We start from the raw sequence: 45,230 nt of genomic DNA on the forward strand, positions 1-45,230 counted from the left end.
CTCTCTGGCCGTGACGTTGATGGCCGAGGCGATCGCCGCCGTCGTCCGCACTGCACTGGCGACCACGGCGGACCTCAAACTGTCCGCCGGTACCGTCCACTAGCCGGTTGCGCGGAGTTCCCAGACGACGCCCACCGTCGCGGAGACGCTCGACTGGCCGGCTTCGATCCCCACGGCATCAGCGGATACGGCCCGCTGCATTTTCGCTACCGGAATGGGCACGGCGGCGCCGGGCTGCTGGGTAACCGAGGCCACCGGGCCCAGTTCGGCGCCAGCCAGTGCGGCGAACTGCGTGGCAGTGGCGAGGGCATCCTGCCAGGCTGCCTCCCGAGCCCGTGACATCACGGCGGCGGGATCGGCAAAACCGAGATCCAGCCCGCCCCGCCGCGGCATAGGCGGCCCCCACGTCCTCCCGGCGGCACTCCACGCCAAGGGAAACGGTCAGCAGGTCCGGCACGGCTTCCGCGGTTCCGGCCCCGGTCACAGAGATGGTCCTCGGAATTTCCGTCATGTCACGCCTCGATTCCGTTCGGGGGAAGCTTTGCCCGTTCCGCGTTTTCCGGTCTCCGCATATCCGCCTGCTTCCAGGCCCGCCAGGCTTTCAAAGACGTTGGCGGACCCCGGGTTGCCTGTCCGCAGCCGGGACCACCCCGCGGCGATGAAGTACAGCGGCAGGAACGGCAGGCCCAGGCAGGCGTATTGGCTGCTGTGCCGTTCCTCGTGTCCCAGCAGCACAGGATTGGCCAGGGCTTCCTCCGCTCCGGCCCGGAAGATGACCACGTTGCCGACCGTGAAGGCCTGCGCGAAGGGAAGACGCCAGCGGTAGCCGGCGGCAATCACCAGACCGCGGGGGCCGCCAACCGTTTCGGTGCCTGCCAGTCTGGCCAGCAGGAGTCCCAGGGTTGTGGAGGCGTTGAGCACGTTCGCAAGTTGGCGCAACCGCTGTGCGGGGGTCATCCTGCCATGGTAGCGGCAGCCATATTCGCTGCACACTGCGGCGACGCGCGCCCTGCCGTTCGGGCAGCCGGGCCCCGTCAATTAGACTGGGAACAGTGCCTGCCGGCCAAACTCCGGCGAGCCTGCCCTTGTCTTTGGATGATGTCATTGGATGACTCCATCCAATGACATGCCAGTGACGGACGCGCTGCCGGGGAACCGGCACAGCAGCCCCGGCCATTGGCATCACCCGACTCGTAGCTAAGAACAGTAGATGACTGAAACTTTGCCGGGCGCTGCCGCCCCGAACCCTCTGGATGAAGCCGCCATCACCGCCGCCGTCGACCAGGCAATCGCCGCGATTGCCGGTGCCTCCACGCTCGATGAACTCAAGGCTGTCCGTTTGGCCCACACCGGCGAGAAATCGCAGCTGAGCCTGGCCAACCGTGAGATCGGGCGCCTTCCCAAAGACCAGAAGGCTGTCGCCGGCAAGCTCATGGGTTCCTCCCGCGGACGCGTCAACAAGGCGCTCGCCGACCGCACCGTCGAGCTCGAAGCCGAGAACGACGCCCGCATCCTGGTTGAGGAAACCGTGGATGTCACCGCTGCTCCGCGACGCCGCCGTGCCGGGGCGCGCCACCCGCTCTCCACGCTGCAGGACCGCGTGGCGGACATCTTCGTGGGCATGGGCTGGGAAATCGCCGAGGGCCCGGAAGTCGAATCCGAATGGTTCAACTTCGATGCCCTGAACTTCAAGCCGGACCACCCGGCCCGCGAAATGCAGGACACCTTCTTCGTGGAACCACCGGAAGCGCACCTCCTCATGCGCACCCACACCTCCCCGGTGCAGGTCCGCTCCATGCTGGAACGCGAGGTTCCCATCTACGTGCTGTGCCCCGGCAAGGTGTTCCGCACCGACGAACTGGACGCCACGCACACGCCGGTGTTCCACCAGTTCGAAGGCCTGGCCATCGACAAGAAACTCAGCATGGCGGACCTTCGCGGAACGCTGGAGCACTTCGCCCGGCAGATGTTCGGTGACGAGGCCCAAATCCGGCTGCGTCCCAACTACTTCCCGTTCACCGAGCCGTCCGCCGAGCTGGACATCTGGCACCCGGGCGCCAAGGGCGGTCCGCGCTGGATCGAATGGGGCGGCTGCGGCATGGTCAACCCCCATGTTCTCCGGGCTGCCGGCATCGACCCCGACACCTATTCAGGATTTGCCTTCGGCATGGGCATTGAGCGCACCCTCATGTTCCGCAACGAGGTCGGCGACATGCGCGACATGATCGAAGGCGATGTACGTTTCAGCGAGCACTTCGGGATGGAGATCTAACAGTGCGTATCCCACTTTCCTGGCTGCGTGAATTCGCGCAGGTACCGGCCGGAGCAACGGCCGAAGACGTCATGGCCGAGCTCGTCAAGGTCGGCTTTGAAGAAGAAGCGGTCCACCGTCCCACGGACGGCCTTAAGGGCCCCGTCGTGGTGGGCCAGGTCCTGAGCCTGGTCAAGGAACCGCAGACCAACGGCAAGACCATCAACTGGTGCCAGGTCCGCGTGGTCCCCGAAGGCCAAGAGCAGACCCTCACCGGCAAGGGCATCGATCCCTCCGGTGTCCAGGGCATCATCTGCGGAGCCCACAACTTCGTCGAAGGGGACAAGGTGGTAGTCACCCTCCCCGGTGCCGTGCTGCCCGGCGACTTCCACATCTCGGCACGGAAAACCTACGGGCACCTCTCCGCGGGCATGATCGCCTCCGTACGCGAACTGGGCATCGGTGAAGACCACGATGGCATCCTGGTGCTGTCGAGGATCGGCCTGGACCCGGAAATCGGTACCGACGCCATGGAGCTCCTGGGGCTCTACGACGAAGCCGCCGAGATCAACGTCACCCCTGACCGTGGCTACGCGTTCTCGATCCGCGGTGTGGCCCGGGAATACGCCCACGCCACCGGAACGTCCTTCACGGACCCCGCGTCCAAGGTGTCGGCCCCGGCGGAATTGGCCGGCGGCCACGGCGTCAAGCTCAACGACGACGCGCCCATCTACGGCAAGCCCGGCTGTGACCGCTTCGTGGCCCGGACCGTCCGCGGAGTCGACGCCACAAAACCGACACCCCAGTGGATGGTTTCACGGCTGCGTCTTGCCGGTATCCGCTCCATCTCCCTTCCCGTGGACATCTCGAACTACGTCATGCTGGAGCTCGGCCAGCCCACGCACTGCTACGACCTGGACAAGCTGTCCGGCGACATCGTGGTCCGCCGTGCCGTGGCGGGGGAGAAGATCACCACCCTGGATGACAAGGAACGGACGCTCGACGTCGAGGATCTCCTCATCACGGACGGCTCCGGGGCGATCGGCATCGCCGGCGTCATGGGCGGCGCGGCCACTGAGGTGTCCGACTCCACCACCAACGTGCTGGTCGAGGCGGCCCACTTCGATGAGGTTTCCATCGCACGCTCCCGCCGCCGGCACAAGCTGCCGTCCGAAGCGTCAAAGCGATTTGAACGCGGCGTGGACTGGCAGGTAGCGAACATTGCCGCCCAGCGCGTTGTGGACCTTATGGTGGAACTCGCCGGGGGCGTCGCTGACGAGGCGGGCACCGACGTCGGGACCGCACCGGACGCCGTGACCATCGCCCTGCCGGCGGGCTTCGCCGCCGCACGGATCGGCATCGACTTCACTGAAGAGCAGATTGTCACCTCCCTTGAGGATCTCGGCGCCGTGGTGGAAAAGGCCGACGGCGGCTGGACGGTTTCGGCGCCCAGCTGGCGGAACGACCTCGAAACCAAGGAAGACCTGTCCGAGGAAATCGCCCGCCTGGTGGGATACGACCAGATCCCGGCGACCCTTCCGGTCGCTCCTCCGGGACGCGGGCTGACCCGCGTGCAGCAGCAGCGGCGGCGACTGATCCAGGCCCTCGCCGACGCCGGGCTTACCGAGGTCCTGGCCTACCCATTCGTGTCGAAGGCTGCCAACGACACCTTCGGCGTGGCCGAAGCCGGCGCGGTCCGCACGGCGGTCAAGCTGGCCAACCCCATCAGCGAGGAACACGGCTACCTGCGGACCTCGGTCCTGCCCGGACTCATCGAGGTAGCCAAGCGCAACCACTCGCGCGGCTTCCGCGACCTGGCGCTCTTCGAGGCAGGCCTTGTCTTCCTGCCCGGCGACACCGTGGGAACGTCCTCCATCCCGCCGCTGGGCGTCAAGCCCTCCGATGAGGTGCTGGATGCCCTGTACGACGGCGTGCCGGACCAGCCGTTGCACGTCGCCGCGGTCCTGACCGGCCACGACTCACCCGCTGCTGCGGGTCACTCGCCCAGGGCGTGGGACTGGGCTGATGCGCTGGACATCGCCCGCTTGGCTGGCGACATTCTGGGTGTTGAGCTGGTTGTGGGCCAGGGCGATCACCAGGCGTTCCATCCGGGCCGGACCGGGCAGCTTTCGCTGCGCACCGGCGAGGTTGTGGGCTACGCGGGGGAGCTGCACCCGAAGCTCCTTGCCGCCCACGACATGCCGGCCCGTTCCGCGGCACTTGAGATCAATGCCGACGCCCTGTTCGAGGCGGCTGCCGATGTCATCGTGGCACGCCATATCTCCACCTTCCCCGTGGCCACCCAGGACGTGGCACTTGTTGTGCCGCAGGAAATTCCTGCAGATGACGTCCTGGCCGCGCTGCGGGAAGGAGCGGGCGAACTCCTGGAGGACGTCGCGCTGTTCGACGTGTACGCCGGTAAGGGGATCGAGGAAGGCAAGAAGTCGCTGGCCTTCGGTCTCCGCTTCCGTGCCAATGACCGGACGCTGACCGCCGATGAAGCCTCTGCCGCACGCGAGAGTGCGGTCGCGGTTGCCGCCGCGCGGTTTGGCGCCGTGCAGCGTTAGCCGGGGGACGAGTCGACTGGGCACCAGTTTGGGAACAACGCGAAGGACCACGCCCTCCGGCGTGGTCTTTCGCGCTTCCCCGGACGGTCCCGCCGACGAATCGCTGCTTGACCCTCCCGAGCTGGAACGCGCAGCCGCCATGGAGCCCGGCCTGCGCCGGGCTTTTGTGTCCGGTCGGCTGGCGCAGCGGGAGTTGGCCGCCGATTTGCTGGGGACCCCCGCCCGGGACCTGACCTGCGACTACAGCTGTCCGAGGTGCGGCAGCGGCCCGGGCCTATCGCACGGCCGGCCGGGATATTCGCGGGCGGGCGTGGGGCTTCCGTTGCTCCTCAGCCTGTCCAGGGCGGCGGGCTGGACGCTCGTGGGTGCTGTCCTGGAGCCGCAGCCCGGAACCAGGCTGGGCATCGACATTGAGGATCCCCGCGGCACCGATTTTTCGGGTTTCGAAGCTGTAGCGCTGACGGAGTCGGAGCGCGCGGCCGTAACGGGGCTGCGGGACACTGAACTGCTTCAGGCCCGCGCCCGGCTCTGGGCGCGGAAAGAGGCGTGGCTCAAGATGACCGGCGAGGGGCTGACCGTGCAGCCAGGAACGGTAGAAGCACTGGGGCATCCGGAAATTTCCGATGTCGACGCCGCGGCGGCCGGCCTGCCGGCCTGGCTCGTGGCTGCAGTGGCACTGGGCTGACCGGGCACCGGACAGCCGGGCCCGTTAGGCGCCGGGCAACGCCGGAAGTGCCTCCTCGAACAGCCACGGGTGCAGCAGGGACTCCGAGTCCAGGCCCGTCACCCGGTCCGCAGCCAGAATGAACTCGGCTGTGGATACTGAGGCATGGACTCTGCTCCGGGTCCAGTCCTGCAGCAGCGCGAAGAATGCCAGATCACCGCACCGCCGGCGGAGTGCGTGCAGGGCCAGCGCGCCGCGCTTGTACACCCTGTCGTCGAACATCAGTTCGGGACCAGGGTCTCCTACGAGGATGTCCTGGATGCCGGAGTCGAGTTTTCGCCACGCTGCCGCGGCCCTCTCCTGCACGGGCATGATGCCGGCTTCCTCGGACCAGATCCATTCCGCGTAGCAGGCGAAGCCCTCATGCAGCCAGATATCGCTCCAGATGCTGAGGGTCAGGGAGTTGCCGAACCACTGGTGCGCAAGTTCGTGCGCGATGAGCCGCTGCGACTCCCAATCCGCGGCCAGGTGGTTGCGGCCCAGGATCGAAAGCGACTGGGCCTCAAGGGGAATCTCGAGGTCGTCGTCGGTCACCACCACGGTGTACTCCCGGAAGGGATACGGTCCAAAGCAGCCGATGAACGCGCGCATCATGTCCGGCTGGCGGGTCAGTGCGGCCCTCGCGGAACCGGCAAACGAGGCGGGCACGGCGATGTGCTGCGCCACTCCGCCTTCGTCGGGCAGCGTCAACAGTTCATACCGGCCGATCTGCACAGTGGCCAGGTAGGTCGCCATCGGCTCCGCCTGTTCATAGACCCAGGTCTGCCTGCTCGACCGGCTGGTATGTCCCACCAACAGGCCGTTGCACACGGCACGGTAACCGGCGTCGGTGGTGACGGAGATACGGTAGCTTGCCTTATTCCGCGGATGGTCGTTGCACGGAAACCAGGACGGTGCCCCGTTGGGCTGGCCCGCAACGAGCACTCCGTCCGTGAGCTCCTCCCACCCCACTTCTCCCCAGAGGCCCTTGCGCGGCTCCGGATTACCGGTATAGCGGATGTCCAGGGTGAATTCCGCTCCAGGGTCCAGGGGCTGCTCGCAGTGAACCACCAACTGCTCCGCCCGCTGGGTGAATCTCCTGACACGGGACCCGTCCAACTGGATCTTCAAGGCACGGAGGCCGGTCATGTCCAGCACCACTGCGGAGATGCGGCGTGCGGCAACCGCCCGCACTACCGCCCGGCCGTTGAGCCTGTTGCTGGCCAGTTTGTAGTCCAGCTCCAGTTCATAGCGCAGGACCCGATAAGCATCGGTTCCGTGCCCGGGAACGTAGGGATCGGCGGTGCCGGCCGGACCCGGCACAGGCAGCACAGCAGCGGGGCCGGGGGAATCTGGAGAACTCATCAGGCGTGTGCCTCAATCAGGTTTGTCGGGCGGATCGGTTGGTCTTCTGCGGGCAGTTACTTCAGGCGGGGAGCCGGAACTCCCGGGCCCGTCCAGGGGCTGACCGGGTTGCCCATCCAGTAAGTTGCGGCCGGGACCGTCTCGCCGCGCATTACCAGGGATGCCGGGCCCACGGTCCCACCCTTGCCGATCCGCGCCTGCGGCAGGATGACGCCGTGCGGTCCCATGGTGGCCCCGTCTTCGAGCGTAACAGTGTCGATGCTCATGATGCGGTCGTGGAAGAGGTGCGTCTGGACCACACAGCCGCGGTTAACTGTTGAGCTGTCACCCAGGGTGACGAGGTCAGCTTCAGGCAGCCAATAGCTCTCGCACCAGGCGCCGCGGCCGATTTTTGCGCCCAGGCCGCGGAGCCACCACACCAGTGCAGGTGTTCCCGTGGCTGCCCGGGCGAACCACGGCGCGGTGACCATCTCGATGAAGGTGTCCACCACCTCGTTGCGCCAAATGAACGAGCTCCATAAGGGATGTTCGCCCGGTTTGATTCTTCCGACCAGGAGCCATTTGGCAGCCACGGCGCTGCCTGCGGCTATCCCACCGGCAGCCAAAAGCACCAGCCCGCCGAGCGCGGCGGCCGCCGCGTAGCCCCAGAGGGCCGCGAGCCAATCGAACGTCACCATGACCCCCATGGCCAGGGCGACGGTCAGCATCACGGGCACGAAGCGGCACAGCTCCCACAGCGTCCGGGCCACCTTCAGCCTTGCGGGCGGCTGGAACGTCCGGGTGCTGTCCGACGCCACCGCTGTCCGCCGAAGCCTGACCGGAGGGCTGCCGAGCCAGGACGTACCGGACTTCGCCTTGTTGGGCGTTGCCGACAGGACTGCCACCAGGGAGTTCTTCGGCACGTTGCGCCCGGCCGCCGTCATTCCCGAGTTGCCAAGGAAGGAGCGTTTGCCGATTTTGGCAGGGGCGATCCGGATCCAGCCACCGCCCAGCTCATAGGAGGCCACCATGGTGTCGTCCGCAAGGAAGGCGCCCTCGCCCACGGTCGTCATTTTGGGCAGCAGGAGGACAGTGGAAGCCTCAACGTTCTTGCCGACCTTGGCGCCCAGCAGTCTCAGCCAGACAGGCGTGAAGAGGCTCGCATAGATCGGGAAGAGGAGGTCACGGGCCATGTCCAGGACCCGCTCCGTGGCCCAGACCTGCCAGCCGATGCGGCTGCGAACGCGGTAGTAGCCTTCCGCAAGGCCCGTGCCCAGCAGCCTCGTGGCTGCCAGGATCAGGAGCAGGTTCGTCAGGAACCAGGTGAGGGCAGCCAGCGGTAGCGCGGCCAGAAGCTGGGGCCAGGCACCGATCAGGGTGTCGCTTCCCCTGATGAACAGGAACACCACCAGCGCTGCGCATGCAGCTGAAGCGTACGGAATCATGGCCAGGACCGCCGAGGCCGCGGCGAAAGCGGCAAACCACAGCCTGCCGATCAGGGAGCTGGCAGGCTGGGCAGCGGGCCAGCCCTGTTTGGCCTTGCCGCGGCGCTCAGCGGGCGATCCCGCCACGACCTGGCCCGCTTTGACCTTCCCCAGAACGGCCGAGCCCGGTTCCACCTGGCCTCCGGCACCGATACTGGTCCCGGGCATGAGGGTGCTGCGGGCACCGACGGAAGCCTCTGCTCCCACGTGGACCCGGCCGATGTGCACGACGTCACCGTCGATCCACCACCCGGACAAGTCCACCTCGGGCTCGATGTTGCTGCCGTTGCCCAGTGAGAGGAAGCCGGTCACCGGGGGCAGGGAGTGCAGGTGGACGTTGACCCCTATCTTTGCCCCCAGCGCCCGTGCGTAATAGGGCACCCACGGAGCGCTGGCCAGGCTGATGGCGCTGGAGAGATCCTGGATCTGCTCGGCCAGCCAAAGCCGCAGGTGAACCCGTCCGGAGCGCGGATAGGTTCCGGGTGTCACGTTCCACAGCAGGAGGCGCGCAGCGGCAACCGCGATGGCCATCCGCCCCGCAGGACTGACAAAGACCAGCCAGGACGCCGCAACCCACCACCAGGAAAGGACCGGGGCAGCCGAGAAGCCGGCGAAGGCCGACAGCAGGTTGTTCGCGGCCATCAGGTATGTCAGCCAGCGCATGCCCACGAGAATGTGCAGCGGGATGCCCATGAGGGTCTGGAACACCTGTGACTTGAGGGCGGTGGGCCGCACCGGCCGCTCCGGGGCGGGCCCGGCGGCCATGCCGTCCGGCAGCGACTGGCGTGCGGTGTCAATCAGGGCGCCGACGCGCGGGGTGGCATAGATGTCCGCCACAGTGATGGTGGGGTAGCGGACACGGAGCGCCGAGACGAGCTGGGCTGCGGCCAACGATCCGCCGCCGTGGGCGAAGAAGTCCGCGTCAAGACTCGCCACCCTGCTTCCCAGGACTGCCGCCCATTGCTCCACAATCCACTGTGCGTCGTGCGGGAGGTTCAGCGGGGCGGCAGCGTCGTCCGCGCCGCCGGCCCCCGGCAAGGGCCACGGAAGCGCATGCCGGTCCACCTTCCCGCTGGTTTTGGTCGGCAGGCTGCCGACGACGGTCAGCAGCGGGATCAACGGCGCGGGGAGAACCGCAAGCAGCAGCTTTCGGGCCGCCGCGAGGTCAAGGACAGCATCACCGGAGGGGGCGAGATATCCCACCAGGACCTGGTTGCCGGCCGCCGTCGTGCGTACCGCGGCAGCGGCGCCCGCCACGTCCGGAAGCGACTGGAGCGCAGCGTCGATCTCGCCGAGCTCGATCCTGCGGCCGCCGAGCTTGACCTGTTCATCGGCCCGTCCGATAAAGATCAGGCCCGCACGTTCGTAGCGGACCAGGTCGCCTGAGCGGTAGGCGCGGTCCCACCCCAGTGCCGGCATGGGTGCATATTTTTCCGCGTCCTTCAGAGGATCGAGGTAGCGGGCCAGGCCCACGCCCCCGATGATGAGTTCACCGATTTCCCCTTCGGCGACGGGAACGTCGTCGGAAGCGACCACGGCGAGGTCCCAGCCGTCGAGAGGCAACCCGATCCTGACCGGACCGGTGCCGCCAAGGGGAGCAGCGCAGGCCACCACCGTCGCTTCGGTCGGCCCGTAGGTGTTCCACACCTCGCGGCCTTCCACGGCCAGGCGTTCAGCCAGTTCGGGCGGGCAAGCCTCCCCGCCGAAGATCAGCAGCCGCACATTCTCGAGTGCCTCCGCAGGCCACAATGCCGCGAGCGTGGGGACGGTGGAGACAACAGTGATGCCGTGGCTGATCAGCCACGGCCCGAGGTCCATGCCCGTGCGGACAAGTGCCCGGGGAGCCGGCACCAGGCAGGCTCCGTGGCGCCAGGCCAGCCACATCTCTTCGCACGAGGCGTCGAAGGCCACGGACAGCCCCGCGAGGACACGGTCCTGCGGCCCCACGGGCTCATCGCGCAGGAAAATCCTCGACTCGGCGTCGACGAAGGCCGCCGACGACCGGTGGCGGACGGCCACGCCCTTCGGCGTCCCCGTGGAACCTGACGTGAAGATGACCCAGGCGTCGTCGTCGGGAGTTGCCGTCCGGGGCTGGGGAAAAGGCCGGGGACGCTTCTGGTCGGTGACAATATCGCCGTTGGCCCGCACGATCCCGGCCACCCGGGCCTCGCCAAAGACCAGTTTGGCGCGCTCGTCCGGATCGTCGGCGTCGACCGGAACGTAGGCCGCCCCGATGAGCATGACCGCAAGGATGGAAATGTAGAGCTCGTTGGTGCCGGACGGGATCCGGACGCCGATCCTGTCACCTGCGCCCAGGCCGGCCGAATGAAGCCGGCGGGCGGTTGCCCGGACGGATGCCATCAGCTGCGCGTAACTGAGTGACTGCCGGCCGTCATCCAGGGCTGACGCGTCCGGAAACGTTGCCGCGGTGTCCTGCAGGATGTCCATCAGGGTCCGCTCCGGCGGCGCAGCGTGGGCACCGGGAAGCTGGGCTGCGTGCACCGTGGCAGGCGCAGCACCGCCCGCAGGGATGCCTAGGGTGCGGGTGGTCTGCGGAGGCTGCTCATTCACAGGTGGATTCTCTCCCGGCAAAGTGAACGGAAGGTGTCGCGGTTTACCGGGCGTTCACTTGCCAGTGGATCCGGGTGGCCGTTTAGGGAACAAGAAGTACTTTGCCCGTGGTGCGCCGGCCTTCGAGGTCCTCATGGGCCCGCCGGGCCTCGGCCAGGGGATAAGTGGCGCCGATCCGCACGCTGAGGCTGCCATCGGCCACGGCGCCAAAAATTTCGGTGGAGCGCCAGAGGCGTTCCTGCGGGTTGCCCAGGAAGTGGGCGAGCGAGGGCCGCGTGAGCGTCAGCGAACCACCCGCGTTGAGCCGCTGCGGATCCACCGGCGGGACCGCCCCTGAGGCTGCGCCGAACAAAACGAGCGAGCCGCGCGTGCGCAGGCTGGACAGTGAGCCGTCGAACGTGTCTTTCCCCACGCCGTCGTACACCACGTTCACCCCGTCGCCGTTGGTCAGCTCACGGACAGTGGCCGCGAACCCGTCATAGCGGAGCACCTCGTCGGCGCCGGCTTCCCGAGCCAGAGCTTCCTTCTCATCGGTGGAGACCGTGGTGATGACGCGGGCGCCGCGGGCCTTCAGGAGCTGGATCAGGAGCAGGCCGACGCCGCCGGCGCCCGCGTGCACCAGCACGCTGTGGCCCGGTTCAACCCGGAACGACGAGTTGATCAGGTAGTGGGCGGTCATGCCCTGCAGGGGGAGTGCCGCAGCCGTGAGGTCGTCCACGCCGTCGGGCACCGGCAGGGCCTTGGCCGCGTCAAGCACCGTGTATCCCGCATAGCACTTCGAGCCCTCGGCCGTGGCTACCCGGCTGCCCATCGCGAAGTCCTCGACTCCCTCGCCGACTTCCTCGACCGTGCCGGCAGCCTCCGAGCCCGGAGTGAAGGGAAAGGGCACCTTGTACATGCCGCCGCGCTGGTAGGTGTCAATGAAGTTGACGCCGGCAGCCGCCACCTTAATAAGCAGCTGGCCCGGACCGGGAACGGGGCGGTCGATCTCCGCGAAGTCCAGGACCTCGGGTCCGCCCGGCTGCTGGGCGACGATGGCGTGCGTCATGGAAGCTCTCCTTCCCGGGCCGGGACTTCCGGCGGCCGGATCCTCAGTCCATCCTAGGGACGTCAGGCGCCGCAGGCGAAGTCGGGCTTCATCCGGGGGTCCGGGCCGCGCCAACCTGGCGCTGGGGGCGGTCAGCGTTGCTGTGCCGGACTCGGCGACATTTCGGCGGCCTGGCGCAGTGCCTCGATCATGCTGCCCACCTCAACGATGCCCTTGCCGGCGATGTCGAAGGCGGTCCCGTGGTCCACCGAGGTGCGGATGACGGGCAGCCCGACCGTGATGTTGACGCCGGCCTCGATGCCGAGGACCTTGACCGGACCGTGGCCCTGATCGTGGTACATCGCGACGATGAGGTCGTAGTCGCCGCGGCCGGCGAGGAAGAAGGCGGTGTCGGCCGGCAGGGGGCCGCGGGCGTCGATGCCGTCGGCCTGGAGCTTTTCGATGGCGGGGGTGATCTTCTCCGCTTCTTCGCCGTAGCCGAACAGCCCGTTCTCGCCGGCGTGCGGGTTGATGGCGCAGACGCCGATCTTCGGGTTGGCGATGCCAGCGCGCTGCATGGCACCGTGGCCCCGGCGCACCGTCCGTTCCACCAGCCCGGGCTCAATCCTGTTGATGGCGTCGAGGAGACCGATGTGGGTGGTGACGTGGATGACCTTCACCTTCGGGGTCGAAAGCATCATCGACACTTCCTCGATGCCCATGAAGTGCGCCAACAGTTCCGTGTGCCCGGGGTAGATGTGCCCGGCCTTGTGCAGGGCGGCCTTGTTCAGCGGCGCGGTGCAGATGCCCTGCACCTGGCCGCTCATGCCCAGCTCGCAGGCGATCCTGATGTAGTGGTATGCGGCGTTGCCCGCCTCGGCGGACTCCTGGCCCCAAGGCAGGTCCCTGGACAGTAGCTTGGGGTCGATCACGTTGATGCGGCCGGCCTCAAAGACGGCTTCGCCCACGCTCGCGATCTCCACAATGTCGGCCTTGACGCCAAGCGCCTTGGCACCGAGCTGCAAACGGTAGGTGTCTCCGATGACCACCGGCCGGCAGTCGCGGTAGGCGTTCTCAGCAATGAGCGCGCCCACTGTCACTTCGGGGCCGACGCCGGCGCCGTCCCCCATGGTCACGGCGATGAACGGCCGGCGGTCCTGCTCAGTAATGTTCGCTACTGCGGATGTCATGTCTGCTCCAGATTGGTGGGAGGGCTTGTGGGGGTGTTCTCCGGCCGGACGTGCGTGAAGGGATACGCCCGGAGGTCTTTCATGGACTGGTACAGCTCGACGAGCGCGTGGCCGTCCCCGAAGCTGCCCGGTTTGGTGCCGACGAGTCTCCCGTCATCGGACAGGCTGACCACGGCCCCGTGCTGCGCGGACGCCAGCGGCGTCAACTGGCGGATGCCAAGGTCATCGAGCACCTCGCGGGCGGTTTCGCCGCCGGTGAGGATGAGGTCGGCGGTGCCGGCGGCATCTGCCGCCAGGCGACCGAGGCTGCGGACGATCGCGCCGGATTCCTGCGGATTCACGACGTCGGCGCTGACAGTCAGAGCGGTCGGCGTGTCGGCAACCAGGAGCTGCTTGGCCGAAAGGAGCCGCTGCGCCCAGGCTTCAGGATCCCGGAGTTCGGCGGGAGCTATCCGCAGTGCGCTGAACCCGGCGCTTTCCAGCTGCAGCAGCTGCGCAGCCGCCGCCGCGGAGGCGGAGCCGACGGCGGCAAGCACTCTTGGGGTGGAACGCGCCATTGCCTGATCTTGTCGCCGGGAAAGCTGGCTCTGCGTGTTTCGCGCAGATTTGTTGCCCAGTTTCGCACCCAGTTTCGTGGCCAGGAGGGCGGCGATGCCGCCTGTTCCGGCCAGCACGATCCGGCGGCCGGCGGCGGTGAACTCCAGGTCCAGCAGGGCGTCCGTGACGGCTTCCAGATCCGCCTCGGTCTCGCCGTCGGCAATCACCGTGGCCGGGCCCCCGGCTTGCAGGGCTTCAGCTATGAAGGCCGCCAGGCCGCCGGACCTCACAATGTCGAGGCCGGCCAGGGTGAGGGAGGAGCCCTCAGGCCGGTTCAGTACCTGTTCTACTGACGATGGCGGCGCGGCGTCCTCCGCCTTCCAGAGAGTCGTGAGGTCGAGGCGGATGCCGTCGGCAAACGGCTGGCCGCCCACCACGGTCCGCCGCAGCTGGGGGAGTGCACCCGCCACCACGACGTGGTAGCCCATGCCCGTCAGTGCGGCCAGTTCCGGGCCCACGTTGCCGCGCCACAGCGAATCCATCTTCTTGAACAGGGCCTGTGCACCGGCTGCCGTGGCACCGTCAAAGACTCCGGAAACGGCCGCTTCGGCTGCTTCCGGAGAAAGGGCCCGGGTATGCGTGTCAACCACGAGGACGTCCGGAGCGTCATTGTCGGCAACGCCTGAGTCCGCGGTGCCGGCCAGGAGGAGGCGCGTTCGAAGACCCTGGGTGGCAAAGCACTGTCCCACCTCGGCCGCGCCGGAAAAGTCATCCGCCTGAATAAGGACTGCGGTCACGTCGTCCTCCTTTCTTCTGTAGATCCGCTCTTGTAAAGATCCACCGACTGCGAACCGGCCGGGATGGGTCCCAGGCCGAGTCGTCGGTAGCACCATCATGGCACGATTGCGCGGAACGCGCCATAGTGCTTGCGCATTTCGCGCATGAGTGGCAGAGTGATCCATGTAACACGGCGCAGGCCAACCGGCCGCCAGCCGTCCCGTTCAACCGAGAGGTCAACGATGACCGTTCTTCCTCAGGGAAGTGAGATCTCACGGCGCCGCCTCCTGCAGTTCGGCGCAGCCGCCGGATTTCTCCTGGGCACAGGCTCCATCGCCGGGTGTGCCGGCCCCACGGGCCTGCCGGGTCCCAGCACCCTGACCCTGGCGCTCAACAGGTCCCTTGTCAGCCTGGACAACAAACTGAACCAGTTCGATGCGGCCGTCACCGTCCAGCGGGCTGTCCGGCAGGGACTCACGGCCATCGGGCCGGAAACCAAGCCGGTCCTCGTTCTCGCGGAAAGCTTCAAGATGACCAAGCCCACGCAGTGGACCGTCAAGCTCCGCGAGGGAGTCCGCTACTCCGACGGCACGCCGGTGGTCATCGAGGACATCGCCACGGCCCTGAAGATGTACCAGCAGGTGCAGGGATCCTTCGTCGCCGGGTTCTTCCCGGAGTTTCCCACCGTGGTGCCCGTTGACGAGCGGACCTTCCTGATGGAGTCCAAGAACCCCATCCCCATCCTGGATTCGCTCATGAGCATGATCCTGATCAGCCCGGCTGCGAAGAACAAGCCCGAAGAGCTCCAGGAGGGCGTTGGTTCCGGCCCCTACATGGTCACCAAGTTCAACCGCGGCGCCGGCACCTACAGCCTCAAGCGCAATGAGAACTACTGGGGCCCGGCGCCCAAGGTGGAGAACGTCGAGGTCCGGTTCCTCCCTGAGGAATCCAGCCGCGTGATCGCCCTGCGCAGCGGCGAGGTGGACGTCATCGACTCCATCACGCCGGACTCGCGCGAACAGCTGGCCGGGCTTCCCGGCGTCGTCCTTGCCGAAGCGTCGAGCCTTCGGCTGAACCAGATCTTCTACAACTTCCGCAAGCCCGCCAGCCACCCGCTGGCCGACGTCCGGGTCCGCGAGGCCCTCAGCTGGGCCGTCGACGGCGAGGCTCTGGTCAAGGACGTGCTGGTCGATTCGGTCAGCGCGGCCGAAGGCGTGGTGCCGTCGAGCCTCACCGGCTACTCGAAGACCGGCTCCTACACCTACGATCCGGAGAAGGCCAAGGCAACGCTGAAGAGCCTGGGCGCCACCGACCTGAACCTGAAGATCATCTGGGAAACCGGCGAGTTCGCGTCCGATACCTCCGTGATGGAGGCCCTTGTGGAAATGTTCGGCGCCGTGGGCGTGAAAACCCAGCTCCAGCAGTTCGAGCCCGGCGGCAACATCCTGGCCTGGCGCCAGGGCAAGCAGGGCGACTGGGACCTGCTGGGCAACGGCTTCAGCAGCCCCACCGGCCTGGCCATCACCATGATGCAGGGCATGTACGCCGGCACTGCCGAGAAGGAAAAGACCCGCGACACCTACCAGGGCTACGTGGTCCCGGAGGTGCAGGCCAAGATCCAGGCGGCGTCGTCCGAAGTGGATCCGGTGCGCCGGCAGCAGCTGCTCGCCACGGCGCAGAAGGCCATCTGGGATACCTGGCCGTGCGCCTGGGCGTTCGTGCCCAAGTCCGTGCTGGCACACCAGAAGCGCGTGGACGGCCTTTCACTGGCGCCCACCAACTCCTACCCACTTGTTGACGTCCGGCTGGAGGCCTGAGTCATGACGAACTACATCCTCAAACGGCTGGGCCAAGGCCTGCTGACCGTGTTCCTCACCGTTTCCACCGTCTTCATCCTTATCCGTCTGGCCCCCGGCGACCCTGCGGTCTCCTACGCCGGACCGCTGGCCACCACCGAGCAGCTGGCCAAGGTCCGCGAGCAGTTCGGACTGGACCGCCCCGTGCTGGAGCAGTACTGGATCTTCCTGCAGCAGCTGTTCACCGGCAACCTCGGCACCTCGTACTCCTTCCAGGCCCCGGCCCTCCAGGTGGTGGCCGAGCGGATGCCCTACACGCTGACGCTCGCCACGGCGTCGATCCTCCTCACCGCCGTGGTGGCCATCCCGCTGGGCGTGTGGATGTCCCGGCGGCCAGACACCAAAAGCGAGTTCGGCGTGAACGTCCTGACCATCGCAGGGCAGTCCATGCCCGACTTCTGGACCGGCATCATGCTCCTCACCGGATTCGCCGTCCTCATTCCGATCTTCCCGGCCTCCGGGTTCGCCACCTGGGGTGGGCTGGTCCTGCCCACCGTCACCATCGCCATCCTGCAGATCGCCCTGATCTCCCGGATGGTACGGCGGGAAATGACCACCAACTTCGCGGCCCCCTACCTCACCGTGGCCCGGTCCCGGGGAATCCGGAACTCGATCCTCACCTGGCGCTACGCCATGGGCAACTCAGCTATTCCGGTCTTCACCGCACTTGGTACCCGCTTCGCCGCCATGCTCAACGGCGTGGTGGTGGTGGAAGTGGTGTTCGCCTGGCCAGGCGTCGGTTCCTTGATCGTCCGTGCCCTCGAAACCCGCGACTACCCCCTGATCCAGGCAACAGTCCTCCTCACGGCCCTGCTGGCCGTAGGCGTCCAGCTGGTCATCGACCTCGCCTACCCGCTTCTTGATCCCCGCGTTCGTCTTGGAAAGGCGGCAGCAGCATGAGCCTCGACACCGCAGCACCGACCGCCGGCCTGCCTGACGGCACCCCGGAGCGCAAACCGTCCCCCAGCGCCGTCACCAAGGCGCTGATCGCGAAGGCCGGCGCCACCCGCCGTCGTAATTCCGCCAAATGGAAGATGCGGATCGGCGCCCTCTGCACGCTCCTGGTCATCATCCCCATCCTGCTGGCCCAGGTCCTGCCCCTGCCGGACGCCAACCACCAGGACCTCTCGGCCCGCCGGCTCCCGCCCCTGATGGACGGGCACCTGTTCGGCACCGACCAACTGGGGCGCGACCTGCTCTCCCGCGTCCTGCACGGCGGCCAGGTGTCACTGACCATCGGCGTCCTGGCCGTGGTGGTGTCCGGCGCGATCGGCATCATCCTTGGCGCGGCCGCCGGCTACTTCGGCGGCTGGGTGGACACCGTGGTGTCCCGCGTCCTCGAAGCCCAGATGTCCCTTCCGCTGCTGATGATGCTGCTGCTCGTGGTGGCCCTCTTCGGGCCGTCAATTCCTGTCATCACTGGCGTCATCGCCATCGCCCAATGGCCCGAAGTGGCCCGCCTAACCCGGTCCATGGTCCTCGTGGAACGCGAAAAACCGTACGTTTCGGCAGCCCGGATCCTGGGCCTGCACAGGATCCAGATCCTGATCCAGCACATCATCCCCAACGTCATCAAGCAGGCAACCCTTGTGGTGCTCCTGCTCCTGGCCCAGGCCGTGCTGCTCGAGAGCGCGCTCAGCTTCCTCGGCGCCGGCCCGCAGCGGCCGTTCGCCACCTGGGGCCGCATCATCTCCGACGGCCAGGACTACATCACCACCTCGTGGTGGATGGTCACTCTGCCAGGCCTTGTGATCGTGCTCATGGTGGTGGGCGTGAACCTGCTGGGTGACGGCCTCCGCGACCGTCCCCGCCGCAAGAAGAAGGGTGCCTGACATGAACGCACACACAGACGCAGGCCACACTGACTCCGGCCACAAGGAGCAGGCCCTGCTGGAGGTCCGTGACTTCCAGGTGGAGCTGATCACCGACGCCGGCATCATCCGTGCCGTGGACTCCGTGAGCTTCAGCATCCACCGGGGCGAGACCGTCACCATCATCGGTGAGTCCGGCTCCGGGAAATCGACGACGGCGATGGGCATCCTGCGGCTGCTGCCGGAGGACCTCGCTGTGCTGTCCGGATCGGTCAAGATCGACGGAGTGGACGTGATCGCCGAGCCCAAGGCCATCGAGAAGGTCCGCGGCAAGACGCTCGCGCTGATTCCCCAGGACCCCATGACCGCCCTGAGCCCGGTGCACTCGATCGGCAGCCAGCTCTCCGAAGCCATCAGGATCGCCGGTGCCGCCTCCACGGACAAGGGTGCCGTCCAGGCCCGGGCCATCCGCCTTCTGGAACAGGTCCACATCCCGACGCCGGAAAAGCAGCTCAAGAAGTACCCCCACCAACTCTCCGGCGGCATGCTCCAGCGCGTGCTGATCGCCATCGCCCTGGCCAGCGAACCGCAGCTCCTCGTGGCCGACGAGCCCACCTCCGCCTTGGACGTTACCGTGCAGGGCGGCATCCTGGACCTCCTGCTGGAGCTCCAGGAACAGCGCGGCATCGGCATCCTGATGATCACGCACGACCTCGGCGTGGCCCGGCTCATCTCGGACCGGATCCATGTGATGAAGGACGGTTCCTTCGTGGAATCCGGAGACGTCCAGCAGATCGTGGATCATCCCGCCACGGAGTACACCCGCGACCTGCTGGCCGCCGTGCCGGTCCTGGGTCCCTGGGACGAAACCCCAGGGCTTCCTGCCACCACCACAACGCCCGACGCCGCCCTGACCAACACTGGAGCCCGCCATGAGTAAGCCGTTCCTCTCCGTCGAAAACCTCGTGGTGGACTACCACGTGCCGGGCGGAACCTTTCGGGCGGTGGACGACGTCTCCTTCTCGGTGGAGAAGGGCAAGACGATCGCCGTCGTCGGTGAATCAGGCTGCGGCAAGTCGACCATCGCGAAGGCACTGATGCGGCTGGTGACGCCGGCCAGCGGCCGGATCGAGCTGGACGGAACGGACCTGGCCGCGCTCAGCGAGGCGAAGCTGCGCCCGCTCCGCTCCAAATTCCAGATGGTGTTCCAGGATCCCTACGGCTCCCTGGACCCGCACCTCACCGCGCAGGAAATCGTGGCCGAGCCGCTGAAGCTGCAGGGCGTCCGGTCCAAGGCCGAGCGGAACAAGGCCGCGGCGAAGCTCATCGACCAGGTGGGCCTGCCAGCAAATTCCCTGGACAAGCACCCCGCGGAATTCTCGGGCGGCCAGCGGCAGCGGATCGGCATCGCCCGCGCGCTGGCGTCCAAGCCCGAACTGCTGGTCTGTGACGAGGCTACCAGCGCGCTCGACGTCTCCGTCCAGGCCCAGGTACTCCGGCTGCTGAAGTCCATCCAGGACGAAACCGGCATCACCTACGTCTTCATCTCGCACAACCTTGGCGTGGTGCAGGAGATCAGCCATAGCGTCATGGTGATGCAGCGCGGCAAGCTCGTGGAAGCGGGAACCACCGCCTCGGTGCTCACCTCGCCGAAGGAGGACTACACCCGCCGGCTCCGCCGCGCGGCACTGGACCCGTCCACCATGCGCGGGCTCAAGCCGCGCCACCTTGTCTCGTCGCTGGCGCTGAAAACCAGCGCCTGAACTGAACTGAACCCGACCAAAACCGATACCGCAACCATGAGGAAGCAACACATGAGCAAGCAGCCAGCAGGCACCCCGGTGGACGGCCTGAAGCTACCCATCTCCCGGCTCGTCCTGGGCACCATGACCTTTGGTGATACGGCCGACGAGGCCACCGCAGGCCGCATGGTGGACGAGGCCCTCGACGCCGGCATCACCACGATTGACACCGCCAACGCCTATGTGGGCGGGGCCACCGAGGAAATGCTGGCCCGGCTCCTCAAGGACCGCCGGGAGAACATCATCCTCGCCTCCAAGGCGGGCATGCCCCACCCGGACCATGGCCAGCACTCGCCGCTGTCACCCGAGGGGCTGCGCAACAGCGTCGAGGGCAGCCTCCGGCGCCTCGGCGCGGACAGCATTGACCTGTTCTACCTGCACCAGCCGGACCGTGCCACGCCGTTGCACGACACCCTGCGCACCGTGGCCGAGCTCGCCGCCGAAGGCAAGATCGGCGCCCTGGGCGTCTCCAACTTCGCGGCCTGGCAGATCGCCGACGTCATCCATGTGGCCCGAGAGGTCGGCGCACCGCGGCCGGTGGTGGCGCAGCAGCTCTACAACCTCGTGGCCCGCCGTGTGGAGGAGGAATACCTCGAATTCGCCGCCACGCACGACGTCCACACCATGGTCTACAACCCCCTGGGCGGCGGCCTGCTCACCGGAAAGCACAGCTTCGAGTCCAAGCCCTCCGAGGGCCGTTTCGGCGACTCCAAGCTCGCTGCCATGTACACGCAGCGCTACTGGGACAAGCAGCTGTTCGAAGCTGTCAACGCGCTGGCAGGCATTGCGGAGAACGCCGGAGTCACTCTGGCGGAACTCTCGCTGCGCTGGCTCGCGTACCGGGACGGAGTGGGCTCCATGCTGCTCGGTGGATCCAAGGTGGAACAGCTCCGCGCCAATATCGCGGCCGTGGCCAAGGGCCCGCTGCCAGCCGACGTGTCCGAAGCCTGCGACGCCGTGGGCGCCGGGCTCCGCGGCCCCATGCCCGCCTACAACCGCTGACCGGGCCTGTATACAAATCCGGCCCTTATATATCCGGCCCGTAAACATCCGGCACCGCTCCACGCACATGACTGAAGGTAGAAAAAGATGACATCGGAACTGGCCCTCGAATTCGCCCGTAAGATCCGCGCCCGTGAACAGGCGGTCGGCTACTGGGCCGTGCTGGATGCACCCGTGGCCACGGAGCGCATCGGCCGTCTGGGCTACGACTATGTGGCACTCGACGCGCAGCACGGCCTGCTCGGCTACTCGGGCGTGCTCAGCGGCCTCATGGCCATCGACGCCGGGCACACCGCCGTCGGCATGGTGCGCGTTGAGGACAACAACCTGACCGCGATCGGAAAGGCCCTGGACGCCGGCGCCGTCGGCGTGATCGTGCCGCTGGTGAACACGGCGGCGGACGCCGCCGCAGCAGTTGCTGCGGCCAAGTACCCGCCGATGGGCGGCCGCTCGTACGGGCCCATGCGCTCCGCCCTGCGGATCGGGCCGGTTCCGGCCGACGCCAACGCCGCCACCCTGGTATTCGCGATGATCGAGACGCCGGACGGCCTGAAAAACGTCAAGGAAATCTGCGCGACGCCCGGGCTCGACGGCATCTACGTGGGCCCGTCTGACCTGGCCATCGCCGTCGGCGGCGCGTACCCCGGCGACCCCGCGATCGACGCCGAGTTCAACGCCGCGCTGGAGACGATCGCCGAAGCGGCGGCCTCGGCTGGCGTGGCCGCCGGCATCCACACCGCCTCGGGCGACATCGCCGCCCAACGGCTCCGCCAGGGCTACACGTTCACCACGGTGGCCTCGGACCTGACCCACCTGGAACTGGCCGCCAAAGCCCACCTGGCCGCCGCAACCGCGAAGGACTGATCCATGTCCACGAGCCCCACGACGCCCACCCCCACGACGCCCGGCACCGAGTACAGCTCCATCACCCCCGACGGCAGCGTCAGGCACGCCGACGGCGCGGACTTCGCTTACCTGCCCGCGCCCACCGTGCAAAGCCACGCCGCGAACCTCCTGACCCTGCCGGACGGGCGCCTGGGCTGTGTCTGGTTCGGCGGAACCCAGGAGGGCGTGCCGGACATTTCCATCTGGTTCTCCACGCTCGAACCGGGGAGCACGCAATGGTCCCCGGCGGAGCAGCTCTCCGACGACGGCACCCGGTCCGAGCAGAACCCCATCCTGTTCACCGCACCGGACGGCTCGCTGTGGCTGCTCTACACCGCGCAGAAGGCGGGCAACCAGGACACCGCCGAGGTCCGCCGTCGGACTTCCACGGACAGCGGCCGGACGTGGGGTCCGGTGGAGACGCTGTTCCCGGCCAACGAAACCGGCGGCGTGTTCGTCCGGCAGCTGCCGGTGGTCCTGCCGTCGGGCCGGCTGATCATCCCGATCTTCCGCTGCATCACCACCCCGGGTGAAAAGTGGGTGGGCAATAGTGACGACAGCGCCGTCATGATTTCCGACGACGCCGGCGCCAGCTGGAGCGAGCACGTCCTGCCGGGGAGCCTGGGCTGCGTCCACATGAACATCCAGCCGGTGGCCGACGGTTCGCTGCTGGCGCTGTTCCGCAGCCGCTGGGCGGACTCGATCTACGAGTCCCGCTCCACCGATGACGGCACCACCTGGAGTGAACCGGTCCCCACCGAGCTGCCCAACAACAACTCCTCCATCCAGTTCACGGCACTGGCTGACGGCCGGCTGGCGCTGGTCTACAACCACGCCAGGGCGGAGGAGAACACCGAACGGCGGCTCTCGCTCTACGACGAGATCGACGACGACGGGCTGGCCGACGAACAGGGGCAACTCGCTGACGCACAGGTGGGACCGGCTGTGCAGGCCCGCGGTTCGGGTCCCGCCGATGCCGGGGAGCGGACGGCCTTCTGGGGCACGCCGCGCTCGCCGATGACGCTGGCGATATCGGAGGACTCCGGCCGCAGCTGGCCCGTCCGGCGGAACCTGGATGTGGGCGACGGCTACTGCCTGTCCAACAACTCCCGGGACGGCCTGAACCGTGAGTACTCCTACCCGTCCATCCATCAGGGCCCGGACGGCGCGCTGAACATCGCCTACACGTACTTCCGCCAGGCCATCAAGTACGTGCGAGTGGACCCGCAGTGGGCCTACGAAGGGACCGCGACGCCCGGCGGGGACTCGTGAGCAGTCCGCAGGCTGAGCGGCACGCCGTCGTCACCGGCTGCAGTTCGGGCATCGGCAAGGCCATCGCCGAGCGACTGCTGGCCGACGGCTGGACGGTCACCGGGTTGAGCCGCAGCGAGACTTCGCTGGGACCAGGGTTCCGGTGGCTGCGGGCAGACCTCTCGGACCCGGCGTCGCTGGCTGAAACCGTCGCCGGAGTCAGCCCTGTCGACGCCCTGGTGCATGCGGCCGGGTTCCAGCGGACCGCCGTCCTGGGCGACCTGGATCCGGAGGCGCTCGCCGGTATGTTCACGGTGCACGTGGCCGCCGCCAGCGCTCTGGCCAACATCGTCGTGCCGCGGATGCCGGCCGGCGGCCGCGTCCTGCTGATTGGCAGCAGAACGTCTACGGGTTCGCCCGGCAAAAGCCAGTACGCAGCCACGAAGGCGGCGCTGCTTGGCATGGGCCGCACCTGGGCGCAGGAACTGGCCCCGCGAGGCATCACCGTCAATGTCCTTTCTCCCGGCCCGACGGACACACCCATGCTCGACGATCCCGGCAGGTCGGCCACGCCGCCGAAACTCCCGGCCCTGGGCCGGCTGGTGGATCCGGAAGACGTTGCGGCACTGGCCGGTTTCCTGCTCGGGCCGCACGGCAAGTCCATTACCGGGCAGAACTATGTGATCTGCGGCGGCGCGTCTCTGTAGCAGGCCGGGCAGGCCTGCCCGTGGCATGATGACAGCGCGCCCTTCCCGAAGGAGAACGGAACATGACCACCGCCAAAGCCAGGCGAGAAGAGATCTACCACCTCGCCGTCACCACAGGGCTGGCCTCCGTGGAGGAGCTGTCGCGTCACTTCAACGTGACCGCCTCTACGATCCGCCGGGACCTGGCACAGCTGAACGAACAGGGGAAGCTCGCCCGGACCTACGGAGGGGCCGTTGCGCTGGGCGCGCATCCGGAACCATCGCTGCGTCAGCGTACCGGCGAGGCCTTCGAACAAAAGCAGGCAATTGCGGCCTGGGCCGCCGCGGAGGTTAAGGACGGCGAAAGCATACTGCTCGACGGCGGTTCTACTGTCGGCGCCCTCGCGCACGCCCTCCGGGAGCGGAACAACCTGACCGTGGCAACACCCGGCATCAACACACTGCAGGAACTCGCTGACTCGCCGGGCGTGCAGGTGGATTGCCTCGGCGGCAGACTCCGCGGCGTCAGCCAGACGTTCGTCGGTCCTCTCGCCGAAGCCGCGCTCGAACGCATGAGCTTCGACAGGGTCTTCCTGAGCGCAGATGCCGTGACGGCCGAGGACGGACTGTGCGAGGCAGACCATGCCCAGACCAGGCTCAAAGAACTCATGGCACGGCGCGGTGACACTGTCTATGTCCTTGCCGACTCCACCAAGCTGGGCAAAAGGCCCTTCCACGCCTGGGCGCGGATTCCCCTTCCCTGGACGCTGGTGACTGACAGCCACGCCGATGCATTCCAGATCCAGCTGTTCCGCAAAGCGGGCGCCACCGTTCAGCTTGTGGACGTTGGCGACAACGGAGCCGCTGGCCCCGCCCCCGCGAAACGTGTCAGTTAGGGCCGCAGGCGCAGACGCGCACCACGGCCACATGAACCATCCATCGCAGAATCCGAGGTCCCTGAATGTGCATTCCCGATGAAATCACCACGCCGGAAGTGATGATCGATGTGGACGTGCTGGACCGCAACATCGCACGGATGGCCGCCGCCACCCGTGCCCGCGGAGTGAAGCTTCGCCCGCACGCCAAGACACACAAGATCCTCGAGGTAGCGGCCAGGCAACTCGCGGCAGGAGCAGTGGGGCTCACCGTGGCCACGATCGGCGAGGCGGAAGTCTTTGCCAACGGCGGGGTGAAGGACATCTTCATCGCCTACCCGCTGTGGGTAACCCAGGGTCAGGCAGAACGGCTGCGCCGCCTTTCGGCCCAAGCCCGCATCACCGTCGGTGTGGACTCTGCGGAGAGCGCGGCGTTCATGGGACAAAACCTCGGAACGGACGCCGGCAACATTGCCGTTCGCGTGGAGATCGACAGCGGACACCACCGAAGCGGAGTCCATCCTGACGAAGCCGCAGGCGTTGCCCGCGCGGCCGCGGACGCCGGGCTGGAGGTTGTCGGCGTCTTCACGTTTCCCGGCCACAGCTATGCGCCCGGGATGCCTGCGGCAGCGGCCCGGCAGGAGGATGAAGCGCTGATCCGGGCGGCCACGCGCATGGCGGCGGAGGGGTTCAACGTGTCAGAAATTAGCGGCGGCTCCACTCCGACCGCCTTGGTGGGAGGAGACACAGCAGCTACCGAACTGCGGCCGGGCGTCTACGTTTTCGGTGATGCCCAGCAGCTGGAGCTTGAGCGGTGCACGCCAGAGAGCATCGCGCTGACGGTTGCGAGTACGGTGGTCAGCCATCACAGGACGGGTCCAGGCGAGCCTGGGCGGTTCATCATGGATGCCGGCAGCAAGATCCTGGGGAGCGACCGCGCGGCGTGGGCCAGCGGCTACGGCCGCCTGCTCGACTATCCCGGTGCCAGGATCACGTCGCTGTCCGAACACCACGCCACGGTGGAGTGGCCCGACGGCACTCCAATGCCGGCGCTCGGACGGCGGCTCAGGGTGGTCCCCAACCACGTATGCCTGACCATCAACCTGGTGGACGAGGCGAGCCTGGTCAGCGGCGGGGTGTTCACTGGCCGGTGGACCGTTGCGGCCCGCGGCAAGAACACCTGAGGATGGCCGTGCCTCAGGGTGCGGTTCCTAGTAGCGCCGCGTGACCGTGGCCATGGGGCACTCAAAGCGGCGGCCGGCTGCAAGGCCCACGTCGTTGAGGTAGCGCACGATGATGCCGTAGGAGGCCGTCAGCGTGGTCTCGGTGAAGGGAATGCCGTGGGTGTCGCAGTACTGGCGCACGATCGCCGTCGCCTTGTGCAGCTGGGGCCGGGCCATGTCCGGGAAGAGGTGGTGCTCCACCTGGCGGTTCAGCCCGCCGAGAAGGATGTCCATGAAGCGGCCCCCGGAAATGTTCCGGGACGTGAGGACCTGACGGCTCAGGAAGTCCACCCGGCTGTCCGCCGGAAGAACCGGCATGCCCTTGTGGTTTGGCGCAAAGGAGGCACCCATGTAAAAGCCGAAGACGGCGAGCTGCACGCCGACGAAGGCGAAGGCCATCCCGAGCGGGAGGAAGGAAAACGCTAGCACGGGAAGGATGCTGAGCCTGACCAGCAGGATGGGCAGTTCCACCCAGCGGTGGGTGACCTTGGCGCGCCGGAAGATGAAGCGGACCGAATCGATCTGCAAGCCCAGGCCCACCAGGAACAGCAGCGGGAAGAAGAACCAGCCCTGTTTGCGCGTGAGGAACGAAAGCGGTCCCTGGCGGCCGGCAGCGGCTTCGGTGTGGAATGCGATGGCACCGGTGGCGATGTCGGGGTCCTTGGAGATGACATTCGGGTGGTTGTGGTGCGCCCCGTGCTTCTGCTCCCACCACGAGTAGCTGATTCCGGCCACAGACGTGGCAATCAGCCTGGCGGACCAGTCGTTGGCGCGCCGGGAGGCGAAAATCTGGCGGTGGCCTGCCTCATGGGCGAGGAAGCTCAGCTGTGTGCAGATGATGCCGAGAGCGGCAGCGATCAGGAGCTGGAACCAGCTCTGCCCGATCAGCGCGAAGCCGAACCAGGTGGCGGTCATGAGGACCACCAGGCTGGAGAAAACGGTGATGTAGAAGCCTTGGCGCCGTTCCAGCAGGCCGGCTGCGCGCACGGACTTAAGCAGGTCCGAGTAGCTTTGGGTCACCGGATTGGCTTGGCGGACCCGCGACTTCGGGCGCTCGGAAGTGATGGTGGGCGTCATGGACGGCTTGCCTCGTAACTGATTACGGGCAACGCTGCAGCCGACACTCGGCTGCGCGGTCAGGATCACCCTCTGTCAACCATACGCTGTTACGGCGCGCACCGAGGTCATGCATAAATATCAGGACCCATGCATACTCTTGCTGTATAGTCGTTCCCATGACTATTTCTGTTGCCGTCTCCGGCGCGAGCGGCTATGCCGGCGGCGAGGTGCTGCGCCTATTGTCCGGGCATCCCGACGTCACCATCGGTGCCATCACGGCGCACAGCAACGCCGGTTCCAGACTAGGCGAACTGCAGCCACATCTCCATGGCCTGGCGAGCAGGATTCTTGAGGACACCACAGTGGAGAACCTGTCCGGGCACGACGTCGTGTTCCTGGCGCTCCCGCACGGGGCGTCGGCGGAAATCGCTGCCCAGTTGCCTGAGGGCACCGTGGTGATCGACGCCGGAGCGGACCACCGCCTGGAGGACGCCGCCGCATGGGAGAAGTTCTACGGCTCGGCGCACGCCGGCACTTGGCCTTACGGACTTCCGGAACTGCCCGGCCAGCGCGAGAAGCTCAAGGGAGCCCGGCGGATCGCCGTTCCCGGCTGCTACCCGACGTCGGCCCTGCTGGCACTCACCCCTGGCTTCGCCGCCGGGCTGCTGCAGGGCGAGGACGTGGTCATCGTCGCCGCCTCGGGCACCTCGGGGGCAGGCAAGGCCGCCAAGGTAAACCTGATCGGCGCCGAGGTCATGGGGTCCATGAGCCCTTACGGCGTGGGCGGCGGCCACCGCCACACCCCGGAAATCGAACAGGGACTGTCAAACGCCGGGGGAGAGTCCGTGACGGTATCCTTCACGCCCACGCTGGCGCCGATGAGCCGGGGCATCCTGGCCACGGCCACGGCCAGGGTCAAGCCCGGCATTGGGGCCGAGGAGCTGCGTCGCGCCTGGGCCGAGGCCTACGACGACGAACCGTTCGTCCACCTGCTCCCGGAGGGTCAGTGGCCCTCCACCAAGTCCGTGCAGGGGTCCAACCACGCCGCCATGCAGCTGGCCTTCGACGAACACACCGGCCGCGTCATCGTCACCTGTGCCATCGACAATCTGACCAAGGGAACCGCAGGCGGAGCCGTGCAGTCCATGAATATTGCCCTCGGACTGGCGGAAACCGCCGGCCTCAACCTGCAGGGAGTTGCCCCGTGACTGTTACCGCACCCCAAGGATTCCGCGCCGCAGGCGTCAAAGCCGGCCTCAAGGCCTCCGGGAATCCGGACCTCGCGCTCGTGGTCAATGACGGCCCCTCCAAGGCAGCCGCGGCGGTTTTCACGTCGAACCGCGTGGCGGCCGCTCCCGTCCACTGGTCGCGCCAGGTGGTCTCCGACGGGCGGGTGGACGCCGTTGTCCTGAATTCGGGCGGCGCCAACGCCTGCACCGGGCCGCAGGGCTTCCAGAACACGCACACCACCGCGGAGAAAACGGCTGAAGTCCTCGGCATTTCGGCCACGGACGTGTTCGTCTGTTCCACCGGCCTGATCGGCGAGCAGCTGCCCATGGACAAGATCGTTCCGGGAATCGACGCCGCGGCGGCCGCCCTGAGCGCGGACGGCGGTGCGGACGCCGCAACGGCCATCATGACCACGGACACGGTTCCCAAGCAGGCAATCTTCACCGGCGTTGACGCCGAGGGAAACGAATTCACCATCGGCGGCATCGCCAAGGGCGCCGGTATGCTCGCGCCCGGGCTGGCCACCATGCTGGTGGTGCTCACCACTGACGCGGATGTCCAAGCTGAAATGCTCGACGTCGTCCTCCGAGACGCCACGCGCGTCACCTTCGACCGTGCTGACTCCGACGGCTGCATGTCCACCAACGACACCGTGGTGCTGCTGGCTTCCGGCGCCTCCGGCGCCGTGCCGTCCGCGGAGACCTTCGGCGACGGCCTCACCCAGGTGTGCGCCGAGCTGGCCCGCAAGCTGATCGGCGACGCAGAAGGTGCAAGCCACGACATCGCCATCCGGACCTTCAATGCCGCCAGCGAACGCGACGCCGAAACCGTCAGCCGCGCGGTGGGCAGGTCCAACCTCTTCAAGGCCGCCATCTTCGGCAAGGACCCGAACTGGGGCCGTGTCCTGTCCGCCGTCGGAACCACCGACGCCGCCTTCGAGCCGGACGAGCTCAACGTCTCCATGAACGGCATCCAGATCTGCCAGAACGGCAGCATCGGCCAGGACCGCAAGCTCGTGGACCTCGAGCCGCGCGAGGTGCTCGTGGAGATCGACCTGCAGGCAGGCGGCGCGGAAGCCACCATCTGGACCAACGACCTCACGCACGACTACGTCCACGAAAACAGCGCGTACTCAAGCTAGATCCACCAGCCACCCCTGGAGAACAGCAGCATGAACACCCAGACCCGCGAGACCACGTCCATGAGTGACGCCCAGGACAAAGCCGGCACACTGATCGAGGCCCTGCCGTGGATCCAGCGCTTTGCCGGAACCACCATGGTGATCAAATACGGCGGCAACGCCATGGTCAACGACGAACTGCGCCGGGCCTTCGCTGAAGACGTCGTGTTCCTGCACCATGTGGGCATCCACCCCGTGGTGGTGCACGGCGGCGGCCCGCAGATCAACGCCATGCTCAGCCGCCTGGGCATCGAGTCCGAGTTCAAGGGCGGCCTGCGTGTCACCACCCCCGAAGCCATGGACGTGGTCCGCATGGTCCTCACCGGCCAGGTGGGACGCGAACTCGTGGGACTGATCAATTCCCACGGCCCGTACGCTGTGGGCATGTCCGGAGAGGACGGCGGTCTGCTGCGCGCCGTCCGCACCGGAACGGTCGTGGACGGCGAGGAAGTGGACCTGGGTCTCGTCGGCGAAGTCGTTGGTGTCAACCCGGAGGGAATCGTCGATATCCTAGCGGCAGGCCGGATCCCGGTGATTTCCACTGTCGCTCCGGAAATCATTGACGAGGACAGCAATGACGAAGGAGCTCGGCGGTTCCAGACCACCGGACAGGTGCTCAACGTCAATGCGGACACTGCGGCCGCTGCCGTCGCGTCGGCCCTTGGCGCCTCCAAGCTGGTGATCCTGACCGACGTCGAAGGCCTCTATGCCAACTGGCCGGACAGGTCATCGCTTATTTCGTCGCTGACGGCCTCGGAGCTGCGGGAGATGCTGCCGCGGCTGGAGTCCGGGATGATCCCCAAAATGGCTGCCTGCCTGAAGGCCGTCGATGAGGGTGTGGAGCGCGCGCACATTGTGGACGGGCGCCTCCCGCACTCCATGTTGCTGGAAACCTTCACCACCGCGGGCATTGGCACGCAGGTGGTACCGGACGAGGAAGTGAATGCATGAGCCAGATTGAAAAGTCCCCGGTGGTCGACCTGGTCGAGACCCGCGGCCACACGACCGGAGCCGAGTGGCTGAGCCGCTACTCTTCCTCGCTCATGGGAGTGTTCGGCACCCCTCAGCGTGTCCTGGTCCGCGGCGCCGGGTGCCTGGTCTGGGATGCCGACGGCAAGGAGTACCTGGACCTGCTCGGCGGCATCGCCGTGAATGCCATGGGCCACGCGCACCCGTTCGTGACGTCGGTGATCTCCAGCCAGCTTGCCACCCTGGGCCACGTCTCCAACTTCTTCACCAGCCCCACGCAGATCGCACTGGCCGAAAAACTGCTCGAACTGAGCAAGGCGCCGGCCGGTTCCAAGGTCTTTTTCGCGAACTCCGGAACGGAGGCCGTCGAGGCCGCGTTCAAGCTGGCCCGGCGGAACAACGGCTCCGGTACGGCCGGGAACGGAACGCCCCGGACCAAGATCATCGCGCTGGAGGGCGCCTTCCACGGCCGGACCATGGGCGCCCTCGCCCTGACCGCCAAGGAAGCGTACCGGGCGCCGTTCGAACCGTTGCCCGGCGGCGTGGTCCACATTCCGTTCGGCGACGTCGACGCCCTCGTGGAGGCGATCGATGAAACCACGGCGGCTGTCTTCCTCGAACCGATCCAGGGCGAGGCCGGCGTCCGCCCCCTGCCCGCCGGCTACCTGCGGGCCGCACGCGAAGCCACCACCAAGGCAGGCGCACTGCTGATTCTCGACGAAGTCCAGACCGGCATCGGACGCACCGGCAAATGGCTGGCAAGTGCAGACGCCGGCATCGTGCCGGACGCCGTCACCCTCGCCAAGGGCCTGGGCGGCGGGTTCCCCATCGGAGCGCTGGTCACGTTCGGCCCTGAAACGTCCGCGCTCCTGACGGCCGGGCAGCACGGCACCACGTTCGGCGGGAACCCGGTGGCTACGGCGGCCGCCCTGGCCACCCTGCACGCCATCGAAAACCAGCACGTCCTGGATAACGTCCGCAGCGTGGGGGAGCACCTCCGCTCGAGGCTGGCCGGAATCGACGGCGTCACGGAAGTCCGCGGCGAAGGCCTCCTCATCGGCTTCGACCTGGACGCGGACGTAGCCCCCGCCGTCGTGACAGCCGGCCTGGATGCCGGGTTCATCATCAACAGCCCCGGTCCGCGGACCATCAGGCTGGCCCCGCCCCTGATCCTCACGGAAGAGCAGGCGGACCGTTTCCTGGCCGCCCTTCCTGACATCCTGCACACTGCAAAGGAAGCACAGTGACTTCACCAGCGACATCATCCGTCAAGATCCGCCACTTCCTGAAGGACACCGACCTGACTCCTGCCGAGCAGGCCGAGGTGCTGGACCTCGCCATGCGACTGAAGGCCGCGCCGTACAGTGCGCAGCCCTTCGCGGCAGAGGGCAGCGGCCGCCAGACGGTCGCCGTGATCTTCGACAAGACCTCCACCCGGACCCGGGTTTCCTTCGCCACCGGTGTGGCGGACATGGGTGGAAACGCCCTCATCATCAACCCCGGTGAGGCCCAGATCGGCCACAAGGAATCAGTGGAGGACACCGCCAAGGTGCTTGAGCGCATGGTCTCCACCATCGTGTGGCGCACGGGCGCCCACTCGGGCCTCGTCGCCATGGCGGAAAACTCCCGGGTGCCGGTCATCAATGCCCTCTGCGACGACTACCACCCGTGCCAGCTCCTGGCGGACCTGCTGGCCGTGAAGGAGCACAAGGGCGAGCTCAAGGGGCTCACCATGGCCTACCTTGGCGACGCCGCCAACAACATGGCCAATTCCTACCTGCTGGCCGGTGTCACCGCCGGAATGCACGTCCGCATCGCCGGGCCGGAAGGCTACCTGCCAGCCGCGGGCATCGTGTCGGCGGCCCAGGAGCGCGCCGCGGAAACCGGCGGCTCCGTCCTCGTCACGACGGACGCCGGGGAAGCCCTCAAGGGAGCGGACGTCGTCGCGACGGACACCTGGGTCTCCATGGGCCAGGAAGCCGAAAAGGAAGCCCGGCTGCAGCTTTTCCGCGAGTACTCCGTCGATGAGGCGGCTATGGCACAGGCGGCGGAAGACGCCGTCGTGCTTCACTGCCTTCCCGCGTACCGCGGCTACGAGATCTCGGCGGCCGTCATCGACGGCCCGCAGTCGATCGTCTGGGACGAGGCCGAAAACCGGCTCCACGCGCAGAAGGCGCTGATGGCCTGGCTCATGCACCGGTCGGGCCTGGCCGTTGTTGAGGGACTGCCGCCGGTGGCAGGGCAGGCCTAATTGTCAGTCCAGCCTCCGTCGCCGGGCGCGAGCCCGGCCACCAAGACAGCCCGCCAGGCGCGGATCACCGCGATCCTCACCGGCGAGTCCGTGCGCTCCCAGGCGGAGCTGGCGGCGCTGCTCGCGGACGACGGGGTGCAGGTCACGCAGGCAACCCTGTCGCGGGATCTCGTGGAGCTGGGCGCCGTCCGGGTCCGCGGTAAAGAAGGCGTCCTGGTCTACGCCGTGCCCGGCGAGGGCGGGGAGCGGGGGGCCAAGAGCGGAGTCAGCCAGGAAATCCTTGACGCACGGCTGGCGAGGCTGTGCGGCGAACTCCTGGTCACGGCCGAAGCGTCTGCCAACATTGCCGTGCTGCGCACGCCGCCCGGGGCCGCGAATTTCCTGGCCCTCGCGATCGACCATTCCGTGATGCCGTCCGTCCTGGGCACCATCGCGGGGGACGACACCGTGCTGCTGGTCGCCCGGGATCCGCAGGGCGGACCGGACCTTGCCGCCCGGTTTCTGCAGCTCGCGGAGGAAGCCGGCACCAGCCCGTAGCCGCCGGCCCGAAGCAGCAGCGACGTACAAAAATTGGGCCCGGCACAAGGGTGTGACAGGCTTTCATCAGACGAACAAATTCAACCAAACAACTAAGGAGCATGTGAAGTGACTGAGCGTATTGTTCTGGCCTACTCCGGTGGCCTGGATACTTCTGTAGCCATCGGCTGGATCGGTGAAGCCACCGGCGCCGAGGTCATCGCCGTAGCGGTCGACGTCGGACAGGGCGGCGAATCGCTGGAGACCATCCGCCAGCGCGCGCTGGGCTGCGGTGCCGTCGAAGCCTATGTGGCGGACGCGAGCGACGAGTTCGCCAACGAATACTGCGTGCCCACGCTGAAGGCCAACGCCCTCTACCAGGGCCACTACCCGCTGGTCTCCGCCATCTCCCGCCCGGTGATCGTCAAGCACCTGGTCAAGGCTGCCCGTGAATTCGGCGCCACCACCGTGGCCCACGGCTGTACCGGCAAGGGCAACGACCAGGTCCGCTTCGAAGTGGGCATCCAGACCCTCGGCCCGGACCTGAAGTGCATCGCGCCGGTCCGTGACCTTGCCCTGACCCGGGACAAGGCCATCGCCTTCGCCGAGGAAAAGGGACTGCCGATCGAGACCACCAAGAAGAACCCGTACTCGATCGACCAGAACGTCTGGGGACGCGCCGTCGAAACCGGCTACCTCGAGGACATCTGGAACGCCCCCACGAAGGACATCTACGACTACACCGCCACGCCGGAATTCCCGCCGGCCCCGGATGAGGTCACCATCTCCTTCGAAGCCGGCGTGCCGGTAGCGATCGACGGCGTCAAGGTCACCCCGCTGCAGGCCATCAAGGAACTCAACCGCCGCGCCGGCGCGCAGGGCGTGGGCCGCATCGACGTCGTCGAGGACCGCCTCGTGGGCATCAAGTCCCGCGAAATCTACGAGGCCCCTGGTGCCATGGCGCTGATCACCGCGCACAAGCACCTCGAAGACATCACCATCGAGCGCGAACAGGCACGCTTCAAGGCCACCGTTGGCCAGCGCTGGGCCGAGCTTGTGTACGACGGCCAGTGGTTCTCCCCGCTCAAGCGCTCCCTGGACGCCTTCATCGAGGACACCCAGAAGTATGTCTCCGGCGACATCCGCATGGTGCTGCACGGCGGCCAGGCGATCGTCAACGGCCGCCGCTCCGAGACCTCGCTTTACGACTTCGACCTCGCCACGTACGACACCGGCGACACCTTCGACCAGTCGATGGCCCGCGGCTTCATCGAACTGTGGGGCATGTCCGCCAAGGTTGCCTCCGGCCGCGACCTCCGCGTCGCCGGAAAGTAGCCCCTGTGGCTGAGCAGGAAACCACCAAATCGGAAGCAACGAACACTGGAGCCCTGTGGGGCGGCCGCTTTGCCGGCGGCCCCGCAGACGCCCTGGCAGCGCTGAGCAAGTCAACGCACTTTGACTGGCGCCTGGCCCGTTACGACATTGCCGGCTCGGTGGCGCACGCACGCGTGCTGCACAAGGCAGGCCTCCTGGACGATGCCGAGCTGGAGGGCATGCTCGCGGCCCTCAAGCAGCTGGACGCGGACGTCGCCTCCGGCGCCTACACGGCCGCGGAGTCCGACGAGGACGTGCACGGCTCGCTGGAACGGGGCCTGATCGAGCGCGCCGGCACCCAGCTGGGCGGCAAGCTCCGCGCCGGCCGGTCACGCAACGACCAGGTGGCCACCCTCGGCCGCATGTTCCTGCGCGACCACGCCCGGATCATTGCCCGAGGAGTCCTGGCCACCATCGATGCTCTCGTGGAGCAGGCCAAGGCGCACCGGGGCGTGGCCATGCCTGGCCGCACGCACCTCCAGCACGCGCAGCCGGTCCTGCTCAGCCACCATCTGCTGGCCCACGCCTGGGCGCTGCTGCGCGATGTCCAGCGGCTGCAGGACTGGGACAAACGCGCCGGCGTTTCGCCCTACGGCTCCGGCGCTCTTGCGGGCTCCTCGCTGGGCCTGGACCCGGAAGCTGTTGCTGCGGACTTGGGCTTCTTCTCGGCAACGCACAACTCGATCGACGGCACCGCCTCCCGCGATGTCTTCGCTGAGTTCGCCTGGGTGACCGCCATGATCGGCGTGGACCTCTCGCGTGTCTCGGAGGAAGTGATCCTGTGGGCCACGAAGGAGTTTTCCTTCGTCACGCTGCATGATTCCTACTCCACGGGCTCCTCGATCATGCCGCAGAAGAAGAACCCGGACGTGGCTGAACTGGCACGCGGCAAGGCCGGCCGGCTGATCGGCAACCTGACCGGGCTGCTGGCCACGCTCAAGGGACTGCCGCTCGCGTACAACCGCGACCTCCAAGAGGACAAAGAGCCGGTGTTCGACGCCGCCGACACGCTGGAGCTCCTGCTCCCGGCAGTCTCCGGCATGATCGCGACGCTGAAGTTCAACACCGAACGGATGGAGTCGCTGGCACCGCAGGGCTTCGCGCTGGCCACCGACATTGCCGAATGGCTGGTCCGCCAGGGCGTCCCGTTCCGCGAGGCGCATGAGCTCTCCGGCGCCGCGGTGAAGCAGGCCGAAGGCCGCGGCGTCGAGCTCTGGGACCTTACGGATGAGGAATACGCCGCCATCTCGGAGCACCTGACGCCGGAGGTCCGCACAGTCCTCAGCACCGAGGGTTCGCTCAACAGCCGCAACTCGCAGGGCGGCACGGCACCGGCCGCCGTCGAACGCCAGCTTGGTGCGCTGGAAGCCGAGCTCGCCGGTGTGCGGGAGTACGCCGGCTAACAGCCGCACGCTCTCTCACTTCCTGCAGCTTTTTGGGCAACGCTCTCTCACTTTCCTCAAGAAAGGGAGAGAGCGTTGCCGATTTTCCTGCGAAAAGTGAGAGAGCGTTGCGCGTTAACGAGCGAAAACTCCCCGCTACCATTGCGCCATGAGCGAATCCTTCCGCCGGCAATTGCGTGCCCTGCCGGATTTCCACGAAAACCTTCCGGACTTTGATGCGGCTACTGCCCCCGCGGACCCGGCCGAGCTGTTCCGGAAGTGGCTGGCGGCTGCCCTGGATGCCGGGGAGCGGCAGCCGCATGCGTGCAGCCTGGCCACGGCGGATTCCGACGGCCAGCCGTCGTCCCGGATGCTGATCCTGAAAGACATCGACGACGACGGCTGGCACATCGCGACGTCCCGTACCTCACGCAAGGGGAGGGAACTATCGGCGAACCCCAGGGCCGCGCTGAACTTCTACTGGCCGCTGCAGGGCAGGCAGGTCCGTGTGGTTGGCCACGCGGTGGAGCTGTCCGCGGAGGCATCGGCGGCGGACTGGGACGCCCGGCCAGCGGCGGACGGCAGCCACAATCCGGACTGGCAGCTTTACGCCATCCAGCCTCTGGAGATCGAGTTCTGGCAGGCCCGGCACGACCGCAGGCACATCAGGCACTTCTACCGGCCGGCGGGGAACGCCGAGCTGCGTTAAGGCCGATTAACCGTCCGCTACGATTGCCGTATGACCGCAATCACACCTGAGACAGTACTCACGGAACTGCACAAAGCGGCCGACGCCGTTGCCTCCCAGGCGGCAAAACTCACCGCTGATGACGTCCCGGCGTCGTCGAAACTTCCGGGCTGGACACGGGGACATGTTCTGGCCCACATCACCGGGATCTCGAACGCGATGGCCCGACAGCTGGAGTTCGCCGCTCGCGGCGCTTCCGTGGAGTTGTACGACGGCGGCTACGAGGGCCGCACGAAGGCGATCGGGATGGCCGCGGGGCACAGCATCGACGAACACCGCGCCGACCTGGACGCCGCGCTGGAACGGGCGCTCCGGGCCTTCGACGCGCTGGATGCCGCCGGCTGGCAGGTCCCCATCGCCTACCGCGGGGGAGTGGTCTTCGACGGCGGCCGCGCCCTCTGGCGCGAACTCGTGATCCATGCCTCGGACCTCGGCACGGGTCCTGGCCCTGAAGCGTGGAGCAGGCTTTTCTGCGAGCATCTGTTCGACTTCCTGACGGCACGGGTTCCGGAGGGGCAGAAGTTTGTGCTCCAGCCGCTGGGCCTGCCGCCCGTGGCCATCGGAGCCGGCGGGCGTTCCACGGTGATCAGCGGGATGGTCACGGATATCGCTGCGTGGCTGGCCGGGCGCGAACCTTCGTTGGGCAGCCTGCGTGCCTCGGCAGCCGCCGACGGAGTGGACCTGCCGGAGCTGCTTCCTTGGCCCTCGGGAGTGCCGCACTAGCCGGATGCCGGACCCTTGCCCGCCCTATCGCATTTTTGTCAGGGGTCGCTGGCAGACTCTGGTTATGGACGGCAACCAGAAGCCAGTAGCGGCACCATGATTGACCAGTTGCGGGAGCTGGAGGATCTTAAGTCCGCGGCGGCGGCCACTCAGGCCCGGATCGCCGTCGCGTTTGAGCCCGCCGGTGACTCCGGCGATGCCGGCAGCGCGGCGTTCAGGGTCCGGAAATGCCACAGCCTCAAACCCGCCAGAGACGCGAACTCCGGCACCAAGCCAAGGCCCACAAACGCGCACGCCCCACCGGGCCGATAGCCGCCTAAGACCTAGGTCCGGGTGAGGGCCTCTTTTTCACGGGCCAGCAGGCTTTCCTTGATCCGCAGCCCCCACCGGAAACCGCCCAACGTGCCGTCGGTGCGGACCACACGGTGGCACGGCACGAAAAGGGCCGCAGCGTTGAAGGCGCACGCGCTGGCCGCGGCGCGGACCGCTTTGGCGTTGCCGGACAGCACCGCGTATTCGGTGTACGTCACCGGCGCGCCGGGGCTGACGGTGCGCAGCACATCCCAGGCATGGGCGCGGAACGGGCCTGACTTCTGCAGCACCGGCACGCTCATGGCCGGAACAGGATCCCCCGCGTAGAAGGCTTCCACCGCGGAGGAGATGGGGCCGAGGTCGTCCACGCTGTCGTACGCCACGGGCTGCAGCTCCGGATGGATCTGCCCGGTGAGTTCGCCCGAATCGGCGGTCCAGCCCGAAGCCAGCACAACGCCGTCGCGGGCGATGATCGTGAATGGGCCGTCCGGCGTGGTCATGGTGAGCAGCTGCGCATTCATGTCTGCGCCGTTGTGCTGAGATGTCATTTCAAAGCCTTCTTTGTGGTGGTTTTCGGCGCGGCCGCTGCGGCGCGCCAGAGGTGCATGGTGGCGTACGACCGCCACGGGCTGACTTCGCTGAAATCTGAGGACAGCGTGGAATCAGGCGAGGCGCCTTGAGTGGCGGACACCTGCCCGAGTGCCCGGATTCCATTGCGTACCGCGGCGTCGTTGGCCAGGAGGATATCCGGTGCGCCGATCACTCGCATCGCAACGTATCCCACTGTCCAGGGGCCCACGCCCGCCAAGGGAAGGAGATTCGCGCGAAGACCGGGCAGATCGTCCCCGTAGCCCAGGTCCAGGTCCCCGGAAGCAAGCGCCGCGGCGGTTGCCACAAGGGAGTCTATTCTCCGCCGCGGCCCGCGCAGCAGTCCTTGGCCGGCCAGTGCGATCTGCTCCGGCGTCGGGAACATCCTGTCCAAGCCTTCGCCGGGAGCGGTGCTCGGGCTGCCCGCGGCGGCCAGCTGGGTGAGGGCCGTCCTGGCCGCGGCCACCGTGATCTGCTGCCCGACCATGGCGCGGACCAGGAGCTCGTGCGGATCCAGGGCGCCGGGCATGCGGATGCCGGGAGTTTCGGCAACAGCCTCTGACAGCCGGGGATCTGTGCCGAGTGCTCCGTCAATGGCGAGGGGGTCGGCGTCGAGGTCGAAGAGCCGGCGGACCCTGCTCAGCAGGGCTGAAAGGTCGCGCAGGTCCACCGCGCCGATGGTGAGCACCAGGGGCCGCCCAGGGGCGCCGGCGTCGTACTCGACCCTGAAGCGCGCGTCACCGTGCGGCAGCCGCAGCGAACGGGCATAGGACGACGGCGTGCCCGCCTCGATTCCGGGAATGGCGCGGACCGCAAGGAAGCCGAAGATGCCCGGGTCGAAGGGTTCACGGTAGGGAAGGTTCAGCGTGAGCGCGGTACTGGCAGCCGGCGACGGATGAATCCGCGCGGTGGCGCGCAGGGCGGTGGGGGTCATGTCGAACACCTCGCCCACGGTCTCATTGAACTGGCGAACGCTGCTGAACCCGGCCGCGAAAGCGATGTCCGCGAGTTTCATGGGCGTCGACACCAGCAGTGTTCGGGCGGTCTGTGCCCTGCTGGCCCGGGCGAGGGAGAGCGGCCCGGCGCCGAGCTCGTGGCTGAGGATTCTGTTCAGCTGCCGGGACGAATATCCCAGGCGTGCGGCCAGTCCTTCCACGCCGTCGCGGTTGATCACGCCGTCGTTGATGAGCCGCATGGCACGGCCCGCGATGTCCGAGCGCACGTTCCACGCAGGCGTTCCCGGCACTGCTTCCGGAAGGCAGCGCTTGCACGCGCGGTAGCCGGCGTCGTGGGCCGCAGCCGAGGTTTCGTAAAAGGTGACGTTCTCGGCTTTCGGCGTCCTGGCCGGGCACGAGGGCCTGCAATAGATTCCCGTGGTCCGCACCGCCGTATAGAACTGCCCGTCGAAACGGGTGTCCCGTGCGTCGATTGCACGGTAGCGCTGCAAGAAGTCCATGACTCCATCCTGCCAGCCGAAGCAGGACGCAGCTAGCGGAAATCGGACATCGCCGTGCGATAGTTTGCGCCCTCCCGTCGGTGGCGGGGGCACGGGTGGGTAAAGTCGGAGCATGACCGTCAGCAGCAGCCACCCCGCATCGGAGGACGAGGATCACGTGCGGGAATTCCTCACCGGCGATGCCCGCGAGGTAGCGCCCCTGCTCCTGGGCGCCGTCCTCACCCACCACAGCCCGGATGGTCCTGTGTCCGTGCGGATCACGGAACTCGAGGCCTACATGGGGCCCGGCGATTCGCTGCATCCCGATCCCGGGTCCCACACATTCCGCGGCCCCACGCGCCGGAACGCGCCGATGTTCGGCCCGGCCGGGCATCTTTATGTGTACTTCACATACGGCATGCACAGTTGCGCCAACATCGTCTGCGGGCCGTCCGGCCACGCCTCCGCCGTGCTGCTGCGTGCGGGAGAGATTGTGGACGGGCTGCCGCTTGCCTTGGCGAGGCGGCCGACGTCGAAATCGGCCAAGGACCTGGCCAGCGGACCTGCCCGCCTGGCCACCGCCCTCGGACTGACGACGGCGGACAGCGGCCGGGACGCGCTCACGCACCCGTTCAGCCTCGAACTTCCCCCGGCGCCGGTGGCCGGCGTAAGCGCCGGACCCAGAGTGGGCGTCGCCGGGGACGGCGGATCGCACGACTATCCCTGGCGTTTCTGGCTGACGGGGGACCCCACGGTTTCCCGCTATAAGGCGGCGAAGGTGCGTTCGGCCTAGTCCGTGACCGGCGGGGTTCAGTAACGCGGCGGCTCGGCAACACGTCGTAGGCTTGACGGGTGAACCAGAGCGAGCAGACCCCGGCCCCCAAATCCGTTCCCGTGGACCAGCTGATCACCCGGCTTTGCGCCACCGTGCCGGACTATCCGAAGCCGGGAATCGTGTTCAAGGACCTGACTCCCGTGTTCGCCGACGGCCGTGCGCTGCGGGCCGTCGTGGACTCCCTGGTGGAACCGTTCAAGGGCCAGTTCGATGCCGTGGCAGGCGTCGAGGCCCGCGGCTTCCTGCTTGCCGCCGCCGCAGCCTACGCCACGGGAACAGGGGTCATCACCGTGCGGAAAGCGGGCAAACTGCCGCGTGACGTCTACGCCGAGGATTACGCCCTGGAGTACGGAACCTCCACGCTTGAACTCCACAAGACGGACCTGCCCGCCGGCAGCCGGGTGCTGATCCTGGACGACGTCCTGGCCACCGGCGGAACACTCAGTGCAGCGGTGCGGCTCTTCGAACGCTGCGGTGTCCACGTGTCCGGCGTGGGAGTGGTCATGGAGCTGGGGGAGCTGCGCGGCCGCGCAGCCCTTGCCGGGCACCGCGTCCGCTCGCTGCTCCGCCTCTAGCAGCTCGTGTGAGCAGCCAGCGCTGGCGACAGTTCTCTGAGGCGCCGGAAATACATGGCACCACGGGCGCGCTGACAAAAATGGTTGTAGAATGGACGGTCTGTCTTTTGCGATAGGGGAACGTTTAGATGCTCGACGCCGATTTGGCCCACGAACGGGACTATGTTGCCGGTCTGTACGCACGGCTTGATGAATTGCGCGAGGAAAAGCGCACCCAGCTGGCGCACGTGCGCCGTGCCGGCGCTGTGGGCACCATGCAGAACGTTTCAGAACGCGACGCCTTTGCTGCACTGTACGAAGACCGCCTGGCGCAACTCGACGCCGTCGACGACCGCCTCGTGTTCGGCCGGCTGGACCTCGACTCGGGCGAGGCGCAGTACATCGGCCGCATCGGCCTGACCACCGAGGACCTCCAGCGCCTCATGGTGGACTGGCGTGCGCCCGAAGCCGGGCACTTTTACCAGGCCACGGCCTTCGACCGCCAGGGTGTTCGCCGTCGCCGGCACCTGATCCTGCAGGGCCGCGAGGTCAAGGCCATCGAAGACGACGTCCTCGACGCGGACATGCTGGCAGACAACGACTCCCTGCAGGGTGAAGGTGCCCTGCTCGCTGCCCTGAACTCGAAGCGGACCGGCCGGATGTCGGACATCGTCGGCACCATCCAGTCCGAACAGGACCGCATCATCCGGTCCTCCATCTCCGGAGCCCTTGTCGTCCAGGGTGGTCCGGGAACGGGCAAAACCGCCGTTGCGCTCCACCGCGCCGCATACTTGCTGTACACGCACCGGGACAGGCTCAAGACCGCCGGCGTGCTGCTCGTGGGACCGTCGTCGTCGTTCATGAAGTACATCGAACGCGTCCTGCCCTCGCTCGGCGAGACCGGAGTGGTGATGGCGAGCGTTGGCCGGCTGATGCCGGGCATCAATGCCGTGCCCGAGCCGGAGGCGGACGTCGCTGCAATCAAGGGGCGGCTGGACATGGCCGACGTCGTCGCCAACGCCGTGGCAAACCGCCAGCGCATCCCCGCCGAAAACCGCATTCTGGAAGTGGACGGACGCAAGCTGGTCCTCACGCCGCGGCAGGTCCGGCGGGCCCGGGAGCGCGCCCGCTCCACCGGCAAGCCGCACAACGAGGCACGCGTTACCTTCGTCAAGATTTTGCTCCGGGAACTGACGGAGCAGATGACGGAACTGGTGGAAGCCGGCAACATCGGCAACAATGCCGACCGGTCCTACCTCGCCGAGGATGTGCGCTCCGCACGGGATGTCCGCGTGGCCCTGAACCTCTGCTGGATGCCGATGACGCCCGAAAAGCTTGTCAGTGAACTGCTGAGCAAACCCGCGATTTTGGAAGCCTGCACGCCCAAGCTGACCGCCAAGGAGCGCGAACTCCTGCTCCGGGCACCTGACGCCCGGTGGACCGAGGCCGACGTTCCCCTGCTCGACGAGGCAGCCGAACTCCTCGGCGAGCTCGATCCCGCCGCGGGCCGCGGACTGGCACAGCAGGAGCACGACCGCGCCCGCGATCTGGCAAACGCCCGGCAGACGCTCGTCAACATGGAGACGGCCGGCGTCGATGTCCTGGTCTCTGCCGAGGAACTGGTTGAGCAGAACGAGGAACGCGAGGCACGGCTGACCGCCGCCGAGCGTGCCACCAGCGACCGCACCTGGGCATTCGGCCATATCGTGGTCGACGAAGCCCAGGAACTTTCGCCCATGCAGTGGCGCCTCCTCGTCCGGCGCTGCCCGCTGAAGTCCTTCACCATCGTGGGGGACATTGCCCAGACCAGCTCCGTGGCCGGCGCGAATTCGTGGCAGGGTGCACTCGCTCCGATGTTCGGAGACCGCTGGCAGCTCGAAGAGCTCACGGTCAACTACCGGACACCGTCGCAGATCGCCGAGGCCGCAGCCCGGATGGCAAACGCCGCCGGGCTCGTGGTGTCCGCACCCAAGGCTGTCCGTGAGGGCCGTTGGTCGCCCGTCATCGACCGCGTGGAGCCGGGCGGCCTGGTGAGCCGGCTGGTGGAGGTGCTCCCGGAGGAGCTGGACGCGATCGACGGCGGCCTGCTGGCGGTGATTGCCGACGGCGATCTCCTGGCGGAAGCGACGTCAGCGCTGCGCGCGGCCTACGGCCGCCGCATCGGGACGGGCGCCGGCAGCTACGAACAGGACGTTGTGGTGATCAGTCCCAGGGAAGCCAAGGGCCTCGAGTTCGACGGCGTGGTGGTCCTTGAACCGTCCGTGATGCTGAATCATGAACACGGACGCGTGGGAGACCTCTATGTGGCGATGACCCGGCCCACCCAACGGCTCCGGCTCATCGCTGCTGACGGCATTCCGGCGGGCATCGAACGCTAGAAGTTGAAGTGAACGGCCCGGGCGCCTGACATCCGAACCTTCATCGGGGGCCAGGCGCCGCCGATCCTGCTAACTTAGAAGTCGTGTCACACCTAAACGACCTCGAATCCCAGCAGAACGACCCCAGCTTTGCCAACGTCTGGCAGGAGCTCAAATGGCGCGGCCTTGTCCACGTCTCCACCGACGAGGTGGAGCTGGAGAAACTCCTCGCAGGGGATGCGGTCACGTATTACTGCGGGTTCGACCCCACGGCGCCGAGCCTGCACCTGGGAAACCTGGTCCAGCTCCTCCTTATGAGGAGGCTGCAACTGGCCGGCCACAAGCCCCTGGGTCTCGTGGGCGGCTCCACCGGCCTGATCGGGGATCCGCGGCCGACGGCGGAACGCACCCTGAACACGAAGGACACCGTCACTGAGTGGGTGGGCTACCTGCAGGCCCAGGTCCGCAGGTTCCTCAGCTTCGAGGGCGGCAACGCTGCCCGCATGGTCAACAACCTCGACTGGACCGCGCCGCTGAGCGCGATCGACTTCCTGCGCGAGATCGGAAAGCACTTCCGTGTAGGCACCATGCTGCGCAAAGACGCTGTCGCGTCACGCCTCAGCTCGGACGAAGGCATCAGCTACACGGAGTTCAGCTACCAGATCCTGCAGGGGATGGACTACCTCCAGCTCCACCGCGACTACGGCTGTGTTCTGCAGACCGGCGGATCCGACCAGTGGGGCAACCTCACCAGCGGTACGGAACTCATCCGCAAGGTGGAGGGCAAGACCGTCCACGCGCTCGGCACCCCGCTCATCACCAACTCCGACGGCACCAAGTTCGGCAAGAGCGAGGGCAACGCCATCTGGCTGGACGCGGCCATGTGCAGCCCGTACACGTTCTACCAGTTCTGGCTGAACACGGCGGATGCCGATGTTGTGGACCGCCTTAAGGTCTTCACGTTCCTAGGCAGGGCAGAGATTGAGGCACTGGCGGAATCCATTGCTGAGCGTCCCTTCGCCCGGGAGGGCCAGCGCAAGCTTGCTTACGAAGTGACTTCGCTGGTTCACGGCGTCGACGCCACAGAAAAGGTCATCGCTGCGTCGGCCGCCGTGTTCGGCAACGGCGACCTCTCGTTGCTTGACGAGCAGACCCTCGCGGCCGCGACCGCCGAACTGCCTTCCGCGTCAGTGGACGGGGCGGGCCTGGGCATCATCGATCTCCTGGTTGCCTCAGGACTGTCGGAGAGCAAATCCGCTGCCCGCAGGACCGTCAGTGAGGGCGGCGCTTACGTCAACAATGCCAAGGTGTCAGATCCGGATGCTGTGATTCCTGCATCCGAGCTGCTTCACGGAAAGTACTTGCTGCTGCGCCGGGGAAAGAAGAACCTGGCCACCGTTCAGGTGTCAGGCGTCTAGCACTTCTGGCGCCGCAAAGACCCAATTGCACGCTCCTTCGCAGCCGATTTGCACGGCCGCGGGGGAGCGTGTAATGTTTTCTGAGTCGCCGCCGCTGAGTGGTGACAAACCCCCTTCACTTGAGAAGCGATTCTTCATGTGCAACGCACGAAATGAAGAAAAGCTTCCATTTGCTATGGGCGGATTCGTACCACCAAGTGAATATCGGGAAAACAACCCGGATTTGCAAAGTGAATATGAATGAAATAAGCTATAAACATCGCAGCGAAGAAATGCGAAACAAATGAAATTTGCGAATAGACTTGCGAATTGTTTCGAGAAGTATTCGAATGTGTCTGTTGTTTGAGAACTCAATAGTGTGCCAAGTTTGTTGATACCGGTTTATTTTATATGAATTGGTTGAATTGACCAGGTTGCGCCGCCCCTGTGGTGTGGTCTGGTTTTTACAGCTGGTTTC

The 45,230-nt window shown here is 67.0% G+C and carries 40 protein-coding genes and 1 pseudogene (1 of these 41 cut by a window edge); 30 read left to right on the forward strand and 11 right to left on the reverse strand.

The window, feature by feature from the left end; genetic code table 11:
• Positions 1 to 103 carry the final stretch of a pyroglutamyl-peptidase I gene (gene pcp / locus LQ144_RS05725; protein WP_230117602.1) on the forward strand. 539 nt of this gene lie to the left of the window's left edge, so only the last 103 of its 642 coding nucleotides appear in the window; its start codon lies off the left edge, out of view; the stop codon is at positions 101 to 103.
• Here the strand turns inward: pcp and LQ144_RS05730 are convergent.
• From LQ144_RS05730 to LQ144_RS05735, 3 genes and pseudogenes are all read right to left on the reverse strand, one after another.
• A complete protein-coding gene (locus tag LQ144_RS05730; protein WP_354962127.1) occupies positions 100 to 393 on the reverse strand; it encodes an SIMPL domain-containing protein in 294 nt (97 codons plus the stop codon). The two genes, pcp and LQ144_RS05730, sit on opposite strands and share 4 nt — an antisense overlap.
• 34 nt (positions 394 to 427) lie before the next feature.
• Positions 428 to 511 (reverse strand): annotated as a pseudogene (locus tag LQ144_RS23070) (SIMPL domain-containing protein); the annotation flags it as partial.
• On the reverse strand, positions 508 to 957 hold the full coding sequence (locus LQ144_RS05735; RefSeq protein ID WP_230117603.1) for a DUF4157 domain-containing protein: 450 nt from the start codon (positions 955 to 957) through the stop codon (positions 508 to 510). The pseudogene LQ144_RS23070 and the gene LQ144_RS05735, both read right to left, overlap by 4 nt.
• 253 nt (positions 958 to 1,210) lie before the next feature.
• On the opposite strand from LQ144_RS05735, the gene pheS reads away from it, so the two are divergent.
• The 3 genes from pheS to LQ144_RS05750 all read left to right on the forward strand — a co-directional run bounded on the left by pheS (position 1,211) and on the right by LQ144_RS05750 (position 5,503).
• Positions 1,211 to 2,272, forward strand: coding sequence for a phenylalanine--tRNA ligase subunit alpha (gene pheS, locus LQ144_RS05740; protein ID WP_230117604.1), 1,062 nt, complete (start codon positions 1,211 to 1,213; stop codon positions 2,270 to 2,272).
• A 2-nt stretch (positions 2,273 to 2,274) separates the two neighbouring features.
• Positions 2,275 to 4,818, forward strand: a complete 2,544-nt coding sequence (gene pheT, locus LQ144_RS05745; RefSeq protein ID WP_230117605.1) for a phenylalanine--tRNA ligase subunit beta — start codon at positions 2,275 to 2,277, stop codon at positions 4,816 to 4,818.
• A gap of 61 nt (positions 4,819 to 4,879) precedes the next feature.
• A complete protein-coding gene (locus LQ144_RS05750) occupies positions 4,880 to 5,503 on the forward strand; it encodes a 4'-phosphopantetheinyl transferase family protein (protein WP_230117606.1) in 624 nt (207 codons plus the stop codon).
• Positions 5,504 to 5,527: 24 nt separating this feature from the next.
• On the opposite strand, the gene LQ144_RS05755 is transcribed toward LQ144_RS05750, so the two are convergent.
• The 5 genes from LQ144_RS05755 to LQ144_RS05775 all read right to left on the reverse strand — a co-directional run bounded on the left by LQ144_RS05755 (position 5,528) and on the right by LQ144_RS05775 (position 14,471).
• Positions 5,528 to 6,886: a M1 family metallopeptidase gene (locus tag LQ144_RS05755; protein WP_230117607.1), complete on the reverse strand. Its 1,359-nt coding sequence runs from the start codon at positions 6,884 to 6,886 to the stop codon at positions 5,528 to 5,530.
• Between the two features lie 56 nt (positions 6,887 to 6,942).
• Positions 6,943 to 10,797 (reverse strand): Pls/PosA family non-ribosomal peptide synthetase, encoded by a 3,855-nt coding sequence (locus LQ144_RS05760; RefSeq protein WP_230117643.1) that lies wholly within the window; start codon positions 10,795 to 10,797, stop codon positions 6,943 to 6,945.
• A gap of 205 nt (positions 10,798 to 11,002) precedes the next feature.
• Positions 11,003 to 11,968, reverse strand: a complete 966-nt coding sequence (locus LQ144_RS05765; RefSeq protein WP_230117608.1) for a quinone oxidoreductase — start codon at positions 11,966 to 11,968, stop codon at positions 11,003 to 11,005.
• A 131-nt stretch (positions 11,969 to 12,099) separates the two neighbouring features.
• The gene (gene pdxA, locus LQ144_RS05770; RefSeq protein ID WP_230117609.1) at positions 12,100 to 13,137 is read right to left on the reverse strand and encodes a 4-hydroxythreonine-4-phosphate dehydrogenase PdxA; all 1,038 of its coding nucleotides are present in this window, start codon (positions 13,135 to 13,137) and stop codon (positions 12,100 to 12,102) included.
• Positions 13,134 to 14,471 (reverse strand): four-carbon acid sugar kinase family protein, encoded by a 1,338-nt coding sequence (locus LQ144_RS05775; protein ID WP_230117610.1) that lies wholly within the window; start codon positions 14,469 to 14,471, stop codon positions 13,134 to 13,136. Before LQ144_RS05775 ends, pdxA begins: the two co-directional genes overlap by 4 nt.
• 222 nt (positions 14,472 to 14,693) lie before the next feature.
• On the opposite strand from LQ144_RS05775, the gene LQ144_RS05780 reads away from it, so the two are divergent.
• The 11 genes from LQ144_RS05780 to LQ144_RS05830 all read left to right on the forward strand — a co-directional run bounded on the left by LQ144_RS05780 (position 14,694) and on the right by LQ144_RS05830 (position 25,803).
• Positions 14,694 to 16,268 (forward strand): ABC transporter substrate-binding protein, encoded by a 1,575-nt coding sequence (locus tag LQ144_RS05780; protein WP_230117611.1) that lies wholly within the window; start codon positions 14,694 to 14,696, stop codon positions 16,266 to 16,268.
• 3 nt (positions 16,269 to 16,271) lie between these two features.
• Positions 16,272 to 17,207 (forward strand): ABC transporter permease, encoded by a 936-nt coding sequence (locus LQ144_RS05785; protein ID WP_230117612.1) that lies wholly within the window; start codon positions 16,272 to 16,274, stop codon positions 17,205 to 17,207.
• On the forward strand, positions 17,204 to 18,139 hold the full coding sequence (locus LQ144_RS05790) for an ABC transporter permease (protein WP_230117613.1): 936 nt from the start codon (positions 17,204 to 17,206) through the stop codon (positions 18,137 to 18,139). The genes LQ144_RS05785 and LQ144_RS05790 overlap by 4 nt, the downstream gene beginning before the upstream one ends.
• A 1-nt stretch (position 18,140) precedes the next feature.
• The gene (locus tag LQ144_RS05795; protein WP_230117614.1) at positions 18,141 to 19,058 is read left to right on the forward strand and encodes an ABC transporter ATP-binding protein; all 918 of its coding nucleotides are present in this window, start codon (positions 18,141 to 18,143) and stop codon (positions 19,056 to 19,058) included.
• Entirely contained in the window at positions 19,051 to 19,881 is an 831-nt protein-coding gene (locus LQ144_RS05800; RefSeq protein ID WP_230117615.1) for an ATP-binding cassette domain-containing protein, read from the forward strand. Before LQ144_RS05795 ends, LQ144_RS05800 begins: the two co-directional genes overlap by 8 nt.
• Positions 19,882 to 19,932: 51 nt before the next feature.
• Positions 19,933 to 20,922 (forward strand): aldo/keto reductase, encoded by a 990-nt coding sequence (locus LQ144_RS05805; protein WP_230117616.1) that lies wholly within the window; start codon positions 19,933 to 19,935, stop codon positions 20,920 to 20,922.
• An 87-nt stretch (positions 20,923 to 21,009) separates the two neighbouring features.
• Complete coding sequence (locus LQ144_RS05810; RefSeq protein ID WP_230117617.1) at positions 21,010 to 21,786, forward strand: aldolase/citrate lyase family protein; 777 nt, start codon at positions 21,010 to 21,012, stop codon at positions 21,784 to 21,786.
• A gap of 3 nt (positions 21,787 to 21,789) precedes the next feature.
• Positions 21,790 to 23,079, forward strand: a complete 1,290-nt coding sequence (locus LQ144_RS05815) for an exo-alpha-sialidase (RefSeq protein WP_230117618.1) — start codon at positions 21,790 to 21,792, stop codon at positions 23,077 to 23,079.
• A complete protein-coding gene (locus tag LQ144_RS05820) occupies positions 23,076 to 23,765 on the forward strand; it encodes an SDR family oxidoreductase (RefSeq protein WP_230117619.1) in 690 nt (229 codons plus the stop codon). Before LQ144_RS05815 ends, LQ144_RS05820 begins: the two co-directional genes overlap by 4 nt.
• 62 nt (positions 23,766 to 23,827) lie before the next feature.
• Complete coding sequence (locus LQ144_RS05825) at positions 23,828 to 24,640, forward strand: DeoR/GlpR family DNA-binding transcription regulator (RefSeq protein ID WP_230117620.1); 813 nt, start codon at positions 23,828 to 23,830, stop codon at positions 24,638 to 24,640.
• 65 nt (positions 24,641 to 24,705) lie between these two features.
• Positions 24,706 to 25,803: an alanine racemase gene (locus tag LQ144_RS05830; RefSeq protein WP_230117621.1), complete on the forward strand. Its 1,098-nt coding sequence runs from the start codon at positions 24,706 to 24,708 to the stop codon at positions 25,801 to 25,803.
• 27 nt (positions 25,804 to 25,830) lie between these two features.
• Here the strand turns inward: LQ144_RS05830 and LQ144_RS05835 are convergent, their stop codons facing one another.
• Positions 25,831 to 26,919, reverse strand: coding sequence for an acyl-CoA desaturase (locus LQ144_RS05835; protein ID WP_230117622.1), 1,089 nt, complete (start codon positions 26,917 to 26,919; stop codon positions 25,831 to 25,833).
• A gap of 158 nt (positions 26,920 to 27,077) precedes the next feature.
• On the opposite strand from LQ144_RS05835, the gene argC reads away from it, so the two are divergent.
• From argC to LQ144_RS05885, 10 genes are all read left to right on the forward strand, one after another.
• A complete protein-coding gene (gene argC / locus LQ144_RS05840; protein WP_230117623.1) occupies positions 27,078 to 28,109 on the forward strand; it encodes an N-acetyl-gamma-glutamyl-phosphate reductase in 1,032 nt (343 codons plus the stop codon).
• Complete coding sequence (gene argJ, locus LQ144_RS05845; protein ID WP_230117624.1) at positions 28,106 to 29,272, forward strand: bifunctional glutamate N-acetyltransferase/amino-acid acetyltransferase ArgJ; 1,167 nt, start codon at positions 28,106 to 28,108, stop codon at positions 29,270 to 29,272. The genes argC and argJ overlap by 4 nt, the downstream gene beginning before the upstream one ends.
• A 30-nt stretch (positions 29,273 to 29,302) precedes the next feature.
• Positions 29,303 to 30,262, forward strand: coding sequence for an acetylglutamate kinase (gene argB / locus LQ144_RS05850; RefSeq protein WP_230117625.1), 960 nt, complete (start codon positions 29,303 to 29,305; stop codon positions 30,260 to 30,262).
• On the forward strand, positions 30,259 to 31,527 hold the full coding sequence (locus tag LQ144_RS05855) for an acetylornithine transaminase (RefSeq protein ID WP_230117626.1): 1,269 nt from the start codon (positions 30,259 to 30,261) through the stop codon (positions 31,525 to 31,527). Before argB ends, LQ144_RS05855 begins: the two co-directional genes overlap by 4 nt.
• Complete coding sequence (gene argF / locus LQ144_RS05860; RefSeq protein WP_230117627.1) at positions 31,524 to 32,531, forward strand: ornithine carbamoyltransferase; 1,008 nt, start codon at positions 31,524 to 31,526, stop codon at positions 32,529 to 32,531. The genes LQ144_RS05855 and argF overlap by 4 nt, the downstream gene beginning before the upstream one ends.
• On the forward strand, positions 32,532 to 33,068 hold the full coding sequence (locus LQ144_RS05865) for an arginine repressor (RefSeq protein ID WP_230117628.1): 537 nt from the start codon (positions 32,532 to 32,534) through the stop codon (positions 33,066 to 33,068).
• A gap of 108 nt (positions 33,069 to 33,176) precedes the next feature.
• A complete protein-coding gene (locus LQ144_RS05870) occupies positions 33,177 to 34,382 on the forward strand; it encodes an argininosuccinate synthase (protein ID WP_230117629.1) in 1,206 nt (401 codons plus the stop codon).
• Between the two features lie 5 nt (positions 34,383 to 34,387).
• On the forward strand, positions 34,388 to 35,824 hold the full coding sequence (gene argH, locus LQ144_RS05875) for an argininosuccinate lyase (RefSeq protein WP_230117630.1): 1,437 nt from the start codon (positions 34,388 to 34,390) through the stop codon (positions 35,822 to 35,824).
• Between the two features lie 148 nt (positions 35,825 to 35,972).
• Entirely contained in the window at positions 35,973 to 36,512 is a 540-nt protein-coding gene (locus tag LQ144_RS05880; RefSeq protein ID WP_230117631.1) for a pyridoxamine 5'-phosphate oxidase family protein, read from the forward strand.
• A 30-nt stretch (positions 36,513 to 36,542) separates the two neighbouring features.
• Positions 36,543 to 37,274, forward strand: a complete 732-nt coding sequence (locus tag LQ144_RS05885; protein ID WP_230117632.1) for a maleylpyruvate isomerase family mycothiol-dependent enzyme — start codon at positions 36,543 to 36,545, stop codon at positions 37,272 to 37,274.
• 323 nt (positions 37,275 to 37,597) lie between these two features.
• Here LQ144_RS05885 and LQ144_RS05890 read toward each other — a convergent pair whose 3' ends face one another.
• The gene (locus tag LQ144_RS05890; RefSeq protein ID WP_230117644.1) at positions 37,598 to 38,107 is read right to left on the reverse strand and encodes a methylated-DNA--[protein]-cysteine S-methyltransferase; all 510 of its coding nucleotides are present in this window, start codon (positions 38,105 to 38,107) and stop codon (positions 37,598 to 37,600) included.
• A gap of 23 nt (positions 38,108 to 38,130) precedes the next feature.
• Positions 38,131 to 39,630: an AlkA N-terminal domain-containing protein gene (locus tag LQ144_RS05895; RefSeq protein ID WP_230117633.1), complete on the reverse strand. Its 1,500-nt coding sequence runs from the start codon at positions 39,628 to 39,630 to the stop codon at positions 38,131 to 38,133.
• A gap of 112 nt (positions 39,631 to 39,742) precedes the next feature.
• On the opposite strand from LQ144_RS05895, the gene LQ144_RS05900 reads away from it, so the two are divergent.
• The 5 genes from LQ144_RS05900 to LQ144_RS05920 all read left to right on the forward strand — a co-directional run bounded on the left by LQ144_RS05900 (position 39,743) and on the right by LQ144_RS05920 (position 45,017).
• Positions 39,743 to 40,402 (forward strand): DNA-3-methyladenine glycosylase, encoded by a 660-nt coding sequence (locus tag LQ144_RS05900; protein WP_230117634.1) that lies wholly within the window; start codon positions 39,743 to 39,745, stop codon positions 40,400 to 40,402.
• 59 nt (positions 40,403 to 40,461) lie between these two features.
• Positions 40,462 to 41,019, forward strand: a complete 558-nt coding sequence (locus LQ144_RS05905) for an adenine phosphoribosyltransferase (protein WP_230117635.1) — start codon at positions 40,462 to 40,464, stop codon at positions 41,017 to 41,019.
• Between the two features lie 128 nt (positions 41,020 to 41,147).
• Positions 41,148 to 43,376 (forward strand): AAA family ATPase, encoded by a 2,229-nt coding sequence (locus tag LQ144_RS05910; RefSeq protein ID WP_230117636.1) that lies wholly within the window; start codon positions 41,148 to 41,150, stop codon positions 43,374 to 43,376.
• 83 nt (positions 43,377 to 43,459) lie between these two features.
• Complete coding sequence (tyrS, locus tag LQ144_RS05915; protein WP_230117637.1) at positions 43,460 to 44,773, forward strand: tyrosine--tRNA ligase; 1,314 nt, start codon at positions 43,460 to 43,462, stop codon at positions 44,771 to 44,773.
• 73 nt (positions 44,774 to 44,846) lie between these two features.
• Positions 44,847 to 45,017, forward strand: coding sequence for a hypothetical protein (locus tag LQ144_RS05920; protein WP_230117638.1), 171 nt, complete (start codon positions 44,847 to 44,849; stop codon positions 45,015 to 45,017).
• The last annotated feature ends 213 nt before the right edge of the window (positions 45,018 to 45,230 follow it).

This window comes from Arthrobacter sp. Bi83 (assembly GCF_918698095.1).
Lineage (GTDB): Bacteria > Actinomycetota > Actinomycetes > Actinomycetales > Micrococcaceae > Arthrobacter.

Coding starts and splice junctions, on each gene's coding strand:
- LQ144_RS05825 (WP_230117620.1), top strand. CDS start 23,828: ATGACCACCGCCAAAGCCAGGCGAGAAGAGATCTACCACCTCGCCGTC.
- LQ144_RS05855 (WP_230117626.1), top strand. CDS start 30,259: ATGAGCCAGATTGAAAAGTCCCCGGTGGTCGACCTGGTCGAGACCCGC.
- pheS (WP_230117604.1), top strand. CDS start 1,211: ATGACTGAAACTTTGCCGGGCGCTGCCGCCCCGAACCCTCTGGATGAA.
- LQ144_RS05730 (WP_354962127.1), bottom strand. CDS start 393: ATGCCGCGGCGGGGCGGGCTGGATCTCGGTTTTGCCGATCCCGCCGCC.
- LQ144_RS05735 (WP_230117603.1), bottom strand. CDS start 957: ATGACCCCCGCACAGCGGTTGCGCCAACTTGCGAACGTGCTCAACGCC.
- LQ144_RS05815 (WP_230117618.1), top strand. CDS start 21,790: ATGTCCACGAGCCCCACGACGCCCACCCCCACGACGCCCGGCACCGAG.
- LQ144_RS05835 (WP_230117622.1), bottom strand. CDS start 26,919: ATGACGCCCACCATCACTTCCGAGCGCCCGAAGTCGCGGGTCCGCCAA.
- LQ144_RS05890 (WP_230117644.1), bottom strand. CDS start 38,107: ATGAATGCGCAGCTGCTCACCATGACCACGCCGGACGGCCCATTCACG.
- argC (WP_230117623.1), top strand. CDS start 27,078: ATGACTATTTCTGTTGCCGTCTCCGGCGCGAGCGGCTATGCCGGCGGC.
- LQ144_RS05830 (WP_230117621.1), top strand. CDS start 24,706: ATGTGCATTCCCGATGAAATCACCACGCCGGAAGTGATGATCGATGTG.
- pdxA (WP_230117609.1), bottom strand. CDS start 13,137: ATGACATCCGCAGTAGCGAACATTACTGAGCAGGACCGCCGGCCGTTC.
- LQ144_RS05910 (WP_230117636.1), top strand. CDS start 41,148: ATGCTCGACGCCGATTTGGCCCACGAACGGGACTATGTTGCCGGTCTG.
- LQ144_RS05895 (WP_230117633.1), bottom strand. CDS start 39,630: ATGGACTTCTTGCAGCGCTACCGTGCAATCGACGCACGGGACACCCGT.
- LQ144_RS05800 (WP_230117615.1), top strand. CDS start 19,051: ATGAGTAAGCCGTTCCTCTCCGTCGAAAACCTCGTGGTGGACTACCAC.
- LQ144_RS05755 (WP_230117607.1), bottom strand. CDS start 6,886: ATGAGTTCTCCAGATTCCCCCGGCCCCGCTGCTGTGCTGCCTGTGCCG.
- LQ144_RS05760 (WP_230117643.1), bottom strand. CDS start 10,797: ATGGACATCCTGCAGGACACCGCGGCAACGTTTCCGGACGCGTCAGCC.
- LQ144_RS05790 (WP_230117613.1), top strand. CDS start 17,204: ATGAGCCTCGACACCGCAGCACCGACCGCCGGCCTGCCTGACGGCACC.
- LQ144_RS05780 (WP_230117611.1), top strand. CDS start 14,694: ATGACCGTTCTTCCTCAGGGAAGTGAGATCTCACGGCGCCGCCTCCTG.
- LQ144_RS05900 (WP_230117634.1), top strand. CDS start 39,743: ATGACCGTCAGCAGCAGCCACCCCGCATCGGAGGACGAGGATCACGTG.
- LQ144_RS05785 (WP_230117612.1), top strand. CDS start 16,272: ATGACGAACTACATCCTCAAACGGCTGGGCCAAGGCCTGCTGACCGTG.
- argB (WP_230117625.1), top strand. CDS start 29,303: ATGAACACCCAGACCCGCGAGACCACGTCCATGAGTGACGCCCAGGAC.
- LQ144_RS05920 (WP_230117638.1), top strand. CDS start 44,847: ATGTTTTCTGAGTCGCCGCCGCTGAGTGGTGACAAACCCCCTTCACTT.
- LQ144_RS05765 (WP_230117608.1), bottom strand. CDS start 11,968: ATGACGCACGCCATCGTCGCCCAGCAGCCGGGCGGACCCGAGGTCCTG.
- LQ144_RS05810 (WP_230117617.1), top strand. CDS start 21,010: ATGACATCGGAACTGGCCCTCGAATTCGCCCGTAAGATCCGCGCCCGT.
- LQ144_RS05885 (WP_230117632.1), top strand. CDS start 36,543: ATGACCGCAATCACACCTGAGACAGTACTCACGGAACTGCACAAAGCG.
- LQ144_RS05805 (WP_230117616.1), top strand. CDS start 19,933: ATGAGCAAGCAGCCAGCAGGCACCCCGGTGGACGGCCTGAAGCTACCC.
- LQ144_RS05795 (WP_230117614.1), top strand. CDS start 18,141: ATGAACGCACACACAGACGCAGGCCACACTGACTCCGGCCACAAGGAG.
- LQ144_RS05880 (WP_230117631.1), top strand. CDS start 35,973: ATGAGCGAATCCTTCCGCCGGCAATTGCGTGCCCTGCCGGATTTCCAC.